Below are 57,251 nucleotides of genomic sequence, written 5' to 3'. Positions count from 1 at the left end.
ACTTTTATTTTCCCCTTTTGTCTCTGCTTTGTTTTCTGCTTTATTTCCTTCTTTTTCCATTTGTTCTGTTGCCGTCATATCGGCGGCATTTTCTTCAGGAGCGGTTAAATAATAGACTGAAAGCACAACGACCAGACTTAGCATAGTCAATAACCAAACGGTTTGTTTTTTTAATAACATGTAGATTTTCCCCCTTATTTTTTAGGCATGACAGAAACCCTGTGACTCGGTACATCAAGTGAGCGTGTGACAGCCTCGATGATCCACTTCTTTATTTGAATGTTTTCGGCCCCTTTAGCGACTACCAGGACTCCACGTACACTAGGTTTTTTCGTTTCCGAAATGATCGGTCCTTCTTTTTCACCGCTCTTGACCAAAACTAGCTGTTCATCAACGGATGTGTCTTCGACCGTCCTTTTGCCGCCTTCCTGGTCGGTTTCTTCAGTTACTTGTTTTTGGGTTACTTTATTTCTTTCATATACTTTTTTCTCGGATGCATCGACGTAGATTACGACTTTCACATCCTGGACGCCTGCGATGGATTCCAGCGCTTCCTTCATTTCATTCTGTAGATATATTTCATAGTCTTTTGTAGTCTTGAATTCTGATTTCTTCTGGCCGAATGTTTCAACATCCTCATCTTCTTCCTGCTGTTTATCATTATTGAATACAGTCGTCACTTCAGATGTTTGTCCCGTCTTGTTGGTGGTTAACAGATTCCCGGCCATCATGATTCCCGATCCCAAAAGGACAACTATTAGAGCATAGACATACAGGGAAGGTTTTTTTTCCTTAGGCTCTTTTTGGTCAGGGTCTTTATTTAATAGTTTTTGCAGCCAGGATAATGGACCTTTGTCTTTGTTCAATACTCAGTCACTTCCTTTCCCCGGCGATTTCAATGATCTCTTCATCAACAGACCAACTTGTTGCCAGAAACCTTTTGACAGCATCCAGATTGGCATCATTCGAAGTGGATGGGCTATCTGTATTGATATCAACCTTCGCTACTGCCTCTATCTCCGAGTTTTCTTTCCCTTCTGCCTTTTCCAATGAGATTGTTATGTTCTGCAGATCATCAACACCCGGCTCTTCCTCATTCTTGACCCCTACATCAATTGAACTAATCCTCATGTTATAATCCGCCATCAGCTCCTCTTCCACTTCTGCCTGTAAGTCAACAGCCATTTGTTTTAAAATATATGCACCCTGGGTAGCTTGTATTTCTTTTTTCTTCATTTCTGTCAAATTTCCTAAATCTTTTTTTTTCTGATCCTCAAATTCACTAGTGGCCGCAGTGAGAATATCATCGAAATCCTTATTGAATAATCCCAATATAGGAGTGATGATGATTGCAATCAGTAAAAGCCCGATAACCATTTTGGCATACTTCTGTAAAGCTGAATTCGGCAGAAGCATATCGATCACAGTAGCCAACAGTACAAATATGATGATGTTGGATACCCAGCCAGCTAAAAAACTCACCAAGTCCTCCTCCTTTCTAACGAACCATCAGGGTAATGTTTCCAGAGGCGATGATTACCGTGATACTTAAAAAAAACATGAGTGAGACAATGGCCAATGCAGCGAAAATATAAATCATGCTTTTACTTATAATGTCAAGGCATTTTATTACAGGTCCTCCGCCCAGCGGCTGCAAAAGACTCGCTGCCAATTTATAGACAAAAGAAATCATCAGGATCTTTAAGGCGGGAAATGTAGTAATGAGCAAGAGAATGATGACGCCTGACAATCCCACTGTATTTTTCAAAAGGACGGAGGCACTAATGACCGTATCCGTTGCATCGGTAAACATGCGCCCTATCACCGGTATAAAGTTACCTGTTACGAATTTGGCTGTCCTGATCGTCACTCCATCAGCTACAGCTGAGGATGCTCCCTGAACGGAGATCACACCAAGGAATATGGTCATGAATGCTCCAAGGATCCCGATGGCAAAATTACGGAGAAGTTGTGCCAGCTGAGTCACTTTGTAATGTTCGGTCAACGTGCTGACTATGCTTAAAATCGCTCCAAAGAATAATAACGGAAGAACAACGAACTGAATCAAGATGCCGCTTGTATTCATCAAAAACATCAATACAGGATGAAAGAAGGCTGCCGATACAAGTCCGCCTGAAGCAGCTATCAATGCCAAGAGTAAAGGGATGAGCGCCATTAAAAAGGAAATCATCAAATCTATCGTATCTTTTGTATATTCAATCGCCACATGAAAACTGTTAAGTGCCAAAATAATAAGCACCATATAAACGATTGCATAAGCGACCTTACTTACGGAGCTTTGCTCGAACGCATTCTGCAAAGACTGGAGGAACATGCTGAAAACGGTCAATAAAATGAGTGACCCCAGCAGCTTTCCATTCACGAGCAGTTCATGAAAAATGAATTTTGTGATTCCCTTTATCCATTCATCAAAGGAAAATTTCTTATCGCCGCTTACAAAATCCATGAAGCTCCCTTTCTGGCTTTCCGGTAAGAATCCTCCATATTCCGTAACGATGTCATCCCAATATTGTTTGAGCTCATCGACGCCCAGCCTTTCTATTTGGGCTTGTACCAGTTCGGACTGCATGATCGGCTCTTGATCAACTTCACCATTTTCCGGATTTTCGGCAGCTTGTCCAATAGATGCATGCAAAAAAAAGAGTAAAACGAATAGAATGGATAAGTAAGGCATCCGCTGCTTCATACATTCACCTCATTGACTAGTAGGAGTAATCCATTAACTTGGGAGCATCTGTAGAATCGTTTCGATAATGACCGTCAAAATCGGAATCGCCATGGCAAGAATCAAGATTTTTCCGCTTAATTCTATTTTGGAAGCGAGCGAACCTTGCCCCGCATCTTTTGTAATTTGGGAAGCGAATTCTGCAATATAGGCAATTCCGATTATTTTTAAAATGGTCTCTAGATACACGGTATTTACATTGGCATTAACTGCAATTTTTTCTAACATCAAAATGATTTCGTATATTTTGTCAGCTAAAAAAAGAAAAATGGAACATCCTACAAAAACAACAAGCAGGAATGCTAAATTTGGTTTTTGCTCTTTGACGATCAGTGCCAAAAAGGTGGCAACTAGGGCAATGGCCACGATTTTTATGATTTCAATCGCGAATCCCTCCCTTACTGAAATAGAAATACAGATTTAATTTTTTGAAATAAATCCTCTACTACAGAAGCAACCATGAATAAAATATAAATAAATCCGAAAAGTGTCACCCACTGGGCATATTCCTTCTTCCCAACCTGATCGAGTATCGTGTGAAGAAATGCCACTACAAGCCCCACACCCGCTATTTTAAATATGATGTCCACGTCAATGCCCATTTTCATTCCCCCCACATATTCCTACATCAGCAAGATGATCAATAATAGCCCTGATAAAAAACCAAGACTTTTCATCATTTTTTCATATTTCCCCTGGCGGTCGAGTGCATCGGTTTCTTCCCGTTCCAGATGTGCCATCGTTAGCATGATTTGCTTTTGCTGATGATATTTATCGCTTTTTCCAAGCGTCTCCCCAAACTGTGAAAGAATCTCGAATTCTCCCTGTTTTAAAGCAAGGGATTGCCATATTTTCTTCAAACTATCATCCCATGCTTCTTTGACGGTGGTTTCACCTGACTCGAGCCGATTTGCAAATGTATCGAAAAAGCTGGACAAAGGTTTGGCCATCTGTTTAGAAAGTTTCCTTGCCGCTTCTTTCAAAGGTGTATGACCGAACATGATTTCAGCTTCAAGCGATTGCATGGCGACTTTCAGCTGTCTCAGTTGACGAGGCCTCATACTTAATTTATTCGCCGCTTCAAAACCTGCCCAAGTCGTCGCTATAATAATTATCGCTGCTCCTATTAACTTAAACATGCGGGTTCACACTTTCTCCCAAGTAAATGGGAACCCCTGCTGCATCAAGGACTTTGTAGCCCCTCCTACCGGATTTACTTCTTTTTAATTCAATAAAGCGTTCAAAGATGTTCTGCTTTAATATTTCAGCGATAATGGGTCTCTTCTTGATTTCATCCAGTGTATGGCCATGCGTGGTTATCATGAGTTTAATACCTGCATTCACGGCTTCCAGCACAGCCTGCGTATCCGCTTCGCGGCCTATTTCATCCACGATCAATACATCCGGGGACATCGAACGGATCATCATCATCATCCCTTCCGCTTTAGGGCATCCATCGAGCACATCAACCCTTATTCCGAATTCTAGCTGCGGCACTCCATGCACACATCCGGCAATTTCTGAGCGCTCGTCCACTATCCCCACCTTTTGAGGGGCAATGCCGAGTTTTTCATTACCACTGGATATCATTCTTGCAATATCACGTAATATGGTCGTTTTTCCCGTTTGCGGAGCACCGATCAACATGGTATGCTGCCATTCCCCTTCATATAAATATGAAGTGAGAGGTTCCGCTGCACCTATTTTTTCACGTGCAACCCGAATATTGAATGAGGAAATATCCCTGATCGCCTTGACCGAACCATTTTCCAGGATCACCTTGCCAGCAAGCCCCACCCGATGTCCGCCCGCTATGGTTATATATCCTCGCTTTAATTCTTCCTCAAGCGTATATAACGAAAATTGACCTATATTATTCAATAATTGATCTGCATCCGAATGGGTCACTTCATAGGAAAAAAAGTATGGTTCCCCCCCTACAATGACCTCAAGCGGCCTTCCAACCCGAATTCGCAGCTCTTCCATCTTATCGATCACCATCGGTGTCATACCGCGGAGTTGCTCGTATAAACTTTTCGGTAAAAAAGAAAGAATCGTTTCCATTTTGACAATCCTCCTGTATACACCACTTTCACTAAAATATATGCCGACAAGCCCGCAATCATGACAGGCTATTAAAGAAACGGACCATTTATTGATTTTTTATAACTTCCTGGATCTAAAAAAAGACAATAAAAAGACCGAGAAATTAACCTCGGCCTTCAGGCTTTAGACAAATTCGAAGAAACGCGTTGCCTAAGTTTTTCTATGGCTTGTACAATTTGGACGTTAGTCTGTTTAAAAATAGGAGGATAAAAAAAACTTGAGGTGATAAGGATTCTTTTTAAATCATGATTCTATTCAGCGAGATCAGCTTGAAATGTTTACTTTAGACAAATGGTGCCAGCTTGTAACATGGAGATTAAAGAGGGCTATCGTGTGCACTCGTTCATTTTTATCACAGTGTACAGAAAGTAAGGACCATCAGAAAGTGGTGACACTCCATATTTGGCAAGAATAAATGGAAGAAGCAGATCATCTGAGTCATCATGAAGTCCCATCCAATAAAAAATCAAAAAGGTTTCGGAATGAGACCACCCCGAAACCTTTTTGTCTACAATTTGAGGCCGAGATATTAATCTCGGCCTTCTTTCATTTATGCACGTGATACGTAAGAACCTTCATTTGTATTGATTAATAATTTGTCACCTTGGTTGATGAAGAATGGCACTTGAACCGAAAGGCCCGTCTCAAGTACGGCTGATTTCGTACCGCCTGAAGATGTATCGCCTTTAATTCCAGGCTCAGTCTCCGCCACTTCTAGTTCCACTGTGTTTGGAAGTTCGACACCAAGAGTTTCCGCTTGGAAAGTCATGATATGTACTTCCATATTTTCCTTTAGGAACTTAAGTTCACGTTCAATGCTTGAAGCCGGCAGCTCGATTTGGTCATACGTTTCGTTATCCATGAATACATGGCTGTCTCCACTTGCATAAAGGTACTGCATCTTGCGGTTTTCGATATGTGCTTTAGCAACTTTTTCACCAGCACGGAATGTTTTCTCCTGGATTGAACCCGTACGAAGGTTACGGAGTTTAGAACGTACAAAAGCTGCACCTTTACCAGGTTTAACGTGTTGGAACTCGATAACCTGCCAAATTCCATTATCTACTTCAATCGTAACACCCGTGCGAAAATCGTTTACAGAAATCATAAATTTGTCCTCCTACATGTACATGTTTACAGAATGATTAACTCTTTAGTTGAATGAGTAAGTGCTTCGTTACCGTCAATTGTAACGATTGTATCATCTTCAATCCGCACTCCGCCTACGTCCGGTAAATAAATGCCCGGTTCAACGGTTACAGCCATACCTGGTTCTAAAATGATATCAGACCTAAAGGATAATGCTGGACCTTCATGAACTTCAAGGCCGATTCCATGTCCGGTCGAATGTCCAAAATACTGCCCATATCCCTTTTCTTCAATTAGATTTCGAGTTAGTGCATCCGCTTCCCTGCCAGTCATACCGGGTTTGATCCCAGCCATTCCCCTCAGTTGAGCTTCTAAAACAATGTCATAAATATTAATAAGTTCTTCACTTGGCTTGCCAACCGCTAATGTCCGAGTGATGTCAGACACATACCCGTTATAATATGCCCCGTAATCCAATGTGACAAAATCGCCTTTTTCGATGATTTTATCAGTAGCCACTCCATGCGGAAGTGCGGACCTTATGCCGGATGCCACTATAATATCGAAGGAAGAAGAAGTTGCCCCTTGTTTCCTCATAAAGAATTCAAGTTCATTGGATACATCCAGTTCCGTAATCCCTGGACGCAGGAAATCCAGAATATGCGTAAACGCAGCATCAGCAATAGCAGCCGCTTCCTTTAATATCTTAATCTCTGACGAAGTCTTTATCAAGCGTAAATTCTCAATAACCCCAGACACCGGCAAAAGTTGGCCATCAATGGCCGCTTCATAAGCTTTATATGTAGCGTAAGTCAGGTGCTCTTGCTCAAAACCCAGCTTGCCGATATTCATCGCTTTAGCCTGCTTGCCGACTTCTTCCATGATGGTTCCTTTGTGTTGAACGACTTCATAATCCGGTGCCTGCTTACCCGCTTGTTCCACGTATCTGAAATCAGTGATGAATTTAGCTTCTTTTTGAGAAATGAGGACAACGCCTGCACTTCCCGTGAAGTTGGTCATGTATCGGCGGTTATATGTACTGGTGATCAAAAAACCATCAATGCCCACCTTTTCCATCGAGGCTCTTAAGCGCATAAGTTTATTCATTTAATTTCCCCCTTTGCAATCTTTGTGATCGCCTGCAACGCCAATTCATAACCGTGTATCCCCAAGCCAACAATCTGTCCCGCCGATACCGCAGCGGTCACTGATTCATGCCGAAAGCTTTCACGGGCATGTATGTTCGAAATATGCACTTCCACCACTGGAACATCAATTCCGGCTATTGCATCACGAATCGCATAACTATAATGAGTAAAAGCCCCAGGATTAATGATAATCCCGTCGATCCCATGATCCTCTGACCAATGGAGCTTGTCGATAATCGCTCCTTCATGGTTAGTTTGAAAAGAGGTTAATTCCACATTTAACCCTTGTGCTTGCAGCATTAATTGCGCTTCCACATCCGCAAGCGTCGAGGATCCATAATGCGCAGGTTCCCGCTTCCCCAAGCGATTTAAATTCGGACCATTGATTAGTAAGATTTTTGTCATCATCAAACACCTGCTCATGTTAAAAGAATGCTTTCCATGAACATTCTATCATAATTACAAATTGTCTTACTACTTTTTTACAACCAAGAGCAATCAGCTTTCCGATTGCTTCTCGGCCTTGTTTTTATGGCGTATATATTCCTGATGATCATATGATATAGAAAACCCTACAAAAAGACCGTATATAATAAAAATGCATACACTTGTTATAACCGTATTTGCTGACATTTTATAAAAGGTCGGCAAATCGATGAACATCGGTTTCAGGACAAATACAAGCAAAGCCCAGCAGACCACCCCCAAAATAATACCCGGAAAAATGCTCTTCATCCTTTTAAAAAGACTATAGTATATAAAAGCGATCCCCACGGATAGAATTCCGAATAAAACCATGGTCATTACCGTACCGAGCCAATGATCGATCCAGGTCATATTTGACCACGAAGTCAGTATGAATTTTGGGCTGAAATCCATAAAGTTAACATAATGGGCTAGGATTCCGATAAAACTGGCTAAAGCCCCCCCAACAAAACCGACAGCAAGTACATTGAAGATTAACATGCTTTGATATTCCTGTTGAATTTGTCCATTTTCATTTGAAGACATATCAAACACCTCCCCTACGTAGTATGCCCTTTGTTAAATAGAACTATTTTTTTTTATTATTGGGGAGGAGAATCACTAGAGGTTTTGTGATTAATTCTGTATGATTAAATCATAAATAATCTGCTTTTTTCAGAGGAAAATCCCCTTCCTCTGTTGAAATTTATAATGTACACAGGATAATACCTTCCTGTGATTCAACATTCAAAAAGCATTTGCAGGGGGTAAAGCTTCCATTCCATTTTGGAGGACCGCCTTTAACCCTTGTGATGCTTGATAATACACATGTTAGCACCCTTGAGAGAGCTACGTGAATAACTATTAGGTTGGTGTAGAAATGTCTGAGGTTCAAAAACCCGTTTATGGAGGGCAGGCTGTAGTGGAAGGCGTCATGTTCGGTGGCAAACATCACACAGTCACTGCGGTACGCCGCAAAGATTCGACGATTGTATATTATCATCTGCCTCGTGAATCGAAACCTGTTGTAAACCGCTTAAAAAAAATACCGTTTCTACGGGGTATCGTATCACTGATTCAGTCAAGTGCCACCGGTTCGAAACATCTTAACTTTTCAACTGAACAGTATGAAGAAGAAGACGGGGAAAAAGAGGTCGAAACGAAAAAAGAGACGAAAGACCCATCTAAATTAAGTCTTTGGCTAGGTGTTGCCGTGATCGGTGTGATCTCCTTCCTATTTGGGAAATTGCTTTTCACCTTGATTCCTGTCTTCCTCGCAAAATTGACAGAACCCATTTTCAGTGGCCATACGGCTCAGGTATTAGTGGAAAGCTTGTTCAAGCTGATCTTACTGCTCGTATATATTTATGTAGTTTCCTTGACGCCATTGATCAAGCGGGTCTTTCAGTATCACGGAGCTGAGCATAAGGTGATCAATTGCTTTGAAAGCGGAAAAGAATTGACGGTTGCAAATGTGCAGGCAAGTTCCCGCCTTCATTATCGCTGTGGCAGCAGTTTTATTTTATTTACCGTCATTGTAGGGATGTTTGTCTATCTTCTTGTACCAATAGATCCGCTATGGGTTCGTATCGTCAATCGCATTTTGCTTATCCCCGTCGTGCTAGGCATAGCATTCGAAGTCTTGCAGTTGACTAACAAAGTAAGGGACACACCCATCCTGCGTTACCTTGGCTATCCCGGCCTTTGGCTTCAGTTATTGACAACCAAAGCCCCTACCGATGATCAAGTCGAAGTCGCATTGGCTTCCTTCCGAGAACTGTTAAGGATGGAAAAAGAGACCAAAAAAGGTTTAGAATCGGATGTAATTGTGTAAAACATCTATACACATTTTGATGATGAAAAATCATATACTAACTAAATGAAAGATCTTCATTTTTTTCAAATATTTCTCATTTGGAATGTTTAAAATAAGCTAAAAATGCTTATGATGCTCTTAAGGAGGTGTCTTTGTTGAAACGTTTCATATCTTTCATGATATACGGAATCATCGCCCTCGGAGTCCTCGGACTATTGAGCCGACTATTTAATGACCCGATTGGCTTTTTTAGAAACATTCTCATAATAGCCATTGTCGCAGGGATTATTTATATGATTTATACCGGATTAACAAAGGGAAAACCAGTTAAGAAAGAGCAGCAAGCATTCCGAAAGGCTGCCCGCCAATCGAAAAAAAGGCTAAAAAATCGAACTTCGAAAAAAGATAATGTGGCTAGCTTCTCTGCAGCAAAATCATCAAAGAAAATAAAATGGAGAAAGAAAACGGATAGTCACTTAACCGTCATCGAAGGAAAAAAGAATAAAAAGAAAAATCGGGCATCTTTTTAAGAGCCCGATTTTTTATTATTATCAATAAGTCCATTTTTTAAGGAATTCCTTCGTACACTGCCTGCCGTTATTGATCAATTCACCCTTTTTTTCATCATTCAGATTAAAATCCATTGCAGAAATTCCCTTCATCGGGATGAATACAATATTATGGACGTGTTTCTTGGAAATATACCGTGCATCATGGGCATCTTTCATCGTTTTGAATAGTGCGGAGAACAATTCAACCGCATTATCCACCTCATGCGGTTTCCATATCTCATCGACGCTTAACCGCAAGCCAATGACCGGTCTTTCCTTTCTAACTTGATCTGAATTGAATAACCACATTGGAAAATTGCTTAATACACCTCCATCAACAAAAAGGAACTTGCTTTTTCCGACATTAAGTTTGACTGGCTCAAAGAAATAAGGAATGCTGCAACTCATTCTTACTGCCTTTGCCACCGGAAAAGCGCTTGGGTCAATTCCATAATTAGGCAAATCATCGGGCAGTACGACCAATTTCCCATTCGAAATGTCAGAGGTTATGATACGGAGTGATTTCGGCCGAACATCCTTAAAGGTGACTACATTCCTTTCGGCAAGTTTACTAGCGACCCATGCTTCCAAGGCGTTGCCTTTATAAAGGCCCAGTTTCCAGTATAAAAGAAGCCATTTGGCAAATGGGATAGGCAAAAGACCACGCCTTTTATCCAGCAGGCCGCTTAAATCTATATCAAGAAAAAACTTTTCCATTTCTTTTCCCGTGTACCCAGCCGCTACGAATGCTGCAATTATGGATCCTGCACTCGTACCTGCTGTTCGATGGAATACAAATCCCTTTTCTTCTAATTCCTGCAGGGCTCCCACTAAACCATAGCCTTTAATCCCGCCTCCGGAAAAAACGCCGTCAATAATCATAGCTGCCCTCCCCTAATCCGGTCTTTACATTTCTAAGCAGGATTAGAGCGATTTATGACAGTTTAAAAAAGAAAATTGTCTTGATTCAGGTAAAATACTGAATTTCCGCTTTCGGGAAGAATTCCGCTATATACCCACGAATGGTCGTTTCCAGTTCTGCCGCTTCCTCGTTTTGATAAACATATTTACCAATTCCATATCGGCCCCATTTATATTTACGCTTCGTTTCGTCCAGTTCCAATTTTGTTTTCGGATAGTTTTTTTGAATCACTTTTTTTGCTGGACCAGTGAACCGATGCTGGATTAATTCGAAAGTCAAGTCAGGGATATCCATCCCTTTCAAGGCCTCACTCAACCGTTCGAATAATTCATGGTAGCCCTCCTCCCATGCTTCATGACGGTATATTGGAGCTACGATAAAACCCAGGGGATATCCGGCACCTGCCACTTTTCGTGCCGCTTCCATCCGTTCTTCGAAGCTCGAAGTCCCGGGTTCGAAATTCTTTATCACATAACGTGAATTTATACTGAAGCGAAATCTCGTTTTTCCATTATGTTCGGCATCCAACAGATGATCGACATGATGGAATTTAGTGACGAACCTAAGAACCCCATATTCACTTTTCCCAAAATACTCTATGGCCCTTTTTAACGAATGTGTCAAATGATCAATTCCGACGATATCCGATGTACAGGCTGCCTCAAAACGGGTAATTTCAGGCTTTCTCTCATTTATATATTTTTCGGCCGCTTCGAAAATCTCGTCAAGATTCACATATGTCCGAATATATGGCTTTGATCCGAGTGTCGTTTGTAAATAACAATAGTGACAATGCCCCATGCACCCTGTAGCAAGAGGGATGGCATATTCAGCAGATGGCTTTGAAGAATCGAATTTCAATGTTTTTCTGATTCCTACCACGAGTGTCGATTTGGCGACACGATATTTTTGCAGATCATTTTCTCCAGGAAGGTCCCTAATTTGGTTATGCGATGTGGTCTCACGGATTTCAATGTTCAAATCTTCGAATTTCTTCTTCAATTCCCGGCCAAGCGGGTATTCCAATGCCCTTGGCTCGATATATACTAACTGTGGCATAAATGGTTTCATTTCGATCTCCATTCTTTTTTCGATTTGTTCATACTTTCAATCGAACTACACAATCTAATTCATAAGGATAGTTTTTCTTTATTCTTTTATCCTCATGATTGTTTTTACTTGGAAATTCAAAATGAAGGAGATGCGATATGGCTAATAAACGAGACTTCTTGACAAATGGAATGGGAAAACAAACGATCACCGTCCAAACAGATAATAAATTTCCAAATCCAAGGAATATACCGGGAGACTCGGTCGATGAATTTTCGGTATTGAAAGATGGCAACCAATATCTAGCCGAAAAGGAAATAGGGCAGCAAAATGAAAATGGTTGATTGAACGTGAAAAGAAGACCGAATTTACGATGATTCGGTCTTCTCTATTGTTATTTAATTGAACAGACTGTCACTCCCCTGCATGAATGACTTTTAAAAAAAGCCGTTAAGATAGCTTTGCAGCATACTTAACGACTTCCTTTGCATCAGCTTATAGCCCGCATTTCAATTGCGCTCCGCAATTCGTGCACGTATTGCATCCGCCCATTTCCTGGACTTCACCCTTACGGCATACGGGGCAAGTGTTACCCACTTCCGAACCGATTGTAACATTCGTCGAACGCAGCTCATTTATCGTATCGACCAATACTACTTTTTTCTTTTCTTCCACATCTGTCAATTCATCCATTTCAAGCTGCTCGTCCATTTGGTTTTCTTCAGCTTTGAGCGTAAGGACCTGACTGTCACGGCTGCCATCCACATATACCGTTCCGCCTTTTGCTCCGCCTTTGTATAGACGTTCATATACCTTTTCAACTTGTTCGACAGTATATCCTTTTGGAGCATTGACCGTCTTGCTGATCGAGCTGTCAATCCAGCGTTGAATGATGCATTGAACATCAGCATGTGCTTCTGGAGCTAATTCCATAGCGGAAATGAACCATTTTGGAAGCTCTTCTGTATCGGCTTCTGGATGGCGGTCCAAGTATTCCTGTACAATGTCAGCCTTAACTTCAATGAATTTACCAAGACGGCCGCTGCGGAAATACGTGAAGGAGAAATATGGTTCAAGACCTGTTGATACCCCAACCATCGTTCCTGTACTTCCCGTAGGAGCCACTGTCAATAAATGAGAGTTACGAATACCATGTGCAGCAACACTTTCTCTGATATCTTCCGGCATTTTTTCCATAAATCCGGTTTGTGTGAAACGTGTTCTAAGCTCATTGGTTTCTTTGTCCGTTGATCCGATCAGGAACGGGAAACTGCCTTTTTCTTTAGCAAGTTCTACCGAAGCCCTGTAAGCTGTGGTCGCAATCGTTTCAAACACCTTGTCAACCAGGATATTTCCTTCTTCAGAGCCATATTCCGTTTCACAGTAGATCAACAGGTCATGCAGACCCATTACACCTAGTCCAACCCGTCGCTCGCCCAGTGCCTGTTTTTTGTTTTCATCCAAGAAATAAGGAGTTGCGTCAATGACATTGTCCTGCATGCGCACACCGATTTCAACGGTCTGTTTAAGTTTCTCGAAATTAACCGTTTTGCTTTCTTTATCAGCCATTTCAGCCAGATTGACAGCCGCAAGGTTACATACTGAATATGGGGCCAATGGCTGTTCTCCACAAGGGTTCGTGGCTACGACCTGTTGACCGTATGCTTTGGCATTCGTCATTTCATTAGCATTATCGATAAAGAAAATACCTGGTTCAGCAGAATATGTTGCACAAATGTTTATTAAGTTCCAAAGCTCTTTAGCCCGGATTTTACGGTAAACACGGACTTTGTGACCCATTTTCTCCCATTCGCGAACATCACCGACATTATGCCATTCTTCATTGTAAATGGCCATTTCTTCGGCATTATAGCTTTCAACATCAGGAAAACGCAATTCATATTCCGCATCTTGTTCAGCCGCTTCCATAAATTCCTTAGTCAGGCAAATAGAGATATTGGCTCCAGTCAGGAAATCCGAATTATGGACACTGTACGTTCCGCCTGTACGGATCTTTTCCTCTGCATCCCTAATGATTTTCTCGCTGAACCCGCCTTGACCAGGAATCTCCTTATAATTGATGATCCCTTGATACATAGCCGTTTCCTGTTCCGTGTGCGGCGTGAATTTCAATTTATCCGTGGCATATTTCTTGATGGCTTCATCTTTGGTGTTTTCCACTAGGTAACGCAAAATCCTTGGATTTTGCATTTTGGAAATGATGAACTCTGCAATATCGGGATGCCAATCAGCAAGCATGATCATTTGCGCGCCTCGTCTGCTGCCGCCCTGTTCAACAAGATGCGTCAGTTTTGCGATATCGTCAAGCCATGACACTGAACCGGAGGATTTTCCATTTACCCCTTTTGCCAGAGTGTTTCTTGGACGCAGTGTCGATCCGTTCGTACCCACGCCGCCGCCGCGGCTCATGATTTCCATCACTTGTTTCCTATGTTCTGAAATACCTTCACGTGAATCCGGTACGAATGGCATTACATAGCAGTTGAAATAAGTAACATCCGTATTGGAACCTGCACCGTATAATACTCGGCCTGCCGGGACGAAATTAAGGTTCTTTAATTCTTCATAGAATTTATTGAACCATTCCGTTCTTTTTTCTTCCGTGGTTTCCACTGATGCCAATCCCGTTGCATTACGTTTTGCAATTTGTTCATAGTATATTTCAAGCGGCTTTTCAATTATATCCAAGGGACGGTATACAATCCCCGTCTCGACTTCTTCCGGATTATCCAATACGCCACGGAATTCTTCATCCACCAATACCTTGGCTTTTTTGGTTTCCCAATCAATTTCAACGATGTAACCGAGACCCCTTGCCGGGAATTTCGGATCTTCCTTAATCGTCAACACGACGAAATCGCCTGCCGAGAGTGTGATTTTTTCAGTATCCTTAAAAGAATAGCGGTCAAGCATGACTAGACGGGACACTCCCTTATGCGCCATTTTCATATCAGCAGTTACAGGGTGAACCTGGGGAAATAAAGAAATATCCTTATTCAACCTTTCTAGATCAACCTTTAAAGCTTCTTTTATTACAACCGACATAATTCCCTCTCCTTTATATGTTTCAAGATCCGTTCTTGCTGCCGCAAAAATCCTTATGTAACCTTACATGTCCGTTTCGCTTAACAAGTACCCTAAATTTATCATAGCGAAACTCAAAAATCAACATATAGTATCGCATTAAATATTTCAACTACTATATATTGTGTTTGTTTTGAATAACTTTTAATTTTGTCAAACGTTAAATCAATTAATATAGTTAGCAAAAGGGAGGAAAATGTCGATTTATAATAATTTTTCATCAGATTTCAATTAATTTGGACCTTGCTTTTTCCCCATCCCTTTTAGGGCTTATCCCTGCAAGGGATGTGTAATTCGGTCAAACAAATCTGAAAAAACTTTTTATTATCCACTCTAATTATGCTTCCTCTATCTCATGAAATTCCATTCATCGCTTTCATATTTGCTTTCTGCAATTGCCTTCACTTCCAGCAATTGCTTTTCGGTGAGGACATATGGCTCTAAATCGACCGAAAGTCCTTCGGCAAAACCTTTTTCGAAAGCTTCTTTCGCTTCAGGGATGGTTATCTTTCTCCCTGCAATGTCATTCATGGCCACAGCTTTGTTTTTTAAGTTTTTTTGCATTCTCTCTTTAACCCTGTCATTCGAGAATTTGAATACGCTAAAGAGCTTATCATCATCAAGCTCAAGCAAAATGGACCCGTGCTGAAGGATGACGCCTTTTTGCCTGGTTTGAGCGCTGCCAGCGACCTTTCTGCCCTCAACGACCAGTTCATACCAGCTAGGTGCATCAAAGCAGACGGAAGACCTGGGCGATTTTAAAGCCGCTTTTTCCTGTTCGCTTCGAGGCACAGCAAAATAAGCATCCAATCCAAGATTCCTGAACCCCATCAATATTCCTTCAGAAATGACACGATAAGCTTCAGTAACGGTGGTTGGCATTCCCGGATAGGATTCTGGAACGATTACGCTATAAGTCAATTCATGTTCGTGCAGCACCGCTCGTCCTCCCGTCGGCCTGCGAACAAAACCAAGGCCCTGCCTTTTGACCTCTTCCAGATCAATCTCCGCTTCTGCCTTTTGAAAATAACCGATCGACAATGTCGCTGGATTCCAGCCGTAAAAGCGTATGATCGGCGGAATTTCCCCTTTGCTTTGCCAGTTTAACAAGGCTTCGTCCAGCGCCATATTAAAAGCCGGTGAACAATACCCCGAATCTATAAAACCCCATTTTTCTTTAGTCATCCTTACCCCTCGTTTCGATAGACGTTTTTCAATTCCCCACAAAAAACTCACATGTAGTAGTTTAACAGACTTTAACACTCTAAAAAAGAAAGTGCTATCAAGTCATGAAGAATTTGATGAAAATTCTTTTTGATTATTGGGTAAAGCAATTATATAATAAAGATTGTCTGTATTCGTTAAGGTAGAAGGGAGTTTTTATGTTTGGAAATATTATATACACTGCTCATCATCCTAGGAGTGGTTATTGCGTATTCACTTTTTAATTGGTACCGCCAGCGTAAAATCGTTAAAACACTAACACAGGACGAATTTATCGCCAACTACAGAAAAGTGCAGCTAATCGATGTGCGGGAACCGAATGATTTCGAAAATGGTCATATCTTAGGCGCAAGAAACATCCCTATGACTCAAATGAAAACCCGCTTGGTCGAAATTAGGCCGGACAAGCCTGTATATTTGTACGCTCAAAGCGAAATCATCAGCGGCAGAGCTGCAGCCATGCTATACAAAAAGGGCTACAGGGAACTTTTCCACTTAAAGGGCGGTTTCAAGATGTGGACCGGGAAAATCAAAGCAAAGAAATAAGACCCCATCTCGGCATGGGCTCTTTTTAATTCCATAGCTCAAGTAAAAGAAAGTCAACAGTTGGACTTTAATGGAATCTTACATAAACATGAAAAATCCCCGCCGGCAGGCAGGGATTTTTTTCGTGTAAGCTACTAATCTAAGCTTGATAACGCAAAACGGGTTTTCTTGCAGCAAGAGTTTCATCAAGCCGCTTTATAACGGTTGTATGCGGAGCTTCCTGAACGATTTCCGGAGTTTCCTCCGCTTCCTTGGCAATCTGGATCATCGCATCGATGAACGCATCCAGCGTTTCTTTTGACTCGGTTTCAGTCGGTTCTATCATCATTCCTTCTTCCACGTTCAACGGGAAGTAAATGGTTGGAGGATGATACCCGAAATCCAGCAATCTTTTAGCTATATCGAGAGTCCTTACCCCCAATTTCTTTTGCCGGCGTCCGCTTAATACGAATTCATGTTTACAATGACGATTATATGGTAAGTCAAAATAAGGTTCCAACTTGCGCATCATATAATTGGCATTGATGACCGCGTTCTCTGTGACCGCTTTAAGGCCATCAGGACCCATTGAACGAATGTACGTATATGCCCTCACGTTTATTCCGAAATTACCATAATAAGGTTTTACCCTGCCAATGGATTGCGGACGATCATAATCAAGGACGAATTGCTCACCTTGCTTGACTATAAGAGGTTTAGGCAAGTAAGGAATCAAGTCGGACTTCACACCTACAGGACCAGAACCCGGGCCTCCGCCTCCATGCGGGCCTGTGAATGTTTTATGGAGATTTAAATGAACCACATCAAAGCCCATGTCCCCCGGTCGTGCTTTTGATAGGACTGCATTCAGATTCGCTCCATCATAATAAAGCTTGCCACCTGCGTCATGGACAAGTTGTGCCATTTCCAAAATATTTTCTTCAAACAATCCCAATGTATTGGGGTTCGTGAGCATCAAGGCCGCCGTATCCGGTCCGACAACACGTTTTAAATCTTCAAGGTCGACTAACCCATTTTCATCGGACTTCACTGTAATCGTTTCTAGTCCGGCAACAGTGGCAGAGGCAGGATTCGTACCATGGGCCGAATCAGGTACAATCACTTTCGTCCGTTCTGTATCGCCATTCGCTTCGTGAAAAGCGCGAATCATCATCAATCCTGTCCATTCACCGTGGGCACCTGCTGCAGGCTGTAGTGTCACTTGGTCCATCCCGGTGATTTCCGTTAAGTGTTCCTGCAAATCAAATAATAGTCCCAATGCTCCTTGTACAGTAGCGGGATCTTGATATGGATGGATATGGGCAAAACCATTGAAGCGTGCCACATTTTCATTTATTTTCGGATTATATTTCATCGTGCATGAACCCAGCGGATAAAAACCGGAATCCACCCCATGATTCCGTTTGGAAAGTGCAGTATAGTGACGCATGATATCCAGTTCGGACACCTCAGGAAGCTCTGCCTCTTCTTCACGGATGTAGTCGGCAGGAAGAATTTCTTCGAGCGGAATAGTCGCAACATCCATTTCTGGCAGACTGTACCCGATCCTGCCGGAAGTACTGATTTCAAAAATGAGTGATTGATCTTGATTATTCATGTTGATCCCCCAATTCCTGCGCAAGTGCATCAATTTCTTCTTTTGTTCTTAGTTCAGTTACCGCAACCAGCATATGGTCTTTCAATTCAGGATAAACCGCCCCTAAATCGAAGCCGCCGATCATCCCTTTTTCAAAAAGTTTTTTATTGATCTCTGAAAACGGAGCAGGCAGTTTAATGACAAATTCATTAAATGAAGGACCGTCGAATATCACTTCCACCCCTTTTGCCATAATTGCTTTTTTCGCATAATGTGCTTTTTGAATATTTTGCACGGCCATTTCTTTGACACCCTTTTTCCCAAGTGCGGTCATAGCAACAGAAGCTGCCAAGGCATTCAAAGCTTGATTGGAACATATGTTGGATGTGGCTTTGTCACGGCGAATGTGCTGTTCACGAGCTTGAAGCGTGAGTACAAACCCTCTTTTTCCATTCTCATCGACCGTTTGACCGACGAGTCGGCCTGGAACTTTCCGTACAAGTTTATTAGTAACCGCAAAATATCCACAATGAGGGCCCCCGAATGCCGCTGGAATACCGAATGGCTGAGCATCCCCCGTTACGATATCTGCACCGAGTGCACCAGGGGATGTCAAAGCTCCCAATGCAAGCGGATTACTGGAAACGATAAACATGGACTTGACGCCATGAATGATTTCTTCCATTTCTTTCAATGGCTCGATCCTGCCAAAAAAGTTCGGGTATTGCACGATCACTCCTGCAATGTCATCATTCGCCAATTCCCTTAAAGCAGCTAAGTCCGTCACACCGTCTTTATGAGGAATTTCGATCACTTCCACGCGTTGCCCTTTCGCATATGTCTTCACAACTTCTCTTGATTCAGGATGGACGGTTCCTGAAATGAGAATCTTCTTCCGCCTTGTCTGTCCTGAAGCAAGCATTGCTGCTTCAGCCAACGCCGTCCCGCCGTCATACATGGAGGAGTTAGCCACATCCATGCCCGTCAATTCACATATCATCGTTTGATATTCAAAGATTGCTTGAAGCTCTCCCTGTGAAATTTCAGGCTGATAGGGTGTATACGCCGTATAAAACTCAGAACGGGAAAGAACATGATCGACGATGACCGGCGCGTAATGGTCATAGACACCCGCACCAAGGAAGGAAGCATAATTTTTAAGGTCCGCATTCTTTGCAGCAAGTTTTGATAATTCTTTCATTAATGCAGGTTCCGATTTAGCAGGCTTGATATCGTATTCTCCTTGAAAACGAACGCTTTCAGGGATATCATTGAAAAGTTCTTCAGCAGTGGCTACCCCTATCGCTTCCAGCATTTCTTGTTTATCTTGCTCTGTCATGGGTAAATAACGATGTTTCATCTAATGACCATTCCTCTCTATTTACGTGGTTTTTTATAAAAAGGTGTTTGTATTATAACGGCTTTCAAACGTTTGGAACGGATTTCCACTTCGACTTCCGCATCCAGCACCGAAAATTCCTTATCGATTAGTACCAATCCAACGTTTTTCTTCAATGTTGGCGATTGGGTACCAGTCGTGACCTCGCCAATGACTTCATCACCGCTGTAGACCTTATACCCATGACGTGGAATGCCACGGTCAATCATTTCAATTCCCACAAGCTTTCGGGGAGCCCCTTTCTCCTTTTGCTCAGCAAGAACGGCTTTCCCGAAAAAATCAACTTCCTTATCCACTTTTACTGCAAAACCAATCCCCGCTTCTATCGGGGTGATGTCCGCAGAAAGCTCCTGCCCATACAGCGGCAGTTTCGCTTCAAAACGCAGGGTATCACGAGCACCTAAACCAATCGGCTGAACCCCCTCTTCCTTACCGGCATCCATAATCGCCTTCCAAAGGGCAGGGCCATTTTTACTGTCGCTATATATTTCAAAACCATCTTCACCAGTGTATCCAGTCCGGGATACCAGCGTGGAGATACCGTTAATCATGACATTATCCTTGAACCTGAAAAATCCAATTTCACTTAAGTCAGTACTTCCTGATAGTTTTTGTAATATCTTCTCTGCAGCTGGTCCTTGAAGTGCCAGCTGTGTATAGTCACTTGATACATTCGTAATTTGGGCATCTTCCGTTAAATTAGCTTGCAGCCAATTGAAATCTTTTTCTGTATTCGCTGCATTGACCACGAGCAGATAGTCGTCCTCAGCCCTTTTATACACGATAAGATCATCAACCGTGCCTCCGTTTTCATAACACATGGCCGTATATTGGGCACCGCCCTGTTGCAGCTTTGATATATCATTGGTCAGCATCTTCTGTAAAAAGGAAAGGCTCCCAGGCCCCTTAACATCGACTTCCCCCATATGGGAAACATCAAATAATCCCGCTTTTGATCGTACGGCTTCATGTTCATCCTTTATACCCGAAAATTGGACAGGAAGTTCCCAGCCGCCAAAATCAATCGTTTTACCTCCGTATTCACGATAAACCTCAAATAGTGGTGTTCTTTTTAAATTGGTCAAAAAATGACCCCCTTCAGATTTTTTTAAAAATTAATCGGCTTCATTATCAAAAGCTTCTTGTCATTACGCATCAGATACATCCTGATTCATGATGTGAAAAAAGCACAAAAAAGGACAGAGAAAGCCCGTTTGAGCTTTTTCTCTGTCCTGAAACCTGAAAGTTTACCTATGTAATAGGTTTTCCCCTTTGGTGGCCGTCCCATAACGGGCGGCGCTCTCCAGAGTTGCGTCCAATAAGAGTTCTTTTGCCTGAGAGATTCACTGCTAAGTTTGCTCCTTCGGCGCTACATCCGTAGTCTCTCCCCTTATCTTCACCCGCATATAAATGGTCTACCATTGAAAGGAAGCGAATAAGCCCCATGCATCGGTAAAACCTTTGACCATAAATGGAATGCATTCTCTGCCAATTCTCCTAAAACTTCAGAAACCGTTAAACTGATCTCCTTCAGTAATCTTGGATAAATTAGGAGCCTATAGCCCATACTAAGAAAACGCGAACTGCAAAATCGAAGTACAATCATTCTTTGTAGCGTTTGGAAATTGGAATTTTCTAAATATACTTATATCCTACCCTAAGAAACTTATCTCTGCAATATCTTTTGAAGAGAAATATTTTTCTTACTTCACATATGAAATGTTCGGGTTTTGACCTTATATTAAGGAAATTATGATTTAAGAGGGAGTTATTTCTATGAAAATCAATATATCCTTCAATTCTGAATGGAATGACGAGTTTCTGCAAAAGATGGAAAATGACGGTCCATGGGGAAATTGGGAGCTTTATAAGTTGGCGGTTCAAATGGAGGAAAATCTTATCATCCCTGATTTTGAAGGTTTACAGGCGCCCAAGCACCTTCCTCAGTTAACCCCGCTTCCCCATCAATTGGAAGCGGCGAAGCAAGTAGTCGAAAAGATGAATGGAAAAGCCATTTTGGCTGATGAGGTAGGGCTGGGAAAAACAATTGAAGCAGGCTTGATCCTAAAAGAGTATATGATTAGGGGCCTTGTAAAAAAAGTATTGATCCTTGTTCCGGCTTCCCTTGTCACACAATGGGCATTTGAATTGAATACCAAGTTTCATATTCCGGCAGTCGTTCAGAGAAAAAGTTATGTCTGGGACTCCTGTGATGTGGTCATTTCATCCATTGATACAGCGAAACGCGCTCCACATCGAGATATCATCTTTACTCAGGAATATGACTTCATCATTATTGATGAAGCTCATAAACTTAAAAATAATAAGACGAAGAACTATGAATTCGTACAAAATCTGAAAAAGAAATTTTGTTTACTCCTGACAGCCACACCGATTCAAAATAAAGTCGAGGAGATTTTCCACCTCGTTTCGTTATTGAAACCGGGCCACTTGGGAAATGCCTCACTCTTTTCGGAAAAGTATAAAGGGAAAGGCCGGAACATAATTGAAGATGAACACCTAAAGGAACTGGTCAACACTGTCATGATTCGAAACCGGCGGGCCGATACTGGCATTGAATGGACAAAACGGCATGTGGAAACCATCACCATTGAATTTTCTCCAACGGAACAAGCATTGTATGATGCTGTTTCCAATTTCAAGCCAATTTCGGATGGATCAAAAGGAAGCGCCTTTTCGGCTCTCACTCTCCAAAGGGAAGCATGCAGCAGCAGAGAGGCTGTCTTTTATACATTAAAGAATATGAGAGATAAATACGAACAGCCTTCCCCTGATTTTTTGGCAAAGCTTGATGATTTATTTACTAAAGTGAATGAAACGGTCCAGAACTCAAAGGCTGAAAAAGCTTTGGAACTAATCAAGAAAATTGATGACAAAGTGATCATCTTTACGGAATATAGGGCGACTCAACTATATCTCCAATGGTACCTACAGCAGAATGGAATTTCTTCTGTTCCTTTCCGAGGCGGTTTTAAGCGCGGAAAGAAAGACTGGATGCGTGAATTATTCCAAAAGAATATTCAGGTATTAATCGCAACAGAAGCTGGCGGGGAAGGGATAAACCTTCAGTTTTGCCATCACTTGATTAATTTTGACCTGCCATGGAACCCAATGAGGCTTGAACAAAGAATTGGACGGATTCACCGCCTTGGTCAGGAAGAAGATGTGATGATTTATAACTTTGCCACGAAAAATACAGTTGAAGAACATATACTGAAGTTACTATACGAAAAAATAAATTTATTTGAAAAAGTAATCGGTGAATTGGATGATATTCTAACCAAACTGGATATTAATAACATTGAAGAATATTTAATAGATGTGGTCGGCGAGTCCAAAACAGAGGGCGAAATGAAAATCAAGATGGATAATTTTTCATCATTGATCCAATTCGCTCAATCAATGAAGGAAGGTGAGGTTCATGCAGCAACGGGAAATTCATGATTTTTTAATCACTTTCTTTAAAGCCAATGATTGTGAAATACTGGATAATGCACCAACCCACCTTACAGTGCAATTGACGATTGAAATGGATAAAGAATTAATGAACAGACCCTTTTATTGGCATTATCTAGAAAAAACAGGAGGTGTTCCGAACCCGGCACAAATCACTTTCATTACCGATCCAGAACAAGCTCCATCCGATTTAAAGGGAGAAATGATTCATTTTGGCTCCCCTCGCCTTCACCAGATTATTCAATCAACCAAAAAGCTGGCAGGGTATACTAGACTTTTTGAGAATACGCCTCCATCAAAAGGCAAAAATAATCCTTTGTTTCCTTGGCTGACCCTGAATGTGAAAATATCCTATCAATGCGACCGCAAAAAAGATACTTTCATGTCAATCGGATTGAATTTAATCTCAGGTGAAATAATGGAAGAGTTTCACCATCGGGTTTTACCGATTAACGTCACCCCGAAAATACCGGATTACTCTTTTACGCTTTCACCTCTGATCATGCCCAAGAGTGGATTGGCAAGACTGGATACATACATCAGAACCAGTTTCGAGGATGATGATCATTCCTGGGCGGAGGAAGCAATGCTGCGCTGGCAGAATGACTTGAATTTATTGGAGCATTTTTACAAGGATATGGAGGAAAAAAGTGAGAGCTATTATACCGAAAAAGAAGCACTAAAAGCACAATATGAACCCAACATCAGAATATCCATCATAAACGGAGGATTATTTTACCTTTCAGATAGGGCGTTGGGATAAGTAGAGAACAAAAAAACAGATGTCCAAAGTTCAGGACATCTGTTTTACTTTTTGATCGTTTTCCTTATAAACATCGACAAAGCAAAAGGGACAATGCCAAACCAATGGGACATACCCTGGTTTTTATCCTCTTTTCTGTGAAGGCGTTTTTCTTTTCGTTCTTTTTTCGTCAGATTGAAATACTCGACAAGCTGCTGCGTCAGATATTTAATATAAGCGTTTGTAGACATATAAAATCATCACCCTACGCAAAGTATGTCCGGTTTACGCTTTTTTTATTCCTTCCCCTTGCTCCCTCCACTGTAAACCTCTCGCGTTCCCTGATTTTGCTATTACACAGCTTGCTTCTCCATCCATTCTTTCACTTCCCCCGCTTCTTTATCGTATTGAATGATGACCCTGCCCTCTCGATCATTTTTAGTTTTGGAGGAAAACTCGATATAGACGTAAGGACCTTCTTGCTTCATTAAGGAATAGCGCACCACACCATTGGGATATGATATTTCCCCCTGGATGATTTTCGGAACCTCTTCGCCCCACTCTGCCGTCACATCCTTGATGGCTAGATGGACAAGATGATCGGCCACAAGCGACTCTTCCACTTCTTTATAAAACTTTTTATCAATGATAAACTGGTCGATCATCAGTATCGTGAACATGATGAAAACACTCGCCACAATCATTACCATCGGGAAAACGACTCCTTTTTGATTATTCATCGAGTTTCGTATCATTCCTAAAGAAAGGATGAAATCTTCGACTGAAAGTAGTCCCTGTTTTATCCGTTATATTTATAACAATGACACTGCCATCCTTATTGACCTGGAATTCCGAAATGTTCTGCAAGATGACCTCATGCCCCATACCATCCACTCGTCTTCGGACCTTATCTTCATATTGTTCCAGCGATGATAATTGTTCACCTGAAAGCAAATATAATTTATTTCCCATTACATCTTGAGCTTTGGAACTCCGGACCTCCTGCTTCATTTGCATGGTAAAGACCTCCCATTCCTTAGGATGCAATTTATCAACGGACCTCATCTGGGTGTGAATGATCGAGAAGAGCTGCAGAACGAAAAGCGACGTCGTCATTAAAATCAATAAAGAAATAAGCAATTCGATCATCGTAAAGCCATCATTTTTTCGCAGCATCACAAATGGATTCCCTATTACCCATCTCAACTTCATAGCGTACACACCCTTCAATCATTCCCGGGAAATCCCCATGGTCCTTCCAAACCAATTCAAAGCTTCTTTTTTTGTAAATGATTTCCTGACCAACTGCTTGAATCTCCCCATCCATGAACGCCGTCAATCTTTCATATAATAAATGGTGGGCTTCAGTCCTTACGGAAATATCTTTCCGATGCGTCAATACCTCTTCAAGAATTGGTAAAATGGCAAGGACCAGTAATATACAAACGGAAAATGCGGCCATCAGCTCAAGGTAGACGTACCCTTTACAATTTCTCAATCCGGAACCTCCCTTTACCGATATTGAGGACCAGCTTGTACTTTCCCTTTGAGGTATCAATCATAATCGTTCCGGCTTTGGATGCATTTCCATATTGATTAAAATGAAATCTGAACCCCAAAGTGCCGCTTAAAAACTGGATATCCTCTGGTATGCTTCTCTCTAGAACGATCCCCTCCTTATAAGACGAAACGGTATAAACCTTTTCGGCATTATCAATATGGAGGTAAATCAAGCTCTCATGACTGATGGCATACTGTTGAGCATAGAAAAGATCTTCATGAAATTGTGAAAGAAAAAGCCTATTTTCCATTCCTTTAGTGAAGCTGGGATATAGATTAGGACCGATGGAAATAAGGAGTACAAAAATAGCGAGGACAATAAGGGTTTCAGATAGTGTATATCCACCATCGGAATGCCGTATATTCACTTCTCGCCTACTCAACGACCGTTATCTTTCCTTTACTATCCAAACTGATTTCATCCCCATTAGGACAGGATGTCTGTTTGAGATAGCCTTGACTTTCCAATTCACCGATACTTCCGGGCAGTTTACCATTATCGATTTCAAAAGCCTGCACCTGTGCTTGGGCCATCTTCACGAAAGCTTCACATCCTTTAGACTGGATTGTGGATTGGTTTTTCGTGAAATTGGGGATTGTGATAATCAAAAGGATGGATATCACCAGTAAAACTATAAGCATTTCAATTAGTGTAAAACCACGTTCATTCATCACTTTCTTCATCATATCATCATGCTCCTGAAGATCTGTACCAGATGACCTTCGGGCATTTTCACCTCCGGAATACAAAAATGAAATCCTATAAACCTTCGAGCAGTGAGAACATCGGCAGCAAAACCGCCATATAAATGGACACAATCAAAAGACCTATCAGTGAAAACATTAGAGGCTGAATGATTTTCAAGATTGCATTCATCCTCTCTTCAATTTTCTCCAGAATAAAACGACTGTAATGAAGTAACTCGGCATCAAGTCTGCCGTATTTTTGACCATTTGCAGCGACTACCGGTAAATTCCCATCAAAATATGGGAGCTCCCGAAAAATCATTTCAAGTGATCTGCCCTCGATCAGATCATCCTTGATGATATTGCAAAGTTTTTGGTAAAAAGGCTGTTGTTGATTTATCGAGAATAATTTGATGCTATCGTTAATCGATAGTCCTCCGGAAAGCAAGCCACTGAATTGGCTTGTAAAAAAATAAGTTTCGTATAATTTGATGAACCTCCCGAATATCGGAATTCCCATCAAAATCCTGCGCTGCCTTAAAGGGCATAATCCATTGAACCAAAATCGTTTGAGTGCATACAAGAATAGGAGCAATCCGAGTAATAAGAAGGGTAGTGCTGGAAGAATGAACGTGGAGGCTGCCATTAATCTTAAGAGAATATGCTGATCGACATCCATCGTGAAATAGATGGTCTGGAATTGGGGAAGGAGAACACTCTGAAGAATATAAAAAACGATGCTTACAAACAAGACTAAGAATACAGGATACACCATTAACTTTTTCACTTTATCCATATCCTCGATTCTTTTCTTCCAATATCGCCCTCCTTCTTTCAACGCCCGTTCCAGGTCGCCATATTGTTCCCCATAAAATATATAACTTACAAGCTGCGGATGAAAATTAAGATGGGTCAGCACCATGTGCAACGGGTAGCCGTTCCTTAAATCGGCTATAGCCTGAGTGAAGTCTTCCGCTTTCTTCTTTGATTCCTGAAACTCAAGAAAATGTAAAGCTTCCGCCAAAGGATAACCATGATTCAATAATTCACCTAGCTTCGAAATAAAGACCGCCTGCTCTTTTACCTTCCATTTACTTTTTGGTTTCATGGTATACCAGCCGTTCATATTCCTGAGATTCCACATATCCCATCGCAACCGCTTTTCCGATTTCATCCTTTAATTGGCGGTAGCTGACCGTTGCCTTTCCCTTTTCATCTCCCATTATCCGGAGAACTTCAGCCAGACTTTTCCCATATAGCAATTCATATACACTTGCCCTTTTATTCCTTGCAGTCATTTTGCAAGCTAAAGCACAGTCCCCTTTACACGGAAGACATCGCAATTCAACCAGCCGCTGAGCTGTAACGCCAATCAAACTCTGTTCAACCTCAAGTAAGCTGACACCAAATTCCAGTAATCTGGAGATGGCGCCCTGGGCGTCCCTCGTATGCATGGTCGTTAGTATCAAATGACCGGTTAATGCGGCACGGACTGCGATTTTGGCAGTTTCTGCATCCCTGACTTCGCCAACCATGATCACATCCGGGTCATGCCTCAAAACAGCTTTTAGGCCGACGGAATACGTAATGCCCGCCTTTTCATTGATTTGGACTTGCAATACCTTTTCGGATACATTTTCAATGGGATCTTCAAGTGTAATGATATTTCGATTTATCATCTCGTGGGCGTGGTGAAGCAGGGAATATAGTGTCGTTGTTTTCCCACTGCCGGTCGGGCCGGTAAATATGAGCATGCCATGGGAATGCTTCAGGAGTGCAATCAATTTTTGAACGGTGTTTGGAAATAAAGATAACTGTTCTAGAGGAAGGATATTCTGTTGAGGTATTAAGCGGATGACCAAACTTTCGAGATGGGCAGTGGGTAAAGTGGAAAGGCGGAGTCCTACCACCTGGTTAGCCAAATTGATGGTGATGGCACCACTCTGGGGCCTTCTTTTCTCCCCTATATCCATCGAGGCAAGGAACTTCAAATGAGCGATCAGCCTTTCAGCTTCAAAGAATGATAATGTTTCCTGGGGAACAAGCCTATTGTCTATCCTGAATTGGATGAGAGGCCCCTCTCCGCGAAAAAAAATGTGGATATCCGATGCCGATTCCACGATGGCACGGGTTAGTATTTTTTCTGCGGTCTTTTCAATCGATATCAAATCATTCATCACCTCCTATGTTTCTTGTTGTATTGATTCGACAATCCACGACAAATTCCTGCTTCAAAATAAAAAAAATTACCGAAAAAACTTCTAGAATCATCTCACATGCTTATTTTCAAATCAGAATACTAAATAGACGGCAATGATTTCAATAATTCCATAAAAAGCCACTTCTAAAGTGTAGGATTGGCTTTTTCAATTTCAACTATAGCTCGTTCATTAGATTGAACTAATGATATTGTTCTTTTTCAAATAGCCTTGTTTCTTAAGTCTTCCCCTTAGTCCGAGTGAAAGTGTAGATTTATGGTATCAACACCCAAAGGGACTGCGATTTTGGCAATTTCTGCATCCCTGACTTCCCCTACAATGATCACGTCCAGGTCATGCCTCAGAACAGCTTTTAGGCCGACGGAATACGTAATGCCCGCAATTTCATTGATTTGGACTTGCAATACCTTTTCGGATACATTTTCAATTGATCATCTCACGGGCGTGGTGAAGCAAGGAATATAGTGTCGTGGTTTTCCCACTGCCGGTTGGTAACGCACAAATTTTTCACGATATCTTAGCCTGTCTCTCTTATAAAAAGGAGACAAGGATTTTTGATGAAACGTATCGATGTAATAGCAAACGATTAATCATATGACAACCTATCATCATTCACAGAAAGAGAAGAAATGAATAAAGCAGTACGTTTGTACAGAGACATCATTCGTGCTTCTATTAAGCGTGCAGATGTACAAACTAGACATAGTCTTATGCGAAATACCTGAGTTTTCCTGTTCTTTGCGTATTTTCATGTTGTAAAACATCTCCATTTTTATAATTATAACACTTTGAGCCAGGGAGAATATCTTGCCTAAAAGACCAATCTTCACCTTAAAAATAAAGTGCGCACCTATTATGACTTCAGAGAATCCTGCCGATATTCAATAAGTCATTCGTCATTTCGAATTTAAAGAATATTCGCTTTAAACTAGTTAGGAATAAGTATGGACAGCTTGGGGTGTACAGGAGAAATAGCAATTTGGTGTAAGTACATGTGCAAAAATACGATTGCGGATAAGCTTGAAGTTTCCTATTAAACGGTACAACGTTTAATGAAAAAATCAGAAGACCTCGGCATGATCCGCCAGATACCTATGAAGGTTAAGAAGGGAGTTAAGATGCATAAAGGGCAATCTGCTTAAGGTTTTTATCCGCCCAGAATATTTGAAACAAGAAAGCGGCCAACGTATAATAGGCCGCATATTTATCTTAATTTAATTTCGTAATGTGCAACGAAGCGTCAACAGATGGTTCTGTTCCCCCAACGGGTGTATTTAAAGTAACGGTACCCATTTGGGATGTGAAATTTCTTAAAGTTAGTGTCGCTGGGGCAGTGGTTACGGTAACAATAACTCTCCCATTCAATTGGGGAGTACTAGCGGTTCCGTATATCGAACCAGGAACCAAAATATTATTTAGGAATAAAGCAAATTGTTTACCAGTGCCAGGTACAGTTGTAACCCCGAAAAGTACAGAATAATTACCTGTTGTTGGAAGGATAATTTGCGTTGTCCCAGGTGTATGGGTAATACCAACAAGAGGTCCGTTTGTGTCAAAGATTACATCTGAACCTACAGGTACATTCTGTATGGACTGGTTATAAACATAACCAAACGTCGATAATCCGGCAGTACCCGTTGGTCCGGTTGGCCCTGTAACTCCCGTCGGACCAGGGGCTCCCGTCGGACCAGTTGCTCCAGTCGGACCAGTTGCTCCCGTCAGTCCAATTGCTCCAGTCGGACCAGTTGCTCCCGTCGGACCAGTTGCTCCCGTCGCCCCAGTTGCTCCCGTGGCTCCGGTAGCTCCCGTCGGTCCAGTCGATCCCGTCGGACCAGGGGCTCCCGTCGCCCCGGTGGCTCCCGTCGGACCAGGGGCTCCCGTCGGTCCAGTGGCTCCCGTCGGACCAGTCTCTCCAGTGGCTCCGGTAGCTCCCGTCGGTCCAGTGGCTCCCGTCAGTCCAATTGCTCCCGTCGGTCCAGCCGATCCAGTTGCTCCCGTCGGTCCAATCGCTCCCGTCGGACCAGTGGCTCCCGTCGGTCCAGTCGCTCCCGTCGGTCCAGTTGCTCCCGTGGCTCCGGTAGCTCCCGTCGATCCCGTCGATCCCGTCGATCCCGTCGATCCCGTCGATCCCGTCGATCCCGTCGATCCCGTCGGACCAGGGACTCCCGTCGCCCCGGTGGCTCCCGTCAGTCCAATTGCTCCAGTTGCTCCCGTCGGACCAGTCGCTCCATTTGCTCCCGTCGGCCCGGTGGCTCCCGTCAGTCCAATTGCTCCCGTCGGTCCAGTTGCTCCCGTCGGACCAGTTGCTCCCGTCGCCCCAGTTGCTCCCGTCAGTCCAATTGCTCCAGTCTCTCCAGTCGCTCCCGTCGGTCCAATCGCTCCCGTCGGACCAGTTGCTCCCGTCGGTCCAGTTGCTCCCGTCGGTCCAGTTGCTCCCGTGGCTCCGGTAGCTCCTGTCGGTCCAGTCGATCCCGTCGATCCCGTCGATCCCGTCGGTCCAGTCGATCCCGTCGCCCCGGTGGCTCCCGTCAGTCCAATTGCTCCAGTTGCTCCCGTCGGACCAGTTGCTCCAGTCGCCCCAGTTGCTCCAGTCAGTCCAATTGCTCCAGTCTCTCCAGTCGATCCAGTCGGCCCAGTTGTTCCCGTCGGCCCAGTCTCTCCAGTGGCTCCGGTAGTCCAGTTGCTCCCGTCGGACCAGTCTCTCCAGTGGCTCCGGTAGCTCCCGTCAGTCCAGTTGCTCCCGTCGGCCCGGTGGCTCCCGTCAGTCCAATTGCTCCAGTCTCTCCAGTTGCTCCCGTCGGCCCAGTTGCTCCAGTCGCCCCGGTGGCTCCCGTCAGTCCAATTGCTCCAGTCTCTCCAGTTACTCCCGTCGGCCCAGTTGCTCCAGTCGATCCAGTCGATCCAGTCGGCCCAGTTGCTCCAGTCTCTCCCCTTTCCCCAGTGGCTCCCGGTGCTCCCGTCGGTCCCGTCGACCCAGTTTCTCCTGCTGCTCCCCTTTCCCCGGTGGCCCCCGGTGCTCCCGTCGGTCCAGTTACTCCCGTTACTCCCCTTTCCCCGGTGGCTCCCGGTGCTCCCGTCGGTCCAGTTACTCCCGTTACTCCCCTTTCCCCGGTGGCTCCCGTCGGTCCCGTCGGCCCAGTTACTCCCGCTGCTCCCCTTTCCCCAGTGGCTCCCGTTGCCCCTGTTGGTCCGGTGGCTCCTGTTGGACAGTTGCTTTTACAAGGAAAAAACTTACAACCTCGTGGTGGTAGTAACTTTTCAACACAAGCATTGATATTTGGCTGGGATGGGTCCAGGAGGCGATAACCTTTAAAAGGTTGATTATTGTTAGTCATATCCCCCACCTCTAGATAGTTGCTTATTTTTTTTATTATCACAACTAAAATCTTTTTATTATATTAAGAGGAAGCTTATCTGGTTAAGCCTATTTGAAAAAGGAATTAAGTTGATCTATGCCAAGGGGCAGTCCATCGTTGTCAGTTATGTTGGAAAGAACATGGGAAGATGGATTCCATTGGAGAATATCGATTTGAGGATGCATTGAAGGAATATGTGGAAAATGATGATATTAAACACCTAGAACCCATAAAAAAGGAATCAGATGTTTCTCTCAGTAATGAACAATTACTACATATTGAAAAGAAACGGGAAAAATATCAACGTGCTTGGGCTTCCGATTTAATGATTGATGCTGAATTCAAAAAATTAATGGATGAGACTAGACAAGTGTATGAAGAGTTAAAAATAAAAGTTAAAGAGTTGCCTACTCCTGAAGTTATCGATTTTAAAGAATTAACAAACATAGTAAATGCTTTTAATACCAATTTTATTTATTTAACTCAAGAAGAAAAAAGAGTTTACATTTCAACTTTTATTAGAAAAATTGAATTCAAAATCATACCACAACCAACCAAAAGATCAGATAAATCAAAGAAAGGCAAGGCTTTAATCGTGATTACAAATGTTGTGTTTCGTTAGTCTTTATAGTGTGTTACCAGTCGTACCGGTAAATATGAGCATGCCATGGGAATGCTTCAGGAGTGCAATCAAATTTTGAACGGTGTTTTGAAATAAGGATAACTGTTCTAGAGGAAGGATGTTGGGGTATTGAGCGGATGACCAAACTTTCGAGATAGGCAGCGGGTAAAGTGGAAAGGCGGAGTCCGACCACCTGGTTAGCCAAATTGATTATGATGGCACCACTCTGGGGCCTTCTTTTCTCCCCTATATCCATCGAGGCAAGGAACTTCAAATGAGCGATCAGCCTTTCAGCTTCAAAGAATGATAATGTTTCCTGGGGAACAAGCCTATTGTCTATCCTGAATTGGATGAGAGGCCCCTCTCCGCGAAAAAAAATATGGATATCCGATGCCGATTCCACGATGGCACGGGTTAGTATTTTTTCTGCGGTCTTTTCAATCGATATCAATCCATTCATCACCTCCTATGTTTCTTGTTGTATTGATTCGACAATCCACGACAAATTCCTGCTTCAAAATAAAAAAATTCCCGAAAAAAAATTCGAGAATCATCTCACATGCTCATTTTCAAATCAAGCCTCCGGGAAACCAAATTTCTTAATGCATCTACATTATGGCCAATGACCAGTTTTTCCCCGTCTATGAGAATGGGCCTTCTTAATAACTTCGGTTCTTTTGTTAATAATTGGATGACATCAGAAAGCATCATTTCGTCAATATTAACTTGTAAGTCTTTATATGCTTCACTTCTTGTCGCCAAGACTTCATCAAGACCTTCCGATGTCAATTCAAGAATTCTTTTTAACTCTGCTACAGTAGGAGTCTCTCTGAATAAATGTCGCTCATCGAAGGAAACTTGATTGGCGCGTAACCATTTTTTTGTTTTGCGGCAAGATGTACAGCTTGGGTACGAAAAGAAAGTTAACTGTGCCATACTAATCACTCCCCGTTCACATTTTGTATACATTTATAGTTTATACAATCATTGTACAACATTTGTATAATCAATGTATACATATTTACTTTATAAAAACGTTTTAAATGTGAACGTTTTCTAAACTAAAGAGTGTTTGCCCTTTCCCTTATTCCATTTTTTTCTGCCTGCATTATAATGGACATAGGTAAACTATGGAATAGCAGGAGGGTGTAATGGAACAAACGTTAAAAATAACAAACGTGTTAGCTGATCCCACCAGATATTATATATATCAGCATATAGTGAATAACCATGGTGATGTATCGGTACAGGAAATCGCCGATTCATTCAACATCCATCCAAATGTTGCCCGTCTTCATTTGTCAAAACTTGAGGATATCGATATGTTGACCTCGATTTCCCGAAAGACCGGGAAAGGCGGCCGCCCAAGCAGACTTTATCGATTATCTGACAAAGTCATACAGCTTCATTTTCCATATAGGAACTATCAGCTGCTTGCAAAGATTGCCGTCCAGTCGATGATGACATTAGGGGAACAAGGAAAACAGGCTCTTTATGAAACGGGAAAAGTATTCGGGGAGGAATTGATCAATCAGCAACTAGCCCTGAAATCGACATCGATCGACCGGCTTGCTTTTGCGGAAAAAGTCAACATGCTTAAAAATGCGGCTACCATTGCTGGGTTATCTCCTGAAATACAAGCAAGCGAAGAAGAAAATAAAATATCCTTCCGCATCTTCAATTGCCCGTTTAAGGAAGTTACTGAAGTCGAGCCAGGAACAATCTGCTCCATGCATAATTCATTTTTAAAAGGTATGTTCGAAGCCTTGTTTGAGAATGTCAATATTGTGGAAATAGAAAATATGATGTCCAATTGTGCAGCATGCTCATACCAAGCTTCGGTTCTCACATAGAAACAAAAGGCATCCTTTACATTACCTTACAATTTCATTTATAATTATTTAGAATGTACACGACTAGACATAAGGAGGGATTCGGATGGAACGCATGTTCAGAGTATGTGGATTTTGGACAGGAATTATGGCCATTTTCTTTTATCTTGGCCATATGCATCAAACGTCTTTGCTTTTCTTTGCACAAACGATCTTTTTTGTACTTTTAAGTTATTTGAAATTATCTGAGCGCATGTATATTTATGTTTTCGGCGCCTATCTTACCGTTTTCTTTGCAGGATTTTCCTACTGGAGCGTATTTATGATGACTCCGGGTGCTGCGCATTAAGAAACAGCAATATTACATAACCCATGAATTTTGATTCATGGGTTTTTACTTGTCACCATTCAGGAAAGACCCTTACATCATCTGCTAAATTCTTCGATTGAAGCAACACTTTGAAATGTTCACTAAATCCCCCAGGAACGATTAATCCCCGAATTGCCCGATTACGCTTTGCCGTTTTCGAGAATGGATCAGTTCCTTGATCGTCCTTCAATTCCTCTAGTATCCCTGCTTTAAGCAAGAATTCATTTTGAAGAAAAAGTCCTCGATTGGAAAGACCCCTTCTTTTTCCACTCTCGATTAATGTGTCAAAATGGATATGTGTCGTTAGATCCATATCACCAGGATACATAAGTGCATCTTTAATCATTTGATGCCGATAATAGCCCCTCAAGCTCCCTTGACGATGAGCTGGCTCCTTCCATTCCCGATCGGTATAGCCATAATCAATTGTAAGGAGAATACCCGATTCGATACAGGAAACGATCTTCTCATATTCACGGATCATGTTTAGCGGAACTTCGAATCGTTGTTTTTCATTTAAGGTGATTTTTCGTTCAATAAGGTAAGAAAGAATGTCAGGGTTGTCCAAGGGTTCTCTCTCTTCTACCAAATCGCCTTCCTTTTCAGTGACGAATACCTCTACCAAGGCTCCCTTATACTTTTCAATGACATACACAGGCAACGCGTCGAAAAGTTCGTTTGAAAAGACGATTCCATTTACATTCGTCCATTTTTCTAAATTGGCAGCAGAAACTGCCTGTTTGAATATCCCTAAACGTTCGTGATGAATCTTTCTATGAAATGGACTGCCATCCACAAGAACATAAGTCAAAGAATCCCATATCTCCGGTTCCGTTTCTTTTATGTAAACGAGGATGTCATACGCGAGTTTACCGTCCCCTGCGCCGACCTCGATGATTCTTGGTGAAACTCCGCATCTTTTTATCAAATATACGAACCACCTCGCCAGTGATCTCCCAAATGCATCCCCAACATTGCCGGACGTATAAAAATCCCCTCTTGGGCCAATCTTCTCTTTTGAGCGTGCATAGTAGCCTATATTTGGCGTATATAAAACAGCATCCATATAGTCATTATAGGAGATTCTTTTTTGCGGGCTTTCTGCAATCAATTCCTTTAAATGATTTTTCAACACAACAGCCTCCGTCCATACATGAAAATAATTTTAAAGTTCACAAAATGTTCAATTTTCATCATCGCAGTTATAACAGTGCATCCACTAAATGAATTTAATAATAGGCATCTTACTTCAGAGGAGGTTCAAAAATGCACATTGGGGAAGACCCTTTTTTTATATTCAGTATAGTTCCGGAATTGACCCATTTCAATATTTTCACATAATTAAGAACTAAAAAAACAGGTGCCACTGCGGCACCTGTATAAGTAATTATCTCAAAAAGGGATTAGTATTCTTTTCATCCAGAATCGTCGTGACAGGGCCATGACCTGGAAAAACGATAGCATCATCAGAAAGTGTCAGCAGCTTCGTTTCAATGCTATTTAAGAGCACTGACTCGCTTCCGCCTATTAAATCGGTTCTGCCAACGCTTCCTTGGAACAAGACGTCCCCGGAAAATAGGAGACGTTCGTCCTTCACATAATACGAAACGCTCCCTGGTGAGTGTCCAGGGGTTTCGAATACTTCGAAAGTGAATCCTCCAATAGTAAGCTCTTGCTCATTTGCCAAGATGTGATCGGCAGGCTTCATTCGCATTGGATTTTCAGGGAACCAGTTTTGAGAACCATTCAATGCGGGGTCAAGTAGCCACTTGGCCTCTTTTTCATGAATATATGCAGGGATTCCATAATGATCCCGAATGGCATCCAGAGCACCGATATGGTCAAAATGTGCATGTGTCAATAAAATTGCTAAAGGCTTTAAATTTTTTGTTTGTATGTACTGTATGATTTTCTGTGGCTCTTCACCCGGATCGAAAATGATGCAATCCTGTCCATCGGAAACTACATAACAATTCGTTTGCAGCGGGCCTAGAGGAATTTGTGTCCATTTCATTTCCATCAACTCCAATATGATTTTCTATCTTTATCTTACACTAATTAAGCTGCTAATGTTAATCCAGTTTACTCATGTCATAGAAGTGTCACCTATTAAACCTCGACAAATAATTGAAAAAATATTAAGATATTAACAAATGCAATCTTTTCTACATATTTTTGGTAGTTGCTTTATTCTCTGGGTATATTATTAGGGATTAGGTATTCATTATGAAAAAAGGGGGTTTTGACATGATATTAATGGTTGTTTTCGGACTTGTGGCAATATTAGGAGTAGCAGCTGTGTTTACCTCATTAAAAAAGAGAAACTTCTTAGGATTCATTTTTGCAGCCGGCAGTGCAGTCGTGTTTGGCTGGTTCACTGTCATGACTGTCATCAACAGCGGTTTTCCTGTTGCCCATTGAAGAAAAAAGCTCGCCATCCGGCGAGCTTTTGTTTTAGGTTATCATGTTTGTTTGAACAATCTTTGTATTTGATGGGTTTTCATATCAATGATTTTCTCAAATTGATATCCATATAAGCAGAAGTTGCCATCAAGCGAACAGCTTAATGGTTCATTTTCCATGTCCTTCATCAATTCTTCTTGTGTGCCTTTTTCCCAATTTAATTTAGTTAAGGTAAACCTTCCCTCATATTGGTCCGCGTCTTTTGATTCATTAGGAATAAACGTTATGAATTCCTTGTTTTTTTCAATGAAATCATAGGATGGAATGACCCAATCCGAAAAGCTTTTCAATAGTGGCACGGAAAAAGAGTGGATCGGCTTGTTTGTTGGATCATAAAATGCATATGTACCCCGATCTTGTTTTTCTGTCTCCACTTGAATCGTCATCAGCGCTTGCTTCATTTTTTTAAAGTGAATGACATCGAGCATAAGGCTGTCTGCCCCATCTCCATGCAGCGCTTTTCTTTCTAGGGGAGCCGTCAAAGCAGGTTCTTCTTTGTCCCAATCCAAAAACATCAAGTCATTTTCACTTGCCCATTGTGCAAAGGGCTGTGGAAAGTCCAGAGTTTCCATAGTTTGTTCATCTGGATTCAATACATAACTGCTGTATGTCCAATCTTCATAAAAGCTCGATACAAACAACTGGCCATCTTTAAATGAATTCCACTCATAAGCTAATTCATAGGCTGGGATTGCCACGGAATACAGTGGATTCCCCGTTTTATCGAGTATTGTGATTGATGCTTTATCCGAAGAGGTAAAGGACGACAACAAAATATGCGTACCAGACGGACTGATCGATACTTCAGAAAACGCAAAAGCCGGCTGATAGAAAACGGAAGTTTCATTCGTTTCCAAATTCCATGACATCAACTGGGATAATTCATTACCATCCCGCTTCACAGAATATAAAATGGTTTTCGAATCCAGCCATCCAAAAATGGCTTCGATTTTTTCCGTTTCTGCGGTCGGGACCTTTAAATTGCTTACTGAAGTTTCCAGGTTAGATTGGGAGTGTTCTTTTTCCGTATCATTTACGGGTTTACTAAGGTCCTTGGAAGGCTCACAAGCCGAGATAAGAAGGATAGTGGAGATAAATAATGGGACGAAACACAACATCTTACAAATGGAAAGCCGCATACAAAGGGCTGCTTTGGATACTTTAATCTCCACACACCTCCCACTTCAAAACTAAAACGCCTGGCATATGTGAGCGAGACATTAGAAAGAGAGTAAGGATTAACCAATCGAATCCTTACCCTCTTTCATTATAAAGTAAAAAAGAGAAAATGTGGCGGATAATGATCTTATATTTTTTTGGAAGTATATTCCTTAGGGGGATGCATCACATATATAGGCCTGCCATCAAAATCTTGACGGAATCTTCATATATACCAGGCAAATGGGATAGCGGAAGTGGATTGATTCCCTTTCCCAGCTCGATTGTGAATCCACCGCGTTTGAATTCCTGAATGAACCAATCTTTATACCCAGCATGGCTGTCAACGTATTTTACGGCCCGATATCCGCTGCGCTCCTCAAACTCCCTCGCAACATTCTCTGCCTGTTCAGGTTCATGTCCCTCATATCCCCAATAGAATTCTTTTCCCTGGGTGTGAAGCGCCAGCACTCTTTCAAAATTACGTCTTATTGCCAGCTCCTTCATGGCCAATGCTTCTGGTTCTGATAACGCGGTTTCTCCTGGGAAATCCCTCGGGGCAGGGGCTTTTGGAATCTTTCTCCGCTTTTCAATCTCCCAGTTAGCAGGATATTGGTTATTCAGGTCCACACCGCGGATATTGGCTTTCCAAGCATAAAAGGCAGGATTACCATTATTTATTTTTAAAACATCAACCTTCCCCTCTGCCGCCTCCTCCCCCTTTAAGACAAGGTCGACTCCATCCGGATTCACCATTGGAACCATCGAAATGGACATATCCCGGTAGTACGGCATACAGTCCATTCCGCAAAGTGTACGATCATTCGTTACTGCCAGCAGAAAATCATTCAGCCATTTCATCAAAACCGCCGTAGTGATCCATTCATTAGCGTGGAATGAACCGTTATAATGTATGATCTTTTCACCTTGACCGATTCTTACCTCAAGGAGTTCTTTTCCCAGCACACTCTTTCCGACCGATTCAACCTTAATAAAGGGGTAATGACAAGATAGAACATCAAGATCGTCAAGAAGTGATTGATATTCGTAGGGCTTGTCGGTGACTATCACGGGATTCATCACCCGGACGGGTACCGAAAAAGGTTTTTGTCCATCTTGATTCAATAATACTATCCCATCGATTGGCAGGTGATATTGTAAAGCGATATCAGCAAAATCTATATCTAACCGGGACTCTTGCTGAACAATGTATCCAGGTATCTGTACTTCGATGCCATTTGGCAAAACACCGCCAGTAATGGCCGGATTGGCATCCTCAATCAATACCCGGGGAATTTTGAACAATTGACTGTAATATGCCAAATCATCCCCGCTTCTGCTCACAATTTTCATTCAGCCTCCGCCCCTTTCATTATTTTATCTTTATGAAGGGAAAAACAGAAAGATGTTCAGGAAGTCTCTTGTTTCATAACTGTAAGGGGTACAGATTTCCCTGAAAAAGTTAAAAAACCTGGATTGCACCAGGTTTCCTTTTTCAAGGCTGCTCATAAAATCGGAGCAAATCCCCATAAATGATTTTGTCGGAGTAATCAAGCTCCTGTTTTGCCTTTTCCAAATACTTCTCGCATGAATCCTTTGCAGTCGCCGCTCCGGTCTTTTTATCATAGCAAGTATCCATCGTATAGAGGTAATCCTTCGTGATGAAACTGCTATCGCGGAGAACGGTGAATTCTAATTTCTCTTCGGAAAATAGATCTTTGCCGAATTCAATATAATCATCATTTTCAATTCCCAATAAATGAAGGAGAGTCGGCCTTACATCAATTTGGCCGGAAACGGTGGAAATCGTTTTCCCCTTCTGCCCGGGGACATGTATGATGAGCGGGACACGCTGAAGCTGGATGGATTCGAAAGGCGTAATTTCCTTCCCAAGGAACTGGCTCATGGCAGATTTGTGATTTTCAGAAATTCCATAATGGTCTCCGTATAGAACAATGACGGAATCCTCATATAATCCATTACGTTTCAAATCGCCGATAAACTGCTCCAAGGCTTCGTCGGTATAACGTACGGTTGGAAAATATTGATTCAATGTTTTGGAATTGGAATTGTAAGGTTCCAATGTCCGGTCTTCTTCTTTTAAAGTGAATGGAAAATGGTTGGTTAACGTTATGAACTTGGCATAAAAAGGCTCAGGCATACTCTTCAAGTGAGAAATTGATTGTTTGAAGAAAGATTTATCATTCAAACCCCAATTGTTGGAATTCCCTTCAGACACTTTGTATTCATCACTATCATAAAACCGTTGGTACCCAAGAGAATCGTACATTATGTCACGATTCCAAAAGCTTTTATTATTGGCATGCAAGGAAGCCGTGTAGTAACCTTTTTCCGTTAAGATTTCAGGTGTGGCTTTGTATTCATTTTGGGCATGAGTGAAAAATACTGCACCTCTACCTAAAGGATAGAGGGAATTCTCAATAATGAATTCTGAATCGGATGTTTTCCCCTGGCCGGTTTGGTGATAAAAGTTATTGAAATAATAGCTATCTGTAATGAATTGGTTCAGAAAAGGAGTGATTTCTTCCCCGTTGACAGTTTTATTGATGACAAAGCTTTGAGTGGATTCCAATGATATTAGAATCACATTTTTGCCTTTTGCCAGTCCATAAAATTCATCATTAACTTCTTTTTGATTGGCACGGACATAATTTTCAATTTCCGACAATTCACTGCCATCAGCAAGTGCACGTTGAGCTGATGATTTCGTCTGTAATATTGCATCATAGAGGTGATAATGGTACGTACCGATATTCTTAACGAGGATTTCGCGGTCAAACGTTCTTGTCAGGAGTTCAGGACGCGCGGCTTCCGCTAAAGCTAAGTTAAAAAATGTCACTCCTAAAGCCATTAACAAAAAGAATTTACGGTCCTGGGGATTGTATCGACTTTGATGGAATGTTTTTGGTTTGTATTTCAGCAGAAGCAACAAGAACAGAATATCGGCAAAATACAATAGATCACTCGGATTGATCAATTCATGTACACTGCTTCCAAGGTCGTTCATATTGCTCGTTTGAAATAGAACGGGAATGGTTAAGAAATCATTGAAAAAACGAAAAAAAACAAGATTGGCAAAGAGGACGAAGGTGATGAAGAAACTCATGATCAGTAAGTATGCTGTCCGTCTATTTTCTTTAAAAAATAGATTCACGCCAAGTGTAAGTAAAAGGAAACTGACTGGATTGATGAATAGTATGAACTCCTGGATCCAGTTATCAATATCTATCTCAAAACTTGTTTTATAGGCGATATATGTTTTAAGCCAAAGTAAAATCAATACGACCCAAAACAATGAATATCCCTGTTTTTTGAAGACCCTTTTCAATCCTGGTCCCTCCTCATCGAAGAAGCGCTGGACCTGCGGTCCAGAGCGCCTCAATAATGGGTCATGGTTTCCCCCTCAAAAGGGGGAACTATCTTTGAAGATTCCATCTTTTGTTCTTATAACCCTGATCAGAGGGCAGTATGGGATCACGTATTCATTTGGCTTTTAATGAGCCAGGCTGCACCTATTACCCCTGCATCATTGCCTAGAGTGGCCAGGCTGATTTTCGTTGATTTACTAACCCTTTTGAATGCATACTTTCCGAAAGCAGAACGAACGGTATCAAGCAAAATGTCTCCCGCTTGTGAAACGCCCCCGCCAATGACGATTTTATCTGGATTCATGACATTCCCAACATGTGATAGTGCCAGCCCCAAGTAATTGCCTACCTTATCCACCACAGCTTTGGATAAGGGATCACCAGCTGCAGCGCATTGGAATAACAATTTGGAAGTAACCGTATTCCCCTCTTCTACTTTCTGCTGAAGCAATGACTTTTCATCAGCGGCATTCAAGGCTTCTAAAGCCATACGGACGATTCCCGTTGCCGAAGCAACCGTTTCCAAACAACCAGTCTTGCCGCAATTGCATGGTGCCCCTCCGTCCGTTACGACCGTTATATGGCCTACTTCCCCAGCAGCTCCACTGGTACCATGGACGATTTGTCCATTATGGATGATTCCGCCTCCTACACCCGTTCCCAGAGTGACACAAACGAGGTCTTTGGCTCCATTACCGGCACCTTTCCACATTTCTCCCAAAGCAGCCATATTGGCATCATTATCGATCACAGCTGGAAGAGCTGTCTCCACCTCCAATAAATCTTTTAAAGGATAGTCCTTCCAGCCAAGATTGACGGCTTCATATATGGAACCGTTAACAAATTTCACAGGACCGGGAGCACCCATTCCTATCCCAACTATCTTACTCTTCGGTTCATTAAGTTCCACGAGCTTCGCATCAATTGCTTTGGCTATGTTTATCGTAATGTATTTTCCCTTTTCGGAGATGTCTGTGCTGATTTCCCATTTATGAATGATCTCGCCGTATAAATTGATTAAAGCCAGTTTGGTAGTTGTACCGCCTAAATCCACACCCATCAGCCACTTTTCCATCATTCTCACCTTTTTTATCAATTTTTTTTCTGTTTTTCCCTTTCAAGAGACAATTGCTGCCTGATTAAAAGAATCGCCATTTGATAATCTTTCGTATCCATCATCTGCATACGGTGGAGTTCCCTTATTTCGGTCTCCATCAGTTCAAGCTCGGCTAAGCGATCGCCAATATAGATAAATGTACCAAATCTTTTCAAGTATTGTTGAAGATCATAATATGTTTTCATAGTAAACCTCTTTACTCTTTTCTTTAGGAAAGTATATCGAATCAGCACCTTTGTAACAAGCGCCCATTTCCTCTTTTGATAATTTCCCCATCCCCCTCATACATGTCCAACTGTATTCATATGATGAAATATCAAGAATGTGGACTCCATTTATTGATTTAACAGCTTATGTTTTTAAACCATTCATCACGCGTAAAACGGAGGGGAAAAATGAAAGTACAATTGAAGTATACCGTCTTTTTGGTTTTAACCACCATTTTTGTCATCCTTTATTTATCAAATCATAAACGGACAGAGGAAACCATCATTTTTTTTCCCATCGATTCCTCGCTCCATTTTGAACATGCTTCAACCCACCTGACACCTAAAGGTACCGGGGATTCCACCTATACCATCACTTGGAGGGTGGATTCTACGTTGGACCAGCCTGCTTACTTACGTCAGGACGTATCACTTTTATACAAAAATGGAAAATTGGCAGGAGCTTTAAAAAATTGGCGCCAAAATAAACAAGAACTCTCTCAAAAAGCGAAATATAAAGAATCCGAGAGTGGGCGTTATGAAGCTGTAACGTTTCATTATGCCGAGGTTCATCCTAGTGACACCATTTTCACCAGTGCCCAGCAGCTCAGTAAAGATAAACTCTATACAGTAACGACACCAGTTTTTCAATTTTTCCACCGCCCCCTTTCAGAAGAACAGATTCAGTGGAAAAAAACGCTGGACGGCTTGACAGATCAAACGGTTCGAAATGGTTTGGAGAAAGCCGGGCAAGCCTTTAAGGTTAATCTTGATCAGTACAAAATCATTTCTTTAACGGATCTGCCTTCAAAGAAAAATCAATGGCTTGCTGCCTTCCCCCAATTCAAACGGGAAGAAATTGTAGGAAAACTATGGGAAGGACTATACAAAAATTATGTGGTGGGAGTAAAAAAGGAGGATGGCTCCACTGTAAGTCCACAAGGTAGCACCATCCCCCTATTGCTTATGGCGAAGAATCAAAGGGAAGTACTTGTCTTGTTTACCCTGAAAGACGGCACCCCCATCATGCTGCGTCAAAAGTTATAGTCGCTTTTCGATTTCTTCCAGTAGTTTAGTGTATGATTTATTATCCGGGGCAAGCTCAATAGCCTTATCAGCTTGCTCTCTAGCTTGATCGAATGATTCGAGATTCATGTAGACCAAGGCAAGATTGTAATGGGCTTCATGCAAATCCGGATTACTTTCAATCGCTTTTTCATAATAACCCTTTGCCTTGTATATGTCCTTTTTATCAAAAGATAAATTTCCGAGCATAAAGAGCGATAGCGGTGCATCAGGATTTGACTCCACATATTTGAATAGCATCTCTTCCGCCTTATCCTCTTCATCATCATCAATATACTTTTGGGCCATCATTGCCATGGTATTATCATCGATAGCTGCACTTTCCTGATGATTGAAACCAAATTGCAGCAGGGAATAGGTCAGTATTACCGTTCCGATCAGAAAAGCCAGCTGCCGAAAGATATTATTGGATTTTGGCAGATGTACCACTCCAGCTGCCAAGAACCCTCCGATCAAACCTCCGATATGCCCTGCATTGTCAATTCCCGAAACGGTGAAACCATATATTAAGTTAATGATGATCAACACGATCACCGATGAGCCCATCGAGCGCATGAATAATTTCGGATAGACGATACCAAAGTACAGAAGTGCCCCAAAACAGCCAAAAATGGCTCCGCTCGCACCTGCGGAAAGGTTCGGGGTCATGATGAAGCTGCCTAGAGTTCCAGCGAAACCAGCGAATATATAGATGAAAAGGAACCTGGCATTGCCGTAAATCCTTTCAACTTCAGCACCAATCAAATACAGCGAAAATGTATTCATCAGTAAATGAATGAACCCAATATGGACGATCATCGGTGTAAAGAATCGCCACCATTCCCCTTGGATGATATAAGGGGAAAATTTAGCGCCAAACTCAATCAAAGTCTTGGAATTGGTGCTGCCCCCATTAAACTCCATCAAAATGAACACTGCTATTTGTACCGCCATGAATATATATGTAAAGAATGGCTTATTGGCATTTTGAAATACCTTCTGTTCGGCCTTAGCCTTTTTGACTGACTCCGAGATGGCGTTCTTCTTTACTGCAAGAACCTTTTCCTCATCTATTTCATTTTCCTCAAGAACTTGAATTGAAAGTGGTTTTTTCAAAACATGTTCAAGGTTTTGCAACGAATCATGAAAGTTTTCACAAGTAAGGAGGAACGTGTTGACATTCGTTTTTTTAAAGGAGGCCACCCGTGAACTAAAGTCATGATCATCGACCGGGGCGAATTTACTAACATAGATACTTAATATGTTTATTGGCTTTTTGTATAATTTCCTTCTGATTCTTTCCCCATTCTGCAATGTTCGCTCGGTATCGCGTTTCAGCCAATTAGCCCAATCCAAATCATGCCGGATGAGTCTTATGACTGGAAACTCCTTGTTCTTATCGCTCTCAAGCCAAATCTCCTGATGGTTTTCCGTGACTGTGATCATTCGATAATCATAATGGGCAGACAACTCCCTTATGGTTTCCCAAAAAAAATAATCCTCTCTAAATCCCAATGCCTTCCCCACTTTCCAATAAAACTTAAGCTTCTAAAATTCCTGTTCTTTAATTAAAACTATAGACGAAATCATGTAAAAAGTAAAAAAGGAGACTGTTTTCCCGCTCCTAAAAAATAAAAAAGGAACCCCTGGTCAGGTTCCCTTTTCAAGATGCCGGCATCCTCATTTGGTTTGAGTGAACATGCTTTGCATCATTTTATCCCTGAACATTGGCATATCCAAGGATTTAGTCACTAGAAATCTTCTCAGTATGCCGTTGGACAACGCAACATTTATCAGGCGGTACCGGTTTTTGTAACCTGCATAAACAGCTAAACCAACCAAGAAGATTTGAATAATTAATCGAAGCATAACAATCCCTCCTATCAATAGTGTGATACAGGATAGGATTTTTATGAGCTAAAAGTGATAATTAATGAACTTCTTCTTAATGGGCGTACGTGCGTATAACCCTGGATGGGGTAATGAGTTTGCCCACCGCTAGATCATGTACCTCTATCGGGAGTTCATCCATTAATTGAAGCTCGTATGTAAGGGCCAATGTATCACCTCGGTAATTAGATAGGAATCGGTCATAATAGCCCCCTCCAAAGCCTAGGCGATACCCCTCCTTGGTAAAAGCAAGGCCGGGTACGATCAATGCGTCCAATTCCTCTTTGCTGGCCTTTGCTGTTTCAGCCACTGGTTCCAGCAATCCGTAATAAACAGACTCGAGCTGATTGAAGGACGAAATTTTTTTGAATTCCATTGTCTTTTTTTCGGGGTCACATTTTGGTACAGCCACTGATTTTCCTTCGCTCCATGCTTGTTCGATGATCCGTACCGTTGGGACTTCAGGCGGAATGGAGATGGTGATGCCAATGGAATCAGCATTTTTCCATTCTTTCAATGCAAATAAGTTTTCAGCGATTCTGTTGGATAGTTCTTCATGTTCCTCTTTAGTCAGCTCCATTAAACGGGACCTAACTTCTTGACGGAGCTTATTCTTGTTTTCTCTCATCTCTTCCGACTCCTTTATTCTACTTCTATCATTATCTCATAATCTTTATCCATTTACGAAAATACGGTGTCGGAAATAGCCGAATCATTGGTGCATTCTGGTGAAAATATACACTAAAGGAAAGAGAGAAAAGAAGGACTCAAAAAATGCATAAAAAAAACAACAGGAAAAATCCTGTTGCTTACTTTGTTTCACGGTGAGTCGTGCTGCGTTTTTCCCTTGAGCAGTATTTTTTAAGCTCAAGACGGTCTGGATTGTTACGTTTATTTTTTTTAGAAATATAGTTACGGTCTCCACATTCAGTGCAAGCTAATGTAATATTCACGCGCATTGTGTATTTCCCTCCAAACATATTGACATTTTCACATAGGACTTTTCTATAATATCATTATTCAATGCGAATTGCTAGTATGTTTTTCGGGAAATCCAACATAACTTTTTCGTATTCTCAATTGTTTACGTTTTGCATCGTCAGGAGGAGTTGATTATTTATAACTTTCGCTTCTTCTTTCGTTTCGGCATGAATGACCCAAGCCACAGCTTCCACACATTCTTTCGGTAAGATTTCCGTTTCTAGCGTAAACACACTGGTAACTTCCCCTTTGGCGAGCGGTGAATAAGCCAGGAGACCTTCTTTCAAAGATTTGAAGCATCCTTCTTGATAAAGGCTTCCCTTACCTTGGATGCAATATTGAGAGATGCTTTTTCCTTTCACCAATCCACCCAATAAGGCAATCGATTGAGGGGCTACATGTAAAATCGCCCGTTCATTCGGGCTGTAAAAAGCCACCGCCTGCCTTTCGAAAGCGTTTTCATAGTGAAAAAACACTTTTGGGCGCTTCGTCTCGAATGAGGTATTCCTGATCGTGAACTTCGAAAAGGTCACCTGCCCTTGGGTATACGTCTGTGAAAGTGTCCGGATCTCCCCATTAGGATGACTCATCATATCTTCCTCAGGATACCAATCAAAACTCTCATCCATCCATAATCCAGCCTTTAATCCCTTACGAAATAATTCCTGGTTATCCTGTGGCATATACGCGAATAGCGAATTCATATAATCATCCCTTCCCCATCTTTATCTTTATATTACTTATCGTTAGGCGCTGACAGTGAAACGATCCACTTTAAATTCTGCACACCATTTTCTTATAGGTTCATCGATTTTTAACAATTCAAAATATTTCATTTTTTCGATTTATTCTATCTTTATGTTAGCACTGAATTGGCTGATGGACAATAAACACATTTTGTCGAATTTTATGTATGTTATCTCTCAAAGGTTTTTTTCCCATTTTCATGCCTAATTTTTTTTCATCAACGACGGCCACATCGCTTTTCGACAATATTTGAAAAAAAACAGACAATAAATGAAGTTTACTGCCTACTTCCAAAATATAAAAATATGAAAATCCCCAATTTTTTTCGAATATGTGTAAAATATAAGTATATTGTCGAAAATTAACTTCTGAGGTGAAAACATGGAAACACTTATCGTCCTTCTTTTTTCATTAGCGATCGTCCTTCTCATCATTTCCTTTTTCGGTAAAGATAAAGTTGCAAAATTAGAAGAAGATATAGAACAGATGACACTAACGTATATACAGGATATCTACCAATTAAAGAAGAAGGTGAAGATTCTTGAAGAGGAATTCGTTATCCAGGACGACCCTGTTCCCTCTGTAAAGGATCAAATAACTGTCACTTCCAATGATATCGAATCCATACATGAGATTCTAAAAAGCCAGGTTCTATCTTTATATAATCAAGGTCTCACTTTGGACCAGATCGCTAGACAATCATCGTTAACGAAGGAACAAACCCTTTCAGTGATCGAGCAGCAAAGATTGCGGGGTGAATGACAATGAACAAAGCAAGACTGCAAGGTCTTTCCGCCGGCATCATTTTTACAACAACAATCTTTGCTGCCTTTTATTATGGCACCGGAAAATTCGAAGGCACCACTCCCACTGCGGAGGAAGCTAAGGAATTGCTCGTAAAGGAGGGGTTCGTCATTACACTTCCTACCGAGGAAGCTAAAAAGACCGTCCAACCAAAGGATCCGGATAAGGTTTTAATGGAGAAGGAAGCAGAAGAGGCACCTTCCATCGTTACCTATACAATTAAAGTGAAAACGAATATGACCACAGCCGAGATTGCCGATCGCCTTTCCAAGGAAAAAATCATCGAAGATGCTGCTGAATTTGAAGCTTACATGAATGACCGTGATTTCTCGAAAAGAGTACAAATCGGCGAGTTTGTTGTTACGAATAATATGACATATAGACAATTGGCCAATACTTTGACACATTAATGAATAAGAGAGACTTTTAAATGGACTATGTCCGAGAAAAAGCCTCTCTTTTACAAATTAGGATAGGTTCATTCATTCCTGCTGATATATCTCCCTCTTACAAGGAAATAAATATTCTCTGCGATATTCGTTGTATGGTCCGCTGTCCTTTCCAAATATCGAGCAATTAGGGAAAGCTGCGTAACCTGCTGAAGGTTTTTTTCATCTGAAAGGCGAAGGAGACTTCGAATCATTTCTCCATAAAAGCGATCAACCTCATCATCCATTTCAATGATTTCTCTTGAAAGAACAACATCTTCCTTCTCAAATGCTTCTATTGAAAGTCGAATCATTTTTAATGTAATATCATGCATCTGCTTTAATGGTGTTAAAGGCAGAATAAATGGCTGGTCACCGATTCGGATCGCCGATTTGGCGATATTCACACCAAAGTCTGCCATCCTTTCAATATCCGAGGCGATTTTTATGGCAGCAATGATACGCCTTAAATCAATCGCAACCGGCTGTTGCTTAGCAATCAGTAAAATCGCAAAGTCATTTATTTCCTCTTCCAGTAAATCAGCTATTGTATCATCATCAATAACTTCAAGAGCCTCATCTACATTATTGCTTTCCAGTGCGGCATATGATTTTGATATGGCACCTGAAGCTAAATTAGCCAACTTCACGATTTTCTCTTGCAGCTCTTTCAATTGAAGCTCGAAATTTTCACGAACGATCATTATCGCATCTCCTTTTCTCTTAACCGAAACGCCCGGTAATGTAATCTTCTGTTCTTTTATCATTCGGATTAGAGAAGATGGTATTTGTATCAGAATATTCGATGACTTCCCCATTTAAGAAGAAGGCTGTTCTATCAGAGATACGTGCTGCCTGCTGCATGTTATGGGTAACGATGATGATGCTGAAATCCTTTTTCAGTTCCTGGACCAATTCTTCTATTTTCAACGTGGATATCGGATCAAGGGCAGAAGTAGGTTCATCCATTAGAATGACATCTGGTTCGATAGCCAAACATCTGGCAATGCAAAGACGCTGTTGCTGTCCACCTGAAAGTCCATATGCATTTTCATGCAGACGGTCTTTCACTTCATTCCAAATCGCTGCCCCTTTTAAACTCTTTTCGACAATCTCATCAAGAATTTTTTTATTTTTAATTCCATGGATCTTTGGTCCATATACAACATTTTCATAAATGGATTTAGGAAAGGGATTAGGCTTTTGGAAGACCATCCCCACCTGTGTCCTTAAATCTTCCACCTTATAGGACTGATCAAGGATATTCCTGTTCCTATATTTAATCTGTCCTGTCGTTTTCACATCCGGGACTAGTTCTATCATTCGGTTCAATGTTTTAATGTAGGTGGATTTCCCACATCCTGAAGGCCCAATGATGGCCGTCACTTCATTTTGGTGCATATCCAGATTAATATTTTTCAAAGCATGGTTTTCTCCATACCATAAATTAAGATTGGATGTTTCATACACCTTTTCCGTCAAGGCAGCCGATCCGACATTATCGATTTCGATAGCCGGTGACTCTTTTTCTCTCGTTAAGGTCATATTCATGCTTCCTTCCTCCTATCAGTATCTTTTCTGGAATTTATTTCGAATTATAACGGCTATTGAATTCATGAATATTAACAGGATGAGTAAAACGATGATTCCCGCGGCAGCAACCTGCTGGAATTCCTCCTGCGGACGAGATGTCCAATTATAGATTTGCATTGGCAGCACTGTAAATGTATCCATGACCGTTTGAGGTAAAAAGGCGATGAACATTGGTATGCCAACCACCACCAATGGCGCCGTTTCACCGATTGCCCGTGACAAAGCAAGTATTCCTCCAGTTAAAATGCCAGGTATCGCAGCAGGAAGGACCACTTTCAAAATGGTTTGCCACTTTGTTGCACCCATTCCAAACGAAGCTTCCCTTAAATCACGAGGTACGGCACGTATGGCCTCCTGGGCAGCAACTATGATGACCGGGAGAACGAGTAGGCTCATGGTCAGGCCCGCAGCCAATATGGATCGGTCCAAGGCAAGAGCACGAACGAAAACCGTTAAGCCCAGTAGTCCAAATACTATTGACGGGACACCTGCCAGATTGGAAATATTCACTTTGATAAAAGTGGTGATCCAATTCTTCCTCGCATATTCCTCTAAATAAATGGCCGTTCCAACACCGAGCAGCAGGGAAACCGGGGCCACCACTACCATCAGCCATATTGAACCGATCAGCGCTGCCTTTATACCAGCCTCTTCAGGTTTCCTGGAAGCGAAATTCAGAAGGAAATCCCCATTCAGACTACCAATTCCTTGAGTGAATATCCGATAAAATAAGATGGCCAATACGAGGAGGCCAACCAATGTTGCCAAGAAGAATAATCCTTTACAAATCGTGTTAACAGCAAGCCTAGCAGGCATTTTTTTTGCAACATGGCTTTTGTTTATCAGTTTCATGACTTAATATTCCTCCCTGAACTTGCGAGAGATGAACTGCGCCAGTAAATTCATGATAAGCGTAAAGACGAACAGTGTCATTCCAACCGCATATATGCTGTAGTAAATCGTTGTTCCATACCCTGCATCCCCAGAACTGACTTGAACGATATAAGCGGTCATCGTTTGAATCGATGAAGTGACATCCATGCTCATATTTGGGGTTGAGCCACCGGCAACACTCACAATCATGGTTTCCCCGATCGCTCTGGATAAAGCAAGAACGATGGATGCCACAATTCCAGAAATGGCTGCTGGCAATACCACTTTAATTGTCGTTTCAAGTTTCGTTGCTCCTAAAGCATACGCACCTTCGCGGATCGACTTCGGTACTGATACTAGGGCATCTTCCGACAAAGAAGCTATCATCGGCATGATCATGATACCTACGACGATTCCAGGACTCAGGGCATTGAACATGTCAAGGGAAGGAAATAAATCCCGCAAAACCGGTGTTACAAAAGTTAAGGCAAAAAAGCCATAAACGATAGTAGGAATCCCAGCTAAAACTTCTAAAATCGGCTTGATGATTCTCCGTGTTTTCTCTGATGCATATTCACTCAAGAAAATGGCTGTTGCAAGTCCTACCGGAACTGCAACCACCGCTGCTATGACTGTTATCTTCAACGTTCCAACAATAAGGGGCATAATCCCATAGGAAGGTGCAGATGCAAATGGCAGCCACTTAGCTTCCGTAAAAAATTCGACGATGGATACTCTGTCAAAAAAGATGAATGTTTCAAATATAAGTGTCAGGATGATCCCGATTGTAGTAAAAACGGAAATTGCCGCCGTAAGGAACAAAAGCTTAGGAATGACTTTTTCCATATTGATTTTTTTCTTACTTTTCTTTTCCAGAATCATTTGCTGTACAGAATAGGTTTCTGTTTTTCTAAGTTCCAACTTGCATCCTCCATTTCAGACACGCAATATTTGGATTTACAAGCTGTTACCCCCGCCTTAATCGAGTCAAGGCGGGATTTCAATAGCCTGTAATATCGTTTATTTTTCCAATTCTTTTAATTTTTCAAGATCTTTCTGGTACTCTTCTTCCGGCAGGCTGATATAACCCACTTCTTCTGCAAGCTCTCCTGCATTTTCAATGACGAATTGAGTATAATCTGCAACTTGTTCTTTTTCAGCTACCGACTTATTAGCTACATATGTGTAAAGTGGACGTGACAATGGTGCATATTCCCCACTTTTAATCGTTTCATGCGTCGGCTCTACAGCACCTTTGCCGTTGTCGATGGAAATGATCTTTAACTTATCTTTATTTTCAGAGTAGTAGGCATAACCGAAGAATCCAATCGCATTTTTATCACCTTCTACACCTTGTACAAGAACGTTATCGTCTTCTGAAAGCGTAGCATTTTCCACCATTGGTTTTTCTTCAAGGATCACTTCATTGAAATAATCATATGTGCCTGAATCTGTTCCCGGAGAGTAGAATTTAATTTCTTCGTTCGGCCATTCAGGACGTATATCAGACCATTTCTTCACCTTTCCATTATCAATCCACAGTTTTTGAAGTTCTTCAACCGTTAGTGAATCGATGAAATCATTATCTTTATTGGCGACGATTGAAATACCGTCAAATGCCAGTTTCAATTCTGTATATTCAACACCCTTTTCATCAAGTAAGGCACTTTCTTCTTCTTTCACCGGGCGGGATGCATTGGCTAGGTCCGTATCATCAGCGATGAATTTCTTGAATCCCCCACCTGTTCCTGATGATCCCACTGAAACCTTCACATCAGGCTGTGTAGCCATGTATTCTTCCGCAACTGCCTCCATGATCGGAAAGACCGTTGAAGAACCATCCGTAATCACTTCTCCCTTGAGTTGATCTGAAGCCGCTTCATTTCCTTTACCGCTGTTTGAAGTATCATTAGATCCACATCCAGCTGCCACTGCGATTACTCCACCCATTACTGCGGTCATAGCCATAAATTTGAAACGTCTCATTTGTAAATCCCCCTAAGAATTTTATATGAATATTTTGTCCTACTCCCACATCATACTTTCAGACTGTAAATTCCGTTTAAAGCATTTGTAAATATTCAGTAAATAATTGTGTGCTTATTGTAAAGATGAAAGAACTGTGCTGATGCGTTCTTAAAATGCAAAAAAACACGTTTCCGGTTTTACCCAAAAACGTGTTTTTAACCTTTTATTATTCATTTTCCTGGCTTTTTCTAACTTCAGCCTGGTCCTTTTGAACGTCTTTACCATTCTCCACCTTCAAATCGGTCGAGGTTCCAGTATTTTCTTTCTTAGCCCGTTCTTTTTTCAGTTCGAAATAGGTATCCATGATTTCTTCACCTATCTCTTTACTCATGCTGTGGCCTGAATGTCCTTGGTATGCCCATGGCACAACGACCGCAAAAGCGACCTCAGGATTTTTAGCTGGGGCATAGCCAACAAGCGTGATGTTCATCGTTTCTTGGGGCTCGCTATAATCCATCCGGTTCGGGCCGTCATAGAATGCTTCCGCCGTCCCGGTTTTAGCTGCCACTGTATATGGTTTATTTCCAAAATACTTATAAGCCGTTCCGCCTTGTTCCATCGCAACTTTATCGAAACCGCTTTGAACACGTTCAATCCACTCGTCCTTCATATCAAGACGATTAAGAACAGTCGGTGAAACGTCTTCGGCAACAGGTCCCAATTGCTCATTATTATCAACTGGATCGCGGATTTCCTTAACCATATGCGGCTTCATGCGGTTACCGCCATTCGCAATGGTTGAAACATATTGCGCGAGCTGCATTGGTGTGTACGTATCATACTGGCCGATAGCAAGGTCAAGCAGCTTACCTGGAGATGTTTCGGAGCCTTTGAACCCGCTCATTTCATTCGGAAGATCTATACCCGTGCGGACTCCCAAGCCAAACTGGGCAAATGAATTCCGCATGGTCGAAAAGGCGCTAGAACTAATATTCAATGGCTCATTCGGCACATAATGCGCACCTGCAATATTAATGGCCGTCCTGAACATATACACGTTCGAAGAAACTTTCAATGCGGTCAAATCATTTATGTTCCCGAAGTTGCTATATGAACCTTTGGGTTTTGTTCCCTTGATCTTAAGCTTTGTATCATAAAAGTACGTACCCGGCTGAATCGCACCTTGCTGATAACCGGTTAAAACGGTAGCACCTTTGACCGCAGAGCCCATCGTATAGGAAGTCGTAATATTTCCTAATGCGAAGTCCTCAATCGAGGATTTCCCCGTTTTTGGGTCCTTCTCATATTTCTTGCCAGCCATCGTCAACACTTCCCCTGTATCGGGATCCATCATGACGACAAAGGCCCTGTCCAAGAATTTAGTGTTACCCATTTTTTTCTTGGCAATCAATTGCTTTTCAATGATTTCCTCTGTTGCAAGCTGTAAATCCATATCAACTGTCAATATAAGATCTTTTCCTCGCGAACCTTCGGTAACCACTTCGGAATCGACGACATTTCCTGATTTATCGGTCACATTCCTTACTTTCGCTTTCTGCCCTTGGAGGATATCTTCATATTGCATTTCAATATAACTCTTACCTACACGGTCATTCCGGCTGTAATCACGTGCAAGGTAGTAGTTCAGGCTTTCACTAGGCAACCCTTCTTCTGATGAGGAAACTTTACCCAATACAGATTTAAGCGTTTTATTATACGTATAAAAACGATCCCAATCTGTTGATACATCGACGCCTGGGAGCGAATCAAGGTTTTCACTCACCTTGGCGAATTCTTCTTTTGTTACTTTCTTGTTTTTCACAATTTGCGGGGTAAGGGCATATCCGCTTGCAAATTCCCTGTAGATGGCAAGGACTTCCAGATCCTTTTCCGAAAGCTTTGTTTCTTCATCAGTAATCCGATCAAGCTGAAGCTTGTACAAATCACTTTCTTCCATCTCGCCCTCTTCCACTTTTTTCCGTTCTTTATCGGTAATCTTTTTCTCGGCCAGCTTTGGATTCTTTAAAATCCAAAAATCCTTTTTATCGCGCTCAGTCACTTTGTCTGTTTCCTTTTCGATCAAATTCGCGAGTTTCTCAGCCGTTTCCACCATTTCTGTTTGTTTCGTACCTTGCTTTCGTGTATATGTAATTGCATCCAGTGGTTGGTTATCGACCATAAGTTTTAAATTACGGTCATACATTTTCCCACGGGGCACCGAATTATTCACGGTCACTTCCTCTGTTCTTTCAATCTCACGCCGGTAATCATCACCATAAACAATCTGTACAACACCCAAGCGTAAAATTAAAGCGGAAAACAAAACAAACACTAAAAAGAAAAGAATATTCAATCTGAAAGGCACATGCGTCTTTTTCTTTTTCTTTTTATTCACACTAAGCCACACATCCTTTTTACATAGTCATAATAGGTCCTATACCATTCTATAGAACATTTATATTTTTTTCTACCTTAGTGTTCTAGAAATATTAAACATCTAACGAACTTTACATAAAAAGTGACTAACGGCTCATAAATCCTACAACCGTAAGTCATGTATATTGAAAAGAGGCCTCTAAGGCCTCTTTTCAATCTTGGTCAATGATATCGATTTTCCGTACAAACCAATATATCACGGTATGCCCTGCCCCGACGATCAACAGATAAATCGGCAGTAATTGCTTTAGGTCGAATAACATGACGGAAAGTATGAATCCTGATATGGATACAATCCTTCCAATATGAACGAACAATTCCCGGACAACGATATATTCAATCCTCATTTCCGCTGCTTTCCAAGCCCTGCCTATAATATCATAGGTCAGTGATATATAAGGGACCAAAAGAATAGGATAAGCGGTTGCGACAATTGCCCCATAAATGAGAAGCTTCCCGAATGTGATGTCAAATGCAATCAATAAGACCCCTGCATACAATAGGATTCCTCCAATAAGTATCGCCTTTTTGCGCATCGGCTGTTTTATATATCGTGAAGCAAAAAAATACGCAACGAATGATATGGCCGAATTTAACAGACCATAGCTCCCTAAGGCAAGTTCACTATCCGTCTGAATGAAAACGGTAATCGAAATGATGAACATGAATGTGCCCTCTCGAATCCCTTGAAAAAAGTGAGCACGAGTGATCAAGAGCCAATTCCGATTATTTTTCCGTTCCTGCAATATCCTAAAGAAGCAGTACCTGCCATGAGCCGGACGTCTTTTTAACGAAAAGCTAAGAAAAACCGCAATGGAAAACAATAGCAAAGACAGCCCGAATACAATGGAATATCCCGTGAATTTCTCAAGCCTCGAAATGATGAACCCTGAAAGAATCGGGCCGACCATTCCCCCGATGGATGATAAAATCCCTAAAAATCCATTGAAGAAATCCCTGGTTTCCGGTTCAGTTATTTCAAAAGTCAAGACATTATAGGCAAGCCAATAAAACCCATAACCGATCCCTAACAGCCCACCAAGCAACCAAAGGAAATCCGTTGCCCGTGTGCCGACCAATAGGACCGATAAATAAAACAGGGCCAAAAAGATAACACCCAGACGCAAAACAATGATTCGGTCAACCTTTTTCGCGAGCCTGCCGGCAAAGACAAAAGTAAGCGGTTGAAAAAGCACTACGGTTAGATTATATACGGCAATATCAACAATTTGACCGGATTGTTTCCACAAGTACACATTAACGAATGTATTGGATAAAGCAATACTTAGGCTGTACAGCCCGCCAATAAACAAAAGGAGGTGCAAATCCTTCTTCCCGCCCGCTTCACCCAACCATCTCTCTAAAATACCCATTGTTTTAACTCTCCTTTAAATTCCACTCTAGTGTTTGAAAAAACAAAAGAATTTATGTAAAAAAAGGTAAAGAAAACTCTTCGATTGGCGAAGACAGAGAAGTAGTTGCACTTATACTGTTTTCCTTAAAAGCTCTCTCAAATAAAATCAAG

61 protein-coding genes, 3 pseudogenes and 2 riboswitches (1 of these 66 running past the window's edge) are annotated in these 57,251 nt (G+C 41.7%); of the genes and pseudogenes, 14 read left to right on the top strand and 50 right to left on the bottom strand.

Annotation, left to right across the window (positions count from 1 at the left end; translation table 11 throughout):
* The 12 genes from J7I96_RS22565 to J7I96_RS22510 all read right to left on the bottom strand — a co-directional run.
* On the bottom strand, positions 1-180 hold the beginning of the coding sequence (locus tag J7I96_RS22565) for a SpoIIIAH-like family protein (RefSeq protein ID WP_214773246.1). Its footprint begins 402 nt before the window's first position; only the first 180 of its 582 coding nucleotides appear in the window; it begins with the start codon at positions 178-180; the stop codon falls past the left edge of the window.
* A 14-nt stretch (positions 181-194) separates the two neighbouring features.
* Positions 195-866: a stage III sporulation protein AG gene (spoIIIAG, locus tag J7I96_RS22560; protein ID WP_053535677.1), complete on the bottom strand. Its 672-nt coding sequence runs from the start codon at positions 864-866 to the stop codon at positions 195-197.
* Positions 867-873: 7 nt separating this feature from the next.
* A complete protein-coding gene (gene spoIIIAF / locus J7I96_RS22555; RefSeq protein WP_034308312.1) occupies positions 874-1,482 on the bottom strand; it encodes a stage III sporulation protein AF in 609 nt (202 codons plus the stop codon).
* A 16-nt stretch (positions 1,483-1,498) separates the two neighbouring features.
* On the bottom strand, positions 1,499-2,707 hold the full coding sequence (gene spoIIIAE, locus J7I96_RS22550) for a stage III sporulation protein AE (RefSeq protein WP_214773248.1): 1,209 nt from the start codon (positions 2,705-2,707) through the stop codon (positions 1,499-1,501).
* Between the two features lie 33 nt (positions 2,708-2,740).
* Positions 2,741-3,121, bottom strand: coding sequence for a stage III sporulation protein AD (gene spoIIIAD / locus J7I96_RS22545; RefSeq protein ID WP_223255841.1), 381 nt, complete (start codon positions 3,119-3,121; stop codon positions 2,741-2,743).
* 23 nt (positions 3,122-3,144) lie between these two features.
* Positions 3,145-3,348 carry a stage III sporulation protein AC gene (gene spoIIIAC, locus J7I96_RS22540; RefSeq protein ID WP_034308319.1) on the bottom strand — a complete coding sequence of 68 codons (204 nt, stop codon included), beginning with the start codon at positions 3,346-3,348 and terminating at the stop codon, positions 3,145-3,147.
* Between the two features lie 21 nt (positions 3,349-3,369).
* On the bottom strand, positions 3,370-3,885 hold the full coding sequence (gene spoIIIAB, locus J7I96_RS22535; RefSeq protein ID WP_214773250.1) for a stage III sporulation protein SpoIIIAB: 516 nt from the start codon (positions 3,883-3,885) through the stop codon (positions 3,370-3,372).
* Positions 3,878-4,810, bottom strand: a complete 933-nt coding sequence (gene spoIIIAA, locus J7I96_RS22530) for a stage III sporulation protein AA (RefSeq protein WP_214773251.1) — start codon at positions 4,808-4,810, stop codon at positions 3,878-3,880. Before spoIIIAA ends, spoIIIAB begins: the two co-directional genes overlap by 8 nt.
* A gap of 592 nt (positions 4,811-5,402) precedes the next feature.
* Positions 5,403-5,960: an elongation factor P gene (gene efp, locus J7I96_RS22525; RefSeq protein WP_034308328.1), complete on the bottom strand. Its 558-nt coding sequence runs from the start codon at positions 5,958-5,960 to the stop codon at positions 5,403-5,405.
* 26 nt (positions 5,961-5,986) lie between these two features.
* On the bottom strand, positions 5,987-7,048 hold the full coding sequence (locus J7I96_RS22520) for a M24 family metallopeptidase (protein ID WP_214923405.1): 1,062 nt from the start codon (positions 7,046-7,048) through the stop codon (positions 5,987-5,989).
* Entirely contained in the window at positions 7,045-7,494 is a 450-nt protein-coding gene (gene aroQ / locus J7I96_RS22515; protein WP_048677783.1) for a type II 3-dehydroquinate dehydratase, read from the bottom strand. The genes J7I96_RS22520 and aroQ overlap by 4 nt, the downstream gene beginning before the upstream one ends.
* A gap of 93 nt (positions 7,495-7,587) precedes the next feature.
* A complete protein-coding gene (locus J7I96_RS22510) occupies positions 7,588-8,100 on the bottom strand; it encodes a YqhR family membrane protein (protein ID WP_214773255.1) in 513 nt (170 codons plus the stop codon).
* A 334-nt stretch (positions 8,101-8,434) separates the two neighbouring features.
* On the opposite strand from J7I96_RS22510, the gene J7I96_RS22505 reads away from it, so the two are divergent.
* Complete coding sequence (locus J7I96_RS22505; protein WP_214773257.1) at positions 8,435-9,388, top strand: DUF1385 domain-containing protein; 954 nt, start codon at positions 8,435-8,437, stop codon at positions 9,386-9,388.
* Between the two features lie 137 nt (positions 9,389-9,525).
* Positions 9,526-9,900 (top strand): SA1362 family protein, encoded by a 375-nt coding sequence (locus J7I96_RS22500; RefSeq protein WP_048677789.1) that lies wholly within the window; start codon positions 9,526-9,528, stop codon positions 9,898-9,900.
* Between the two features lie 21 nt (positions 9,901-9,921).
* On the opposite strand, the gene J7I96_RS22495 is transcribed toward J7I96_RS22500, so the two are convergent.
* Both J7I96_RS22495 and splB read right to left on the bottom strand, forming a co-directional pair.
* Positions 9,922-10,803 (bottom strand): patatin-like phospholipase family protein, encoded by an 882-nt coding sequence (locus tag J7I96_RS22495; protein ID WP_214773258.1) that lies wholly within the window; start codon positions 10,801-10,803, stop codon positions 9,922-9,924.
* Between the two features lie 85 nt (positions 10,804-10,888).
* Positions 10,889-11,914 carry a spore photoproduct lyase gene (gene splB, locus J7I96_RS22490; protein WP_214773260.1) on the bottom strand — a complete coding sequence of 342 codons (1,026 nt, stop codon included), beginning with the start codon at positions 11,912-11,914 and terminating at the stop codon, positions 10,889-10,891.
* Between the two features lie 137 nt (positions 11,915-12,051).
* Here splB and J7I96_RS22485 point away from each other — a divergent pair, with 137 nt between their 5' ends.
* Positions 12,052-12,237 (top strand): hypothetical protein, encoded by a 186-nt coding sequence (locus J7I96_RS22485; protein WP_048688331.1) that lies wholly within the window; start codon positions 12,052-12,054, stop codon positions 12,235-12,237.
* 151 nt (positions 12,238-12,388) lie between these two features.
* On the opposite strand, the gene J7I96_RS22480 is transcribed toward J7I96_RS22485, so the two are convergent.
* Entirely contained in the window at positions 12,389-14,959 is a 2,571-nt protein-coding gene (locus tag J7I96_RS22480) for a vitamin B12-dependent ribonucleotide reductase (protein WP_214773261.1), read from the bottom strand.
* 387 nt (positions 14,960-15,346) lie between these two features.
* Entirely contained in the window at positions 15,347-16,183 is an 837-nt protein-coding gene (locus J7I96_RS22475) for a lipoate--protein ligase family protein (RefSeq protein WP_214773262.1), read from the bottom strand.
* Between the two features lie 201 nt (positions 16,184-16,384).
* Between J7I96_RS22475 and J7I96_RS22470 the strand changes: the two genes are divergently transcribed.
* Positions 16,385-16,768 carry a rhodanese-like domain-containing protein gene (locus J7I96_RS22470; protein ID WP_034308355.1) on the top strand — a complete coding sequence of 128 codons (384 nt, stop codon included), beginning with the start codon at positions 16,385-16,387 and terminating at the stop codon, positions 16,766-16,768.
* Positions 16,769-16,907: 139 nt separating this feature from the next.
* Here the strand turns inward: J7I96_RS22470 and gcvPB are convergent, their stop codons facing one another.
* The 3 genes from gcvPB to gcvT are packed head-to-tail and all read right to left on the bottom strand — an operon-like array spanning position 16,908 to position 20,828.
* Positions 16,908-18,365, bottom strand: a complete 1,458-nt coding sequence (gene gcvPB / locus J7I96_RS22465; protein WP_053535687.1) for an aminomethyl-transferring glycine dehydrogenase subunit GcvPB — start codon at positions 18,363-18,365, stop codon at positions 16,908-16,910.
* On the bottom strand, positions 18,358-19,704 hold the full coding sequence (gcvPA, locus tag J7I96_RS22460; protein ID WP_214773263.1) for an aminomethyl-transferring glycine dehydrogenase subunit GcvPA: 1,347 nt from the start codon (positions 19,702-19,704) through the stop codon (positions 18,358-18,360). Before gcvPA ends, gcvPB begins: the two co-directional genes overlap by 8 nt.
* Before the next feature lie 17 nt (positions 19,705-19,721).
* A complete protein-coding gene (gene gcvT, locus J7I96_RS22455; protein ID WP_214773264.1) occupies positions 19,722-20,828 on the bottom strand; it encodes a glycine cleavage system aminomethyltransferase GcvT in 1,107 nt (368 codons plus the stop codon).
* A 140-nt stretch (positions 20,829-20,968) separates the two neighbouring features.
* Positions 20,969-21,052, bottom strand: a riboswitch (glycine riboswitch).
* A 3-nt stretch (positions 21,053-21,055) separates the two neighbouring features.
* Positions 21,056-21,143, bottom strand: a riboswitch (glycine riboswitch).
* 376 nt (positions 21,144-21,519) lie between these two features.
* On the opposite strand from gcvT, the gene J7I96_RS22450 reads away from it, so the two are divergent.
* Together J7I96_RS22450 and J7I96_RS22445 are read left to right on the top strand one after the other, a co-directional pair.
* Complete coding sequence (locus J7I96_RS22450) at positions 21,520-23,208, top strand: DEAD/DEAH box helicase (protein ID WP_214773265.1); 1,689 nt, start codon at positions 21,520-21,522, stop codon at positions 23,206-23,208.
* The gene (locus J7I96_RS22445) at positions 23,186-23,983 is read left to right on the top strand and encodes a YqhG family protein (RefSeq protein WP_214773266.1); all 798 of its coding nucleotides are present in this window, start codon (positions 23,186-23,188) and stop codon (positions 23,981-23,983) included. The genes J7I96_RS22450 and J7I96_RS22445 overlap by 23 nt, the downstream gene beginning before the upstream one ends.
* A 44-nt stretch (positions 23,984-24,027) precedes the next feature.
* Here the strand turns inward: J7I96_RS22445 and J7I96_RS22440 are convergent, their stop codons facing one another.
* The 9 genes and pseudogenes from J7I96_RS22440 to J7I96_RS22400 all read right to left on the bottom strand — a co-directional run.
* The gene (locus J7I96_RS22440; RefSeq protein ID WP_057278811.1) at positions 24,028-24,213 is read right to left on the bottom strand and encodes a YqzE family protein; all 186 of its coding nucleotides are present in this window, start codon (positions 24,211-24,213) and stop codon (positions 24,028-24,030) included.
* A gap of 102 nt (positions 24,214-24,315) precedes the next feature.
* Positions 24,316-24,702, bottom strand: coding sequence for a competence type IV pilus minor pilin ComGG (gene comGG, locus J7I96_RS22435; RefSeq protein WP_214773267.1), 387 nt, complete (start codon positions 24,700-24,702; stop codon positions 24,316-24,318).
* The gene (comGF, locus tag J7I96_RS22430) at positions 24,695-25,174 is read right to left on the bottom strand and encodes a competence type IV pilus minor pilin ComGF (protein WP_214773314.1); all 480 of its coding nucleotides are present in this window, start codon (positions 25,172-25,174) and stop codon (positions 24,695-24,697) included. Before comGF ends, comGG begins: the two co-directional genes overlap by 8 nt.
* Positions 25,122-25,460 (bottom strand): hypothetical protein, encoded by a 339-nt coding sequence (locus tag J7I96_RS22425; protein ID WP_214773268.1) that lies wholly within the window; start codon positions 25,458-25,460, stop codon positions 25,122-25,124. Before J7I96_RS22425 ends, comGF begins: the two co-directional genes overlap by 53 nt.
* A complete protein-coding gene (comGD, locus tag J7I96_RS22420) occupies positions 25,447-25,890 on the bottom strand; it encodes a competence type IV pilus minor pilin ComGD (protein ID WP_214773269.1) in 444 nt (147 codons plus the stop codon). Before comGD ends, J7I96_RS22425 begins: the two co-directional genes overlap by 14 nt.
* 7 nt (positions 25,891-25,897) lie before the next feature.
* Entirely contained in the window at positions 25,898-26,206 is a 309-nt protein-coding gene (comGC, locus tag J7I96_RS22415; RefSeq protein WP_285292106.1) for a competence type IV pilus major pilin ComGC, read from the bottom strand.
* Between the two features lie 76 nt (positions 26,207-26,282).
* Entirely contained in the window at positions 26,283-27,317 is a 1,035-nt protein-coding gene (gene comGB, locus J7I96_RS22410) for a competence type IV pilus assembly protein ComGB (protein ID WP_214773270.1), read from the bottom strand.
* Positions 27,301-28,377: a competence type IV pilus ATPase ComGA gene (gene comGA, locus J7I96_RS22405; RefSeq protein ID WP_214923479.1), complete on the bottom strand. Its 1,077-nt coding sequence runs from the start codon at positions 28,375-28,377 to the stop codon at positions 27,301-27,303. The genes comGB and comGA overlap by 17 nt, the downstream gene beginning before the upstream one ends.
* A gap of 326 nt (positions 28,378-28,703) precedes the next feature.
* Positions 28,704-28,920: pseudogene (locus tag J7I96_RS22400) on the bottom strand (ATPase, T2SS/T4P/T4SS family); the annotation flags it as partial.
* Between the two features lie 491 nt (positions 28,921-29,411).
* Between J7I96_RS22400 and J7I96_RS28915 the strand changes: the two are divergent.
* Positions 29,412-29,537, top strand: a pseudogene (locus J7I96_RS28915) (helix-turn-helix domain-containing protein); the annotation flags it as partial.
* Between the two features lie 100 nt (positions 29,538-29,637).
* Here the strand turns inward: J7I96_RS28915 and J7I96_RS22395 are convergent.
* Positions 29,638-31,199: pseudogene (locus tag J7I96_RS22395) on the bottom strand (BclA C-terminal domain-containing protein).
* Between the two features lie 733 nt (positions 31,200-31,932).
* Between J7I96_RS22395 and J7I96_RS22390 the strand changes: the two are divergent.
* Positions 31,933-32,406, top strand: coding sequence for a hypothetical protein (locus tag J7I96_RS22390; RefSeq protein WP_214773950.1), 474 nt, complete (start codon positions 31,933-31,935; stop codon positions 32,404-32,406).
* A 13-nt stretch (positions 32,407-32,419) separates the two neighbouring features.
* Here the strand turns inward: J7I96_RS22390 and J7I96_RS22385 are convergent, their stop codons facing one another.
* Both J7I96_RS22385 and J7I96_RS22380 read right to left on the bottom strand, forming a co-directional pair.
* Entirely contained in the window at positions 32,420-32,866 is a 447-nt protein-coding gene (locus J7I96_RS22385) for an ATPase, T2SS/T4P/T4SS family (RefSeq protein WP_214773951.1), read from the bottom strand.
* 95 nt (positions 32,867-32,961) lie between these two features.
* Positions 32,962-33,342: a Spx/MgsR family RNA polymerase-binding regulatory protein gene (locus J7I96_RS22380; RefSeq protein ID WP_214773952.1), complete on the bottom strand. Its 381-nt coding sequence runs from the start codon at positions 33,340-33,342 to the stop codon at positions 32,962-32,964.
* 215 nt (positions 33,343-33,557) lie between these two features.
* Between J7I96_RS22380 and J7I96_RS22375 the strand changes: the two genes are divergently transcribed.
* Positions 33,558-34,259 carry a helix-turn-helix transcriptional regulator gene (locus tag J7I96_RS22375; RefSeq protein ID WP_214773953.1) on the top strand — a complete coding sequence of 234 codons (702 nt, stop codon included), beginning with the start codon at positions 33,558-33,560 and terminating at the stop codon, positions 34,257-34,259.
* A gap of 85 nt (positions 34,260-34,344) precedes the next feature.
* Positions 34,345-34,587, top strand: coding sequence for a DUF2626 domain-containing protein (locus J7I96_RS22370; RefSeq protein WP_034308393.1), 243 nt, complete (start codon positions 34,345-34,347; stop codon positions 34,585-34,587).
* 52 nt (positions 34,588-34,639) lie between these two features.
* Here J7I96_RS22370 and J7I96_RS22365 read toward each other — a convergent pair whose 3' ends face one another.
* Entirely contained in the window at positions 34,640-35,740 is a 1,101-nt protein-coding gene (locus J7I96_RS22365) for a class I SAM-dependent methyltransferase (RefSeq protein WP_214923402.1), read from the bottom strand.
* A gap of 255 nt (positions 35,741-35,995) precedes the next feature.
* Positions 35,996-36,622: an MBL fold metallo-hydrolase gene (locus J7I96_RS22360; RefSeq protein ID WP_057278817.1), complete on the bottom strand. Its 627-nt coding sequence runs from the start codon at positions 36,620-36,622 to the stop codon at positions 35,996-35,998.
* A gap of 233 nt (positions 36,623-36,855) precedes the next feature.
* Here J7I96_RS22360 and J7I96_RS22355 point away from each other — a divergent pair, with 233 nt between their 5' ends.
* Positions 36,856-37,029 (top strand): DUF2759 domain-containing protein, encoded by a 174-nt coding sequence (locus J7I96_RS22355; protein ID WP_034308396.1) that lies wholly within the window; start codon positions 36,856-36,858, stop codon positions 37,027-37,029.
* A 41-nt stretch (positions 37,030-37,070) separates the two neighbouring features.
* Here J7I96_RS22355 and J7I96_RS22350 read toward each other — a convergent pair whose 3' ends face one another.
* The 5 genes from J7I96_RS22350 to J7I96_RS22330 form a co-directional block, all read right to left on the bottom strand.
* Positions 37,071-38,243 carry a YqgU-like beta propeller domain-containing protein gene (locus J7I96_RS22350; protein WP_214773955.1) on the bottom strand — a complete coding sequence of 391 codons (1,173 nt, stop codon included), beginning with the start codon at positions 38,241-38,243 and terminating at the stop codon, positions 37,071-37,073.
* A gap of 172 nt (positions 38,244-38,415) precedes the next feature.
* On the bottom strand, positions 38,416-39,582 hold the full coding sequence (locus J7I96_RS22345; protein WP_214773956.1) for a M14 family metallopeptidase: 1,167 nt from the start codon (positions 39,580-39,582) through the stop codon (positions 38,416-38,418).
* 142 nt (positions 39,583-39,724) lie between these two features.
* Positions 39,725-41,578: an LTA synthase family protein gene (locus tag J7I96_RS22340; RefSeq protein WP_214923399.1), complete on the bottom strand. Its 1,854-nt coding sequence runs from the start codon at positions 41,576-41,578 to the stop codon at positions 39,725-39,727.
* Between the two features lie 146 nt (positions 41,579-41,724).
* Entirely contained in the window at positions 41,725-42,696 is a 972-nt protein-coding gene (locus J7I96_RS22335; RefSeq protein WP_063575677.1) for an ROK family glucokinase, read from the bottom strand.
* A gap of 14 nt (positions 42,697-42,710) precedes the next feature.
* The gene (locus J7I96_RS22330) at positions 42,711-42,920 is read right to left on the bottom strand and encodes a YqgQ family protein (RefSeq protein ID WP_214773958.1); all 210 of its coding nucleotides are present in this window, start codon (positions 42,918-42,920) and stop codon (positions 42,711-42,713) included.
* Between the two features lie 210 nt (positions 42,921-43,130).
* On the opposite strand from J7I96_RS22330, the gene J7I96_RS22325 reads away from it, so the two are divergent.
* A complete protein-coding gene (locus J7I96_RS22325) occupies positions 43,131-43,988 on the top strand; it encodes a hypothetical protein (protein WP_214773959.1) in 858 nt (285 codons plus the stop codon).
* Here J7I96_RS22325 and J7I96_RS22320 read toward each other — a convergent pair.
* The 5 genes from J7I96_RS22320 to J7I96_RS22300 all read right to left on the bottom strand — a co-directional run bounded on the left by J7I96_RS22320 (position 43,983) and on the right by J7I96_RS22300 (position 47,581).
* On the bottom strand, positions 43,983-45,521 hold the full coding sequence (locus J7I96_RS22320; RefSeq protein ID WP_214773960.1) for a rhomboid family intramembrane serine protease: 1,539 nt from the start codon (positions 45,519-45,521) through the stop codon (positions 43,983-43,985). The genes J7I96_RS22325 and J7I96_RS22320 overlap by 6 nt on opposite strands.
* A gap of 165 nt (positions 45,522-45,686) precedes the next feature.
* Entirely contained in the window at positions 45,687-45,875 is a 189-nt protein-coding gene (locus J7I96_RS22315; RefSeq protein WP_034308414.1) for a hypothetical protein, read from the bottom strand.
* Between the two features lie 76 nt (positions 45,876-45,951).
* A complete protein-coding gene (locus J7I96_RS22310; RefSeq protein WP_214773961.1) occupies positions 45,952-46,524 on the bottom strand; it encodes a 5-formyltetrahydrofolate cyclo-ligase in 573 nt (190 codons plus the stop codon).
* Positions 46,525-46,705: 181 nt separating this feature from the next.
* On the bottom strand, positions 46,706-46,855 hold the full coding sequence (gene rpmG, locus J7I96_RS22305) for a 50S ribosomal protein L33 (protein ID WP_028391797.1): 150 nt from the start codon (positions 46,853-46,855) through the stop codon (positions 46,706-46,708).
* A gap of 117 nt (positions 46,856-46,972) precedes the next feature.
* Positions 46,973-47,581: a hypothetical protein gene (locus tag J7I96_RS22300; protein WP_034308418.1), complete on the bottom strand. Its 609-nt coding sequence runs from the start codon at positions 47,579-47,581 to the stop codon at positions 46,973-46,975.
* A gap of 424 nt (positions 47,582-48,005) precedes the next feature.
* Here J7I96_RS22300 and J7I96_RS22295 point away from each other — a divergent pair, with 424 nt between their 5' ends.
* Positions 48,006-48,386, top strand: coding sequence for a hypothetical protein (locus J7I96_RS22295; RefSeq protein ID WP_214773962.1), 381 nt, complete (start codon positions 48,006-48,008; stop codon positions 48,384-48,386).
* Between the two features lie 2 nt (positions 48,387-48,388).
* The gene (locus J7I96_RS22290) at positions 48,389-48,838 is read left to right on the top strand and encodes an endolytic transglycosylase MltG (protein WP_214773963.1); all 450 of its coding nucleotides are present in this window, start codon (positions 48,389-48,391) and stop codon (positions 48,836-48,838) included.
* Between the two features lie 68 nt (positions 48,839-48,906).
* Here the strand turns inward: J7I96_RS22290 and phoU are convergent, their stop codons facing one another.
* The 7 genes from phoU to J7I96_RS22255 form a co-directional block, all read right to left on the bottom strand.
* On the bottom strand, positions 48,907-49,560 hold the full coding sequence (phoU, locus tag J7I96_RS22285; protein WP_048682139.1) for a phosphate signaling complex protein PhoU: 654 nt from the start codon (positions 49,558-49,560) through the stop codon (positions 48,907-48,909).
* A gap of 19 nt (positions 49,561-49,579) precedes the next feature.
* A complete protein-coding gene (gene pstB / locus J7I96_RS22280) occupies positions 49,580-50,401 on the bottom strand; it encodes a phosphate ABC transporter ATP-binding protein PstB (protein WP_214773966.1) in 822 nt (273 codons plus the stop codon).
* 21 nt (positions 50,402-50,422) lie between these two features.
* Positions 50,423-51,301 carry a phosphate ABC transporter permease PstA gene (pstA, locus tag J7I96_RS22275; RefSeq protein WP_214773964.1) on the bottom strand — a complete coding sequence of 293 codons (879 nt, stop codon included), beginning with the start codon at positions 51,299-51,301 and terminating at the stop codon, positions 50,423-50,425.
* Positions 51,302-51,304: 3 nt separating this feature from the next.
* Positions 51,305-52,204, bottom strand: coding sequence for a phosphate ABC transporter permease subunit PstC (pstC, locus tag J7I96_RS22270; protein ID WP_214773967.1), 900 nt, complete (start codon positions 52,202-52,204; stop codon positions 51,305-51,307).
* A 138-nt stretch (positions 52,205-52,342) separates the two neighbouring features.
* Positions 52,343-53,308, bottom strand: coding sequence for a PstS family phosphate ABC transporter substrate-binding protein (locus J7I96_RS22265; protein ID WP_215048114.1), 966 nt, complete (start codon positions 53,306-53,308; stop codon positions 52,343-52,345).
* Positions 53,309-53,516: 208 nt separating this feature from the next.
* A complete protein-coding gene (locus J7I96_RS22260; RefSeq protein ID WP_214773965.1) occupies positions 53,517-55,685 on the bottom strand; it encodes a peptidoglycan D,D-transpeptidase FtsI family protein in 2,169 nt (722 codons plus the stop codon).
* A 193-nt stretch (positions 55,686-55,878) separates the two neighbouring features.
* Positions 55,879-57,099, bottom strand: coding sequence for an MFS transporter (locus tag J7I96_RS22255; protein WP_034308434.1), 1,221 nt, complete (start codon positions 57,097-57,099; stop codon positions 55,879-55,881).
* Positions 57,100-57,251: the final 152 nt, after the last annotated feature.

It is taken from the genome of Bacillus sp. ISL-78, from assembly GCF_018613455.1.
Classification (GTDB): domain Bacteria; phylum Bacillota; class Bacilli; order Bacillales; family DSM-1321; genus Peribacillus; species Peribacillus frigoritolerans.
This window is presented reverse-complemented; position numbering and strand designations above follow the sequence as displayed.

Bases quoted from the DNA above. Each gene is read 5' to 3' on its own strand.
- comGG (WP_214773267.1), bottom strand. From the start codon at position 24,702: ATGAATAATCAAAAAGGAGTCGTTTTCCCGATGGTAATGATTGTGGCG.
- J7I96_RS22380 (WP_214773952.1), bottom strand. From the start codon at position 33,342: ATGGCACAGTTAACTTTCTTTTCGTACCCAAGCTGTACATCTTGCCGC.
- J7I96_RS22495 (WP_214773258.1), bottom strand. From the start codon at position 10,803: ATGATTATTGACGGCGTTTTTTCCGGAGGCGGGATTAAAGGCTATGGT.
- spoIIIAE (WP_214773248.1), bottom strand. From the start codon at position 2,707: ATGAAGCAGCGGATGCCTTACTTATCCATTCTATTCGTTTTACTCTTT.
- J7I96_RS22520 (WP_214923405.1), bottom strand. From the start codon at position 7,048: ATGAATAAACTTATGCGCTTAAGAGCCTCGATGGAAAAGGTGGGCATT.
- J7I96_RS22290 (WP_214773963.1), top strand. From the start codon at position 48,389: ATGAACAAAGCAAGACTGCAAGGTCTTTCCGCCGGCATCATTTTTACA.
- J7I96_RS22355 (WP_034308396.1), top strand. From the start codon at position 36,856: ATGATATTAATGGTTGTTTTCGGACTTGTGGCAATATTAGGAGTAGCA.
- splB (WP_214773260.1), bottom strand. From the start codon at position 11,914: ATGAAACCATTTATGCCACAGTTAGTATATATCGAGCCAAGGGCATTG.
- gcvPB (WP_053535687.1), bottom strand. From the start codon at position 18,365: ATGAATAATCAAGATCAATCACTCATTTTTGAAATCAGTACTTCCGGC.
- spoIIIAB (WP_214773250.1), bottom strand. From the start codon at position 3,885: ATGTTTAAGTTAATAGGAGCAGCGATAATTATTATAGCGACGACTTGG.
- J7I96_RS22345 (WP_214773956.1), bottom strand. From the start codon at position 39,582: ATGAAAATTGTGAGCAGAAGCGGGGATGATTTGGCATATTACAGTCAA.
- comGF (WP_214773314.1), bottom strand. From the start codon at position 25,174: ATGAAGTTGAGATGGGTAATAGGGAATCCATTTGTGATGCTGCGAAAA.
- J7I96_RS22370 (WP_034308393.1), top strand. From the start codon at position 34,345: ATGGAACGCATGTTCAGAGTATGTGGATTTTGGACAGGAATTATGGCC.
- J7I96_RS22390 (WP_214773950.1), top strand. From the start codon at position 31,933: ATGGATTCCATTGGAGAATATCGATTTGAGGATGCATTGAAGGAATAT.
- aroQ (WP_048677783.1), bottom strand. From the start codon at position 7,494: ATGACAAAAATCTTACTAATCAATGGTCCGAATTTAAATCGCTTGGGG.
- phoU (WP_048682139.1), bottom strand. From the start codon at position 49,560: ATGATCGTTCGTGAAAATTTCGAGCTTCAATTGAAAGAGCTGCAAGAG.
- J7I96_RS22375 (WP_214773953.1), top strand. From the start codon at position 33,558: ATGGAACAAACGTTAAAAATAACAAACGTGTTAGCTGATCCCACCAGA.
- J7I96_RS22310 (WP_214773961.1), bottom strand. From the start codon at position 46,524: ATGAGAGAAAACAAGAATAAGCTCCGTCAAGAAGTTAGGTCCCGTTTA.
- J7I96_RS22445 (WP_214773266.1), top strand. From the start codon at position 23,186: ATGCAGCAACGGGAAATTCATGATTTTTTAATCACTTTCTTTAAAGCC.
- gcvPA (WP_214773263.1), bottom strand. From the start codon at position 19,704: ATGAAACATCGTTATTTACCCATGACAGAGCAAGATAAACAAGAAATG.
- pstB (WP_214773966.1), bottom strand. From the start codon at position 50,401: ATGACCTTAACGAGAGAAAAAGAGTCACCGGCTATCGAAATCGATAAT.
- efp (WP_034308328.1), bottom strand. From the start codon at position 5,960: ATGATTTCTGTAAACGATTTTCGCACGGGTGTTACGATTGAAGTAGAT.
- J7I96_RS22510 (WP_214773255.1), bottom strand. From the start codon at position 8,100: ATGTCTTCAAATGAAAATGGACAAATTCAACAGGAATATCAAAGCATG.
- comGB (WP_214773270.1), bottom strand. From the start codon at position 27,317: ATGAAACCAAAAAGTAAATGGAAGGTAAAAGAGCAGGCGGTCTTTATT.
- J7I96_RS22335 (WP_063575677.1), bottom strand. From the start codon at position 42,696: ATGATGGAAAAGTGGCTGATGGGTGTGGATTTAGGCGGTACAACTACC.
- rpmG (WP_028391797.1), bottom strand. From the start codon at position 46,855: ATGCGCGTGAATATTACATTAGCTTGCACTGAATGTGGAGACCGTAAC.
- comGC (WP_285292106.1), bottom strand. From the start codon at position 26,206: ATGAAGAAAGTGATGAATGAACGTGGTTTTACACTAATTGAAATGCTT.
- J7I96_RS22325 (WP_214773959.1), top strand. From the start codon at position 43,131: ATGAAAGTACAATTGAAGTATACCGTCTTTTTGGTTTTAACCACCATT.
- J7I96_RS22480 (WP_214773261.1), bottom strand. From the start codon at position 14,959: ATGTCGGTTGTAATAAAAGAAGCTTTAAAGGTTGATCTAGAAAGGTTG.
- J7I96_RS22255 (WP_034308434.1), bottom strand. From the start codon at position 57,099: ATGGGTATTTTAGAGAGATGGTTGGGTGAAGCGGGCGGGAAGAAGGAT.
- J7I96_RS22450 (WP_214773265.1), top strand. From the start codon at position 21,520: ATGAAAATCAATATATCCTTCAATTCTGAATGGAATGACGAGTTTCTG.
- J7I96_RS22440 (WP_057278811.1), bottom strand. From the start codon at position 24,213: ATGTCTACAAACGCTTATATTAAATATCTGACGCAGCAGCTTGTCGAG.
- spoIIIAC (WP_034308319.1), bottom strand. From the start codon at position 3,348: ATGGGCATTGACGTGGACATCATATTTAAAATAGCGGGTGTGGGGCTT.
- spoIIIAA (WP_214773251.1), bottom strand. From the start codon at position 4,810: ATGGAAACGATTCTTTCTTTTTTACCGAAAAGTTTATACGAGCAACTC.
- J7I96_RS22475 (WP_214773262.1), bottom strand. From the start codon at position 16,183: ATGACTAAAGAAAAATGGGGTTTTATAGATTCGGGGTATTGTTCACCG.
- J7I96_RS22300 (WP_034308418.1), bottom strand. From the start codon at position 47,581: ATGAATTCGCTATTCGCGTATATGCCACAGGATAACCAGGAATTATTT.
- J7I96_RS22295 (WP_214773962.1), top strand. From the start codon at position 48,006: ATGGAAACACTTATCGTCCTTCTTTTTTCATTAGCGATCGTCCTTCTC.
- pstC (WP_214773967.1), bottom strand. From the start codon at position 52,204: ATGATTCTGGAAAAGAAAAGTAAGAAAAAAATCAATATGGAAAAAGTC.
- J7I96_RS22330 (WP_214773958.1), bottom strand. From the start codon at position 42,920: ATGAAAACATATTATGATCTTCAACAATACTTGAAAAGATTTGGTACA.
- J7I96_RS22315 (WP_034308414.1), bottom strand. From the start codon at position 45,875: ATGCTTCGATTAATTATTCAAATCTTCTTGGTTGGTTTAGCTGTTTAT.
- J7I96_RS22505 (WP_214773257.1), top strand. From the start codon at position 8,435: ATGTCTGAGGTTCAAAAACCCGTTTATGGAGGGCAGGCTGTAGTGGAA.
- J7I96_RS22360 (WP_057278817.1), bottom strand. From the start codon at position 36,622: ATGAAATGGACACAAATTCCTCTAGGCCCGCTGCAAACGAATTGTTAT.
- J7I96_RS22385 (WP_214773951.1), bottom strand. From the start codon at position 32,866: ATGAATGGATTGATATCGATTGAAAAGACCGCAGAAAAAATACTAACC.
- J7I96_RS22485 (WP_048688331.1), top strand. From the start codon at position 12,052: ATGGCTAATAAACGAGACTTCTTGACAAATGGAATGGGAAAACAAACG.
- pstA (WP_214773964.1), bottom strand. From the start codon at position 51,301: ATGAAACTGATAAACAAAAGCCATGTTGCAAAAAAAATGCCTGCTAGG.
- J7I96_RS22265 (WP_215048114.1), bottom strand. From the start codon at position 53,308: ATGAGACGTTTCAAATTTATGGCTATGACCGCAGTAATGGGTGGAGTA.